General features: G+C 72.0%; 44 protein-coding genes. 26 read left to right on the top strand and 18 right to left on the bottom strand.

What is annotated here, in order from left to right; translation table 11 throughout:
• The first annotated feature begins 85 nt into the window (after positions 1-85).
• Complete coding sequence (locus BZY54_RS23145) at positions 86-1,219, top strand: DUF2786 domain-containing protein (protein ID WP_086727249.1); 1,134 nt, start codon at positions 86-88, stop codon at positions 1,217-1,219.
• Positions 1,220-1,768: 549 nt separating this feature from the next.
• Here the strand turns inward: BZY54_RS23145 and BZY54_RS23140 are convergent.
• The gene (locus BZY54_RS23140) at positions 1,769-2,326 is read right to left on the bottom strand and encodes a DUF4232 domain-containing protein (protein ID WP_086727248.1); all 558 of its coding nucleotides are present in this window, start codon (positions 2,324-2,326) and stop codon (positions 1,769-1,771) included.
• Between the two features lie 90 nt (positions 2,327-2,416).
• Positions 2,417-2,932 (bottom strand): hypothetical protein, encoded by a 516-nt coding sequence (locus BZY54_RS23135; protein WP_086727254.1) that lies wholly within the window; start codon positions 2,930-2,932, stop codon positions 2,417-2,419.
• A 444-nt stretch (positions 2,933-3,376) separates the two neighbouring features.
• Between BZY54_RS23135 and BZY54_RS23130 the strand changes: the two genes are divergently transcribed.
• On the top strand, positions 3,377-3,646 hold the full coding sequence (locus tag BZY54_RS23130; RefSeq protein WP_167414048.1) for a DUF397 domain-containing protein: 270 nt from the start codon (positions 3,377-3,379) through the stop codon (positions 3,644-3,646).
• Between the two features lie 93 nt (positions 3,647-3,739).
• On the opposite strand, the gene BZY54_RS23125 is transcribed toward BZY54_RS23130, so the two are convergent.
• Complete coding sequence (locus tag BZY54_RS23125) at positions 3,740-4,327, bottom strand: ATP-binding protein (RefSeq protein WP_086727247.1); 588 nt, start codon at positions 4,325-4,327, stop codon at positions 3,740-3,742.
• 370 nt (positions 4,328-4,697) lie between these two features.
• On the opposite strand from BZY54_RS23125, the gene BZY54_RS23115 reads away from it, so the two are divergent.
• From BZY54_RS23115 to BZY54_RS23090, 6 genes are all read left to right on the top strand, one after another.
• Positions 4,698-5,522, top strand: a complete 825-nt coding sequence (locus BZY54_RS23115; RefSeq protein ID WP_086727252.1) for a helix-turn-helix domain-containing protein — start codon at positions 4,698-4,700, stop codon at positions 5,520-5,522.
• 74 nt (positions 5,523-5,596) lie between these two features.
• Positions 5,597-7,057 (top strand): aldehyde dehydrogenase family protein, encoded by a 1,461-nt coding sequence (locus tag BZY54_RS23110; protein ID WP_086727246.1) that lies wholly within the window; start codon positions 5,597-5,599, stop codon positions 7,055-7,057.
• A 180-nt stretch (positions 7,058-7,237) separates the two neighbouring features.
• The gene (locus BZY54_RS23105; RefSeq protein ID WP_086727245.1) at positions 7,238-7,777 is read left to right on the top strand and encodes a DinB family protein; all 540 of its coding nucleotides are present in this window, start codon (positions 7,238-7,240) and stop codon (positions 7,775-7,777) included.
• A 24-nt stretch (positions 7,778-7,801) separates the two neighbouring features.
• On the top strand, positions 7,802-8,443 hold the full coding sequence (locus tag BZY54_RS23100) for a PadR family transcriptional regulator (RefSeq protein ID WP_086727244.1): 642 nt from the start codon (positions 7,802-7,804) through the stop codon (positions 8,441-8,443).
• A 77-nt stretch (positions 8,444-8,520) separates the two neighbouring features.
• Complete coding sequence (locus tag BZY54_RS23095; RefSeq protein WP_086727243.1) at positions 8,521-9,480, top strand: ATP-binding cassette domain-containing protein; 960 nt, start codon at positions 8,521-8,523, stop codon at positions 9,478-9,480.
• Positions 9,477-10,256 carry an ABC transporter permease gene (locus BZY54_RS23090; protein WP_086727242.1) on the top strand — a complete coding sequence of 260 codons (780 nt, stop codon included), beginning with the start codon at positions 9,477-9,479 and terminating at the stop codon, positions 10,254-10,256. Before BZY54_RS23095 ends, BZY54_RS23090 begins: the two co-directional genes overlap by 4 nt.
• 31 nt (positions 10,257-10,287) lie before the next feature.
• Here BZY54_RS23090 and BZY54_RS23085 read toward each other — a convergent pair whose 3' ends face one another.
• Positions 10,288-11,580: an ion channel protein gene (locus tag BZY54_RS23085; protein WP_086727241.1), complete on the bottom strand. Its 1,293-nt coding sequence runs from the start codon at positions 11,578-11,580 to the stop codon at positions 10,288-10,290.
• A 131-nt stretch (positions 11,581-11,711) separates the two neighbouring features.
• Here BZY54_RS23085 and BZY54_RS23080 point away from each other — a divergent pair, with 131 nt between their 5' ends.
• A complete protein-coding gene (locus tag BZY54_RS23080) occupies positions 11,712-12,473 on the top strand; it encodes a MerR family transcriptional regulator (protein WP_086727240.1) in 762 nt (253 codons plus the stop codon).
• Between the two features lie 27 nt (positions 12,474-12,500).
• On the opposite strand, the gene BZY54_RS23075 is transcribed toward BZY54_RS23080, so the two are convergent.
• Positions 12,501-12,866, bottom strand: coding sequence for a YbjQ family protein (locus BZY54_RS23075; protein WP_086727239.1), 366 nt, complete (start codon positions 12,864-12,866; stop codon positions 12,501-12,503).
• 152 nt (positions 12,867-13,018) lie between these two features.
• On the opposite strand from BZY54_RS23075, the gene BZY54_RS23070 reads away from it, so the two are divergent.
• A complete protein-coding gene (locus tag BZY54_RS23070; RefSeq protein ID WP_425276303.1) occupies positions 13,019-14,047 on the top strand; it encodes a DedA family protein in 1,029 nt (342 codons plus the stop codon).
• Positions 14,048-14,068: 21 nt separating this feature from the next.
• Here BZY54_RS23070 and BZY54_RS23065 read toward each other — a convergent pair whose 3' ends face one another.
• Positions 14,069-15,835, bottom strand: a complete 1,767-nt coding sequence (locus BZY54_RS23065) for a threonine/serine exporter family protein (protein WP_167414047.1) — start codon at positions 15,833-15,835, stop codon at positions 14,069-14,071.
• A gap of 207 nt (positions 15,836-16,042) precedes the next feature.
• Positions 16,043-16,534 (bottom strand): inorganic diphosphatase, encoded by a 492-nt coding sequence (locus BZY54_RS23060; protein WP_028420992.1) that lies wholly within the window; start codon positions 16,532-16,534, stop codon positions 16,043-16,045.
• A 79-nt stretch (positions 16,535-16,613) separates the two neighbouring features.
• Here BZY54_RS23060 and dacB point away from each other — a divergent pair, with 79 nt between their 5' ends.
• From dacB to folE, 6 genes are all read left to right on the top strand, one after another.
• Positions 16,614-18,233 carry a D-alanyl-D-alanine carboxypeptidase/D-alanyl-D-alanine endopeptidase gene (gene dacB, locus BZY54_RS23055; RefSeq protein ID WP_086727237.1) on the top strand — a complete coding sequence of 540 codons (1,620 nt, stop codon included), beginning with the start codon at positions 16,614-16,616 and terminating at the stop codon, positions 18,231-18,233.
• 418 nt (positions 18,234-18,651) lie between these two features.
• On the top strand, positions 18,652-19,752 hold the full coding sequence (locus tag BZY54_RS23050) for a zinc-dependent metalloprotease (protein ID WP_086727236.1): 1,101 nt from the start codon (positions 18,652-18,654) through the stop codon (positions 19,750-19,752).
• Positions 19,753-19,945: 193 nt separating this feature from the next.
• The gene (gene tilS / locus BZY54_RS23045; protein WP_086727235.1) at positions 19,946-21,160 is read left to right on the top strand and encodes a tRNA lysidine(34) synthetase TilS; all 1,215 of its coding nucleotides are present in this window, start codon (positions 19,946-19,948) and stop codon (positions 21,158-21,160) included.
• A gap of 78 nt (positions 21,161-21,238) precedes the next feature.
• Complete coding sequence (gene hpt / locus BZY54_RS23040; RefSeq protein WP_030177349.1) at positions 21,239-21,799, top strand: hypoxanthine phosphoribosyltransferase; 561 nt, start codon at positions 21,239-21,241, stop codon at positions 21,797-21,799.
• Positions 21,800-21,984: 185 nt separating this feature from the next.
• A complete protein-coding gene (gene ftsH / locus BZY54_RS23035) occupies positions 21,985-24,024 on the top strand; it encodes an ATP-dependent zinc metalloprotease FtsH (protein ID WP_086727234.1) in 2,040 nt (679 codons plus the stop codon).
• Between the two features lie 129 nt (positions 24,025-24,153).
• Complete coding sequence (gene folE / locus BZY54_RS23030) at positions 24,154-24,759, top strand: GTP cyclohydrolase I FolE (RefSeq protein ID WP_086727233.1); 606 nt, start codon at positions 24,154-24,156, stop codon at positions 24,757-24,759.
• A gap of 25 nt (positions 24,760-24,784) precedes the next feature.
• Here folE and BZY54_RS23025 read toward each other — a convergent pair whose 3' ends face one another.
• The 6 genes from BZY54_RS23025 to BZY54_RS23000 all read right to left on the bottom strand — a co-directional run bounded on the left by BZY54_RS23025 (position 24,785) and on the right by BZY54_RS23000 (position 30,102).
• Positions 24,785-25,273, bottom strand: coding sequence for a DUF3180 domain-containing protein (locus tag BZY54_RS23025; RefSeq protein ID WP_086727232.1), 489 nt, complete (start codon positions 25,271-25,273; stop codon positions 24,785-24,787).
• Between the two features lie 109 nt (positions 25,274-25,382).
• Complete coding sequence (gene folK, locus BZY54_RS23020; protein ID WP_086727231.1) at positions 25,383-25,994, bottom strand: 2-amino-4-hydroxy-6-hydroxymethyldihydropteridine diphosphokinase; 612 nt, start codon at positions 25,992-25,994, stop codon at positions 25,383-25,385.
• Positions 25,991-26,350: a dihydroneopterin aldolase gene (gene folB, locus BZY54_RS23015; protein WP_086727230.1), complete on the bottom strand. Its 360-nt coding sequence runs from the start codon at positions 26,348-26,350 to the stop codon at positions 25,991-25,993. The genes folK and folB overlap by 4 nt, the downstream gene beginning before the upstream one ends.
• A gap of 260 nt (positions 26,351-26,610) precedes the next feature.
• A complete protein-coding gene (locus BZY54_RS23010) occupies positions 26,611-27,123 on the bottom strand; it encodes a nuclear transport factor 2 family protein (RefSeq protein ID WP_086727229.1) in 513 nt (170 codons plus the stop codon).
• Positions 27,120-28,049: a dihydropteroate synthase gene (gene folP / locus BZY54_RS23005; RefSeq protein WP_086727228.1), complete on the bottom strand. Its 930-nt coding sequence runs from the start codon at positions 28,047-28,049 to the stop codon at positions 27,120-27,122. Before folP ends, BZY54_RS23010 begins: the two co-directional genes overlap by 4 nt.
• Positions 28,050-28,290: 241 nt before the next feature.
• The gene (locus BZY54_RS23000) at positions 28,291-30,102 is read right to left on the bottom strand and encodes a phosphatidylglycerol lysyltransferase domain-containing protein (protein WP_086727227.1); all 1,812 of its coding nucleotides are present in this window, start codon (positions 30,100-30,102) and stop codon (positions 28,291-28,293) included.
• A 227-nt stretch (positions 30,103-30,329) separates the two neighbouring features.
• Here BZY54_RS23000 and BZY54_RS22995 point away from each other — a divergent pair, with 227 nt between their 5' ends.
• Positions 30,330-31,457, top strand: a complete 1,128-nt coding sequence (locus BZY54_RS22995) for an alpha/beta hydrolase (RefSeq protein ID WP_086727226.1) — start codon at positions 30,330-30,332, stop codon at positions 31,455-31,457.
• 215 nt (positions 31,458-31,672) lie between these two features.
• Entirely contained in the window at positions 31,673-33,031 is a 1,359-nt protein-coding gene (locus BZY54_RS22990; RefSeq protein WP_086727225.1) for a hypothetical protein, read from the top strand.
• Between the two features lie 115 nt (positions 33,032-33,146).
• Here BZY54_RS22990 and BZY54_RS22985 read toward each other — a convergent pair whose 3' ends face one another.
• Positions 33,147-34,505, bottom strand: a complete 1,359-nt coding sequence (locus BZY54_RS22985) for a PH domain-containing protein (protein WP_208640728.1) — start codon at positions 34,503-34,505, stop codon at positions 33,147-33,149.
• Positions 34,502-35,005 carry a PH domain-containing protein gene (locus BZY54_RS22980; protein ID WP_086727224.1) on the bottom strand — a complete coding sequence of 168 codons (504 nt, stop codon included), beginning with the start codon at positions 35,003-35,005 and terminating at the stop codon, positions 34,502-34,504. The genes BZY54_RS22985 and BZY54_RS22980 overlap by 4 nt, the downstream gene beginning before the upstream one ends.
• A gap of 31 nt (positions 35,006-35,036) precedes the next feature.
• Here BZY54_RS22980 and BZY54_RS22975 point away from each other — a divergent pair, with 31 nt between their 5' ends.
• Entirely contained in the window at positions 35,037-36,188 is a 1,152-nt protein-coding gene (locus BZY54_RS22975) for an NADH-quinone oxidoreductase subunit D (RefSeq protein WP_086727223.1), read from the top strand.
• Positions 36,189-36,203: 15 nt separating this feature from the next.
• On the opposite strand, the gene BZY54_RS22970 is transcribed toward BZY54_RS22975, so the two are convergent.
• Positions 36,204-37,238 (bottom strand): SAM-dependent methyltransferase, encoded by a 1,035-nt coding sequence (locus BZY54_RS22970; RefSeq protein ID WP_086727222.1) that lies wholly within the window; start codon positions 37,236-37,238, stop codon positions 36,204-36,206.
• A 118-nt stretch (positions 37,239-37,356) separates the two neighbouring features.
• Here BZY54_RS22970 and BZY54_RS22965 point away from each other — a divergent pair, with 118 nt between their 5' ends.
• The 3 genes from BZY54_RS22965 to BZY54_RS22955 all read left to right on the top strand — a co-directional run bounded on the left by BZY54_RS22965 (position 37,357) and on the right by BZY54_RS22955 (position 40,039).
• Complete coding sequence (locus BZY54_RS22965) at positions 37,357-38,562, top strand: sensor histidine kinase (protein ID WP_086727221.1); 1,206 nt, start codon at positions 37,357-37,359, stop codon at positions 38,560-38,562.
• A 123-nt stretch (positions 38,563-38,685) separates the two neighbouring features.
• On the top strand, positions 38,686-39,357 hold the full coding sequence (locus tag BZY54_RS22960) for a response regulator (RefSeq protein WP_086727220.1): 672 nt from the start codon (positions 38,686-38,688) through the stop codon (positions 39,355-39,357).
• Between the two features lie 49 nt (positions 39,358-39,406).
• Positions 39,407-40,039 (top strand): AAA family ATPase, encoded by a 633-nt coding sequence (locus BZY54_RS22955; protein WP_086727219.1) that lies wholly within the window; start codon positions 39,407-39,409, stop codon positions 40,037-40,039.
• A gap of 43 nt (positions 40,040-40,082) precedes the next feature.
• Here BZY54_RS22955 and BZY54_RS22950 read toward each other — a convergent pair whose 3' ends face one another.
• Positions 40,083-41,189, bottom strand: coding sequence for a DUF5937 family protein (locus tag BZY54_RS22950; protein ID WP_086727218.1), 1,107 nt, complete (start codon positions 41,187-41,189; stop codon positions 40,083-40,085).
• A gap of 150 nt (positions 41,190-41,339) precedes the next feature.
• Between BZY54_RS22950 and BZY54_RS22945 the strand changes: the two genes are divergently transcribed.
• Positions 41,340-41,561, top strand: coding sequence for a hypothetical protein (locus BZY54_RS22945; RefSeq protein WP_086727217.1), 222 nt, complete (start codon positions 41,340-41,342; stop codon positions 41,559-41,561).
• On the opposite strand, the gene BZY54_RS22940 is transcribed toward BZY54_RS22945, so the two are convergent.
• Positions 41,558-42,817, bottom strand: a complete 1,260-nt coding sequence (locus BZY54_RS22940) for a threonine aldolase family protein (protein WP_244217292.1) — start codon at positions 42,815-42,817, stop codon at positions 41,558-41,560. The two genes, BZY54_RS22945 and BZY54_RS22940, sit on opposite strands and share 4 nt — an antisense overlap.
• Before the next feature lie 173 nt (positions 42,818-42,990).
• Between BZY54_RS22940 and BZY54_RS22935 the strand changes: the two genes are divergently transcribed.
• From BZY54_RS22935 to BZY54_RS22925, 3 genes are all read left to right on the top strand, one after another.
• Positions 42,991-43,983 (top strand): Rossmann-like and DUF2520 domain-containing protein, encoded by a 993-nt coding sequence (locus BZY54_RS22935; protein ID WP_086727215.1) that lies wholly within the window; start codon positions 42,991-42,993, stop codon positions 43,981-43,983.
• Between the two features lie 128 nt (positions 43,984-44,111).
• The gene (gene panC, locus BZY54_RS22930) at positions 44,112-45,131 is read left to right on the top strand and encodes a pantoate--beta-alanine ligase (RefSeq protein WP_086727214.1); all 1,020 of its coding nucleotides are present in this window, start codon (positions 44,112-44,114) and stop codon (positions 45,129-45,131) included.
• A partial coding sequence (locus BZY54_RS22925; protein ID WP_244217291.1) for an L-aspartate oxidase occupies positions 45,128-46,218 on the top strand: 1,091 nt, incomplete at its 3' end. The genes panC and BZY54_RS22925, both read left to right, overlap by 4 nt.

Below are 46,218 nucleotides of genomic sequence, written 5' to 3'. Positions count from 1 at the left end.
CGGGCCGCGTCGCCATGTGCCACTGGGCGTACCGCTGTCCACAGGGTGTGGACAGACTCGCGCGCGCCCATGACACGATCGGCCCGTGAGCACGTCCAGCACCGTCGACCGCGCCTTCCGGGCCGCCCTCTACTCCGCCACCGCCACCGGAGTCCATGACGAGGCCCTCGACACCGGCGCCTCCCTGCTCGCGGCCGACCCTGCCGTGGACGCCGAACTCGCCCGGCGCGGCGGGGAGTTCGTCGCAACCGCCTGGCGGCGCGGCTGGCAGCCCGCCGATGTCGTACGGATCGTGCGGCGGGAGCTCGACGAGGTCCACGTACGGCTCGTGGCGGCGCTGATCCGCGCGCAGGCCGCCGAAGACCGTCCGCGCGGCCGGCGCTGGGCCGCCCAGCTCGACGAGCTGACCCACGCGGAACCGCCCCGTACCGACCGCTTCTCGTACGCCACCGCCGTGCTGGAGCTGTACCGCCTGCTGCTGCGGCTGCCCGCGCTCGAGACCCTGGACGCCTCCACCGGGCCCGTACCCGCCGCACGGCGGAGCGACGGCGAGTCCCGCATGCTGGGCCGGATCCGCGCGCTGCTCGCCAAGGCGGAGGCGACCGGCTACCCGGAGGAGGCCGAGGCCCTGAGCGCGAAGGCGCAGGAACTGATGGCCCGGCACAGCGTCGACGAGGCGCTGCTCGCTGCCCGTGCCCCGTCACCCGACGCCCCCGGCGCCTGCCGGATCGGCGTGGAGCCGCCGTACGAGCAGGCCAAGGCCGTCCTGCTGGACGCCGTCGCCACCGCCAACCACTGCCGCGCCGTGTGGAACGAACCCCTCGGCTTCTCCACCGTCGTCGGCTTCGAGGCCGACCTGGAAGCGGTCGAGCTGCTGTACACCTCGCTGCTCGTCCAGGCCACGGCCGCGATGACCAGGGCGGAGGCGGCGCAGAGAGCGGGCGGGCGCAAGCGGACCAAGACCTTCCGGCAGTCCTTCCTCGCCGCCTACGCCCACCGCATCGGCACCCGGCTCGCGGCTGCCGCCGAGACCCAGGTGACCGACGACCTCCTCCCCGTCCTGGCGAGCCGGGACGTCGCGGTCACCGACCGGCTGGAGCGCATGTTCCCGGAGACGACCACCACCCGCCTGCGCGGGGTGAACGACGTGGCGGGCTGGGCGGAGGGCGCACAGGCGGCGGACCGGGCGCAGGTGAAGTCACGCCGCCCGCTGAGCTGAGCCCTCGTGAGCCCGCGAGACCCGGTCGGCCGGCCCGGCCGACCGGAAATCGGCTCGGTCCGCGGCCACCAGGTCCCTGGCCTGTTCACTCCGCGGCCGGCTCGTCCCCGGGCGTCCTCACTCCGCGGCCGGCTTCACGCCGCGGCCGACGCGGTCCGCGGCCCGCTCAGCCAGGGGCCGGCTCACCCGGTGCCCCCTCAGCCAGAGGCCCGCTCGCCCGGCGGCCCGTTCAGCCAGGGGCCGGCTGAGTCCGCGGCGGACTCAGCCCCCGGCCGGCTCAGTCCCGGCCGGGCGAAACCCGCTCAATCAGCCCCCGGCCGGCGCAACCGGCCACGCCCCGGCGGGGCGCGAACCGCCTCAGTCCCGGCCGGGCGGAACCCGCTCAGTCAGCCCCCGGCCGGCGCAACCGGCCACGCCCCGGCGGGGCGCGAACCGCCTCAGTCTCGGCCGGATGCGAGCCTGTTCAGCCGGTCCCGGCGGGGCGCGAACCGCCTCAGTCTCGGCCGGATGCGAGCCCGTTCGGCCGGTCCCGGCCGGGCGCGAACGCCCTCAGTCCCCGGCCTGCTGGAAGGCCGTCACCGACGCGTCCGGGTCGCCCGCGGCCTTCTTGCCCTGCACCGGGCCGTACGACCACGTGAAGCTCCGGGGCTCGGACGCGGCGCCGGGCAGGCCGATCTTCAGCGAGGTCGCCGCCAGGCTCTTGCCGTCGCCCTCCTTGCCCCGCACGTAGGTCAGGGTGAAGGTCGCCGTGTCCCCCTTGGACAGGGTTAGTTTCTGCGGGGCGCCGGTCTTGTCCTCCGCCACGTTCGCTGAGGTGCTCCCGGCGGACAGGGTGACGCCCGGGAAGCCGTCCAGGGTGCACCGGGCACCCCGGTTGGTGAGTGTGACCGGCACGTTGCCGGTGTCCCCGGCGGCGGGTGCGGCATTGGCGGGGCCGACCTGCAGCCCGACCTCGCCGATCCGGCAGGCGGTGGCGTCTGTGTTCTTGCTCCCGGTGTTGTTGCTCCCGGTGTCCTTGCCGCTGCTGTCGCTGCCGCCGCCGCTGTCGCAGGCGGTGAGCAGGAGGGCCGCGGCGAGGGCGGTGACGGTGATCGGAATGGCGCGCATGAGCTTCCTTGGGTCGTGACGATGCTCAAGGATCATCACGTACGAGCAGGCGGAACGGTTGCCCGTCCCACCACGGGCCTTACGCGAACGTCAGGAGCCGAGGCTCGCCGTGGGGAGCCCCGAGGGTAGCGCCGCGCCCTCGGACCGGGTGTAGGTCTCCCTGCCGAGACCACCCTCCCAGGTCACCCGAAGAGTGGTCTTGTTGACGGAGTCCACCGTGCCTGTCGTACGCGCCTTGCACGCGCGGAGGTGGATCACGTCCTTCCCCGACTCCTCCCTCCTGGTTCCGGTGCACGTGGTCCGGTCGGTGGAGAACAGCGCCGCCTGATCCCCGGTGATCATCAGGACCACCGCCTTGCCGCCGCTGGTGGCGAGCCAACTGCCGGTCAGCTCGCCGCCCTTGGCCGTCGTACCACCGGTCCCGCTCCCGCCGCCGGTGCCGCTCGTTCCGGCGCTGTCGCCGGCGGTCGCGGAGGTGGACGCGCCGGGGGTGGCTGAGGTGCTGTGCCCGGACCCCGAACCGGAGCCGCTGTCGCACGCGGTCAGCGCGAGCGCGCCGAGCAGTCCGGCGGCCGCGACCCGCGCCGCCCTGGCCGTCGTGTTCACCGTGGTCACTGCAAGCCCCCAACATGGAACCGGCCGGCCGCACCGCGGCCTTATGACCGCAGAAAGCTACCAGGAAGTACAGCGATCACCGATGAGATCTTCATCGCGCTGATCCCGTCCACCGGGCTCTTGCGTGAATGTTGGAACAAGAAGGCCGCGCCGTGCGTCTCTTTCTTGTGCGCGAGGGATTTCGATCCGGGCAAAGCCGCGCGGACGGCGGCGCGAAAGATCACGAACGAGGGCCGACGAGCGCATGTCCTGCCAGTTCCTGGGCAGGTGCTCGAACAGCCTCGGTAAAACACGCGTCAAAGCTGTAACCGCCGAAGCACTCCGCGTGCACGTGCATCTGCTCATGCAAGTGCACATGAACAAGGTTATGATCCGGGTTCAGTTGACCGATGCATCAATGGCCACACCAGCCAGTGCACCACCGGGGAGCGACCTGTGGACCACGACGTTGAGGGCGTGTACGAGGAGTACGACGTGTACAACGGCATGGCGGCCGCGCTGCTGCACGATGTGGCCTGGCAGAAGAGCCGGTACAGCAATTCGCAGGGCTCCTGCGTGGAGTTCGCGCGGCTGCCGGGCGGAGAGGTGGCCGTGCGCAACTCGCGTTTTCCCGACGGTCCGGCGCTCGTCTACACGCGCGCGGAGATCGAGGCGATGCTACTGGGCATCAAGGACGGCGAGTTCGACCATCTGATCGCGAGCTGATCCACCGCCGCTCTCGTGGTTCGCGCGGGGTGAAGGGCGGATGACGGCGTGTAACGCGCGTAGAACCGCGGCGTCGGAAAGCGCCGCGGTTCTTCACCCGGAGGGCCGGAACCGGAACAGCGCCCAGACGACCTTGCCGCCCAGGCCGCCGGCCAGCGGGTGCCAGCCCCAGCTGTCGCTGAAGGAGTCGACGAGGAACAGGCCGCGGCCCGACTCGGCGGAGAAGTCGTCCGTGGCGCGGGCGACCGGGCTGTCCTGGCTGGGGTCGCGCACGGCGCACACCAGCCGCTCGGTCCAGTGCATCAGGTGCAACCGCACCGGCGGGGCCTGATCGAGCGGATGCCGCCCCGACGGGCCCTGCCCCGGCGATCCGGGTGAGACCGGACCCTGCCTCGACGAACCCGGCTCCGAAGGACCCTGGCCCGACGGGCCCTGCTGCTCGCACACGCGCGTGGCGGACGCGGCCGGCACCGCATGTCGCAGGGCGTTGGTGACGAGTTCGGAGACCACCAGGCAGACGTCGTCGAAGCGGTCGCTCAGCTCCCACTCGTCGAGCGTCCTGCGGGTGAAACGTCTGGCCTCGCGAACGGCGTCGTAGCGGGCGGGAAGGGCGCAGGAGGCGGCGTCGGACGCTGCCGCGGGATCCAGCGGCGGAAGGCCCTGCCGTAACGGCTCGAGCATGGTCGATCCATTCGTCCCCATGCGAGGCACTCCCGGGAAATCGCGATGTTGCGATGCGGTGGTCGTGGCGATGCAGCGGTGGCGCGGGACCATGGTTTCGGATGCGAACAGCAGATGCAAGGGCAGATGCACGTGCATCGGACCGAATTGGACCCTCCCGTACCGCTTACTGGCCATTTTTTCCGCCATCTTCTCGTCCGCCGTATGCCTCCTTCTTGCCTCCGGCTGCGCGCTTTCTTTGATCTCTCTCCGTTTCCGTAATCATGCGAGTACTGCTCGGAGTGATTTAGTGGCAGACTGCGGCCCCTGAAGACGGTTGGGGAGGCTGGCGAACGTGAGCGCGGGAGAGCCCGGATCGGTGGTGCGGCGCATGCTGCTCGGCTCGCAACTCAGGCGGCTGCGGGAAGCACGGGGGATCACGCGCGAGGCGGCGGGGTACTCGATCCGCGCCTCGGAGTCGAAGATCAGCCGGATGGAGTTGGGCCGGGTGAGCTTCAAAACGCGCGATGTGGAAGACCTCTTGACCCTGTACGGCATCACGGACGAGACGGAGCGAACCTCGCTCCTCTCGCTCGCCAGAGAAGCCAACGTCGCGGGCTGGTGGCACAGTTACACCGATGTCCTACCCAACTGGTTCCCCACCTATGTCGGTCTTGAGGGCGCGGCGTCGCTGATCCGCGTCTACGAGGTGCAGTTCGTGCACGGGCTGCTGCAGACCGAGGCCTACGCCCGCGCGGTGGTCCGGCGTGGCATGCAGGGCGCCGACGAGGCCGACGTGGAGCGGCGGGTGGCGCTGCGTCTGGAGCGGCAGAAGTACCTCGTCTCCGAGAACGCACCGGAGCTGCACATCGTCCTGGACGAGGCCGCCCTGCGCCGCCCGTACGGCGACCGCGAGGTGATGCGCGGCCAGCTCCAGCACCTGATCGACATCTCCGAGCGGCCCAACGTGCGGCTGCAGGTCATGCCGTTCGGCTTCGGCGGGCACGCCGGCGAGTCCGGCGCCTTCACCATCCTCAGCTTCCCCGAGTCCGACCTGTCGGACGTCGTCTACCTGGAGCAGCTGACCAGCGCCCTCTACCTGGACAAACGCGAGGACGTCACGCAGTACGAGAAGGCGCTCAAGGAACTGCAGCAGGACAGCCCCGGACCGGACGAGAGCCGGGACCTGCTGCGCGGGCTGCTGCAGCTCTCCTAGTTCCCCGCAACCTGCTGCGTCCGCACGTACGATGACGTCTCATCAGACAGCGCGCCTGGGATGCGAGGGATCACATGTCGTCCTACTTCACCGGCCTGGCCCAGCAGTACATCGACGGCGAGTGGCGTCCAGGCACCGGCTCCTGGGACATCATCGACGTCAACCCGTACGACGACGAGAAGCTGGCCTCGATCACCATAGCCACGGCCGACGAGGTGGATCAGGCCTACCGGGCGGCCGCCCGCGCCCAGAAGAAGTGGGCCGCGACCAACCCCTACGCCCGCCGCGCGGTCATGGAGAAGGCGCTGCGCCTGGTCGAGGAGCGCGAGCAGGAGATCACCGAGGTGATCATCGCTGAGCTGGGCGGCACCCACCTCAAGGCGGCCTTCGAGCTCCACCTGGTCAAGGAGTTCCTGCGCGAGTCGGTCCACCTGACGCTGCGCCCGGAGGGGAAGATCCTCCCCTCGCCGGGCGAGGGCAAGGAGAACCGGGTCTACCGCGTTCCGGTCGGTGTCGTGGGTGTGATCAGCCCGTTCAACTTCCCCTTCCTGCTGTCTATCAAGTCGGTCGCGCCCGCCCTCGCGCTCGGCAACGCCGTGGTGCTCAAGCCGCACCAGGACACACCGATCGCCGGCGGCACCCTGGTCGCGAAGATCTTCGAGGACGCGGGGCTGCCGGGCGGTCTGCTCAACATCGTTGTCACGGACATAGCGGAGATCAGCGACGCCTTCCTGGAGCACCCGGTCCCCAGGGTCATCTCCTTCACCGGCTCCGACCAGATCGGCCGGCACGTCGCCACCGTCTGCGCCGCGAACTTCAAGCGCTCGGTCCTCGAACTGGGCGGCAACAGCGCGATCGTGGTCCTGGACGACGCCGACCTCGACTACGCGGTCGACGCGGCCGTCTTCAGCCGGTACGTCCACCAGGGTCAGGTCTGCATGGCCGCGAACCGCGTCCTCATGGACCGCTCGGTCGCCGAGGAGTTCACGGAGAAGTTCGTCGCCAAGGTGAAGTCGCTGAAGGTCGGCGACCCGCGCGACCCGCAGACGGTCATCGGCCCGGTCATCAACTCCGCCCAGGCGAGCGTCGTGTCGGGGGCGGTGGAGCAGGCCATGGCCGAGGGAGCCACCGCCCTGGTGCGCGGCACCACCGCGGGCAACCTGGTCTCCCCCTCCGTCCTGACGGACGTGCCCGCCGACTCCGCCCTGCTGAGGCAGGAGGTGTTCGGCCCGGTCGCCTTCCTCATCCCCTTCGACGGCGAGGAGGAGGCGGTCCGCATCGTCAACGACACCCCGTACGGGCTCAGCGGTGCCGTGCACACGGCGGACATCGAGCGCGGTGTCGCCTTCGCCAAGCAGATCGACACCGGCATGTTCCACGTGAACGACGGCACCGTCCACGACGAGCCGCTGGTTCCCTTCGGCGGCGAGAAGCACTCCGGGATCGGCCGCCTGAACGGCGAGACGACGGTGGACGCCTTCACCACGGTGAAGTGGATCTCGGTGCAGCACGGCAGGAGCGGGTTCCCCTTCTGACCCGCCGCGCACCCGGATGGACCTTGCCCGTGCTGCGCCTCCTTGGTGTCCTGTTCCTCCAGTCCGCCCCGCTGATTTCCTGTGCCCCGCGAGGAGTTGCGGACAGAATCTGACCTCTATGACCCATAGCGTGGGTGGTGTCGAGCAGGAGCCGACGAAGACGACGAAAGGCGGCCGGTCATGGTCACTCACGTGCGAGCCGAGGCGCAGGGCGACGAGCGCGGGGCGCTGCTCGCGTTCCTGGAGGAGCAGCGGGGCGGGATCCGGCGGGCGCTGCTCGGCCTGACCGAGGAGCAGGCCCGTACCCGTCCGAGCGCGAGCGAGCTGTCCCTGGGCGGGCTGCTCAAGCACGTCGCCGAGGTCGAGCAGGGCTGGGTGGCCCGGGCCAGGCAGGAGCCGCCGGCGGTCAAGCGCGACGAGTCGAACTGGCACGAGTGCTTCCAGCTGATCGGCGACGAGACCGTCGCCTCGCAGCTGGCGTACTGGGAGAAGGTCGCCGGGGAGACTGAGGCCTACGTGCGGTCCGTCCCGAGTCTCGACGACACCTTCCCGCTGCCGAACGACCCCTGGTTCCCGCCGGACGAGCGGGTCTCCGTGCGCTGGGTGTGCCTGCACCTGATCCGGGAGACCGCCCGGCACGCCGGACACGCCGACATCATCCGCGAGTCGCTGGACGGCGGGACGGCCTTCGAGCTGGTGGCCCTGGAACAGGGCGGCTGAGCCCCGGGCAATAACCTGGACGGCATGTCAGCGATCCGCCTCCTCGTGCTCGGCGCGGTGCGCCAGCACGGGCGGGCCCACGGCTACCAGGTGCGCAACGACCTGGAGTACTGGGGCGCCCACGAGTGGTCCAACGCCAAGCCGGGTTCGATCTACCACGCCCTGAAGCAGATGGCGAAGCAGGGGCTGCTGCTCGCGCACGAGATCGCGCCGTCCACGGCGGGCGGCCCGCCGCGCGTCGAGTACGAGATCACGGAGAAGGGCACGGAGGAGTACTTCACACTGCTGCGCGAGTACCTCACCGCCTACGACCAGAGACCGGACGTGCTCACCGCCGCGCTCGGCTTCATGGTCGACCTGGAGCGCGCGGAGGCCCTCGAACTCCTTCAGGAGCGGGTGCGCGGCATCGAGGGGTGGCGCAAGGCGGTCACCGAGTACTACACGCCCGAGGACGGGCCCGGCCGGCTCGGGCACATCGGCGAGATCATGAACTTCTGGGTGGACTCCGCCGACTCAGGCGCCCGATGGACCCGCGGGCTCATCGAGCGCATCCGCGGCGGCGCCTACACCTTCGCCGGCGAGGGCGAGCCGTTCGTGGGCGTCCTCGAGGAGGGGCAGGAGAACCCGTACGCGACGGGGCGACCGCACTGGGGAGACGCCCACTAATCAAGTTTGACCACTGTGGTGTGCCGCGCTAACTTCGGTCAGTAGTCAAATTTGGCTAGCTAGGGAGTGAGCGGTCTGTGGCCGAAGCGGCGATCACCGTCGAAGGTGCACGCAAGAAGTACGGCGGAAAGGGCGGCGCACACGCGCTGGACGGGCTCGACCTGCGGGTCGGGCGTGGGACGGTGCACGGGGTGCTCGGCCCGAACGGCGCGGGCAAGACGACTCTGGTACGGATCCTGTCCACCCTGCTGCGGCCGGACGCGGGCCGGATCGAGGTGGCCGGGCACGACGTGGTGACCCAGGCGTACGCGGTGCGTCTGCGCATCGGCCTACTCGGCCAGCACGCGGCGCTCGACGAGGAACTCGGCGGCCGGGAGAACCTGGAGCTGTTCGGCCGCCTCCACCACCTGGGTGCCCGGACGGCACGCGCGCGGGCCGGCGAACTCCTGGAACGCTTCGACCTCGCCGGCACCGGCCGCCGGCCGGTGCGCGCCTACAGCGGCGGCATGCGGCGCCGCCTGGACCTGGCCGCCTCGCTGATCACCGAGCCGGAGGTGCTCTTCCTGGACGAGCCGACCACCGGCCTCGACCCGCGCGGCCGGTCCGAGGTGTGGGCGGCGGTCCGCTCCCTGGTCGGCGGCGGAACGACGGTCCTGCTGGCCACCCAGCACCTGGAAGAGGCCGACCAGCTCGCCGACCGCATCTCGGTCGTCGACGCCGGCCGCGTGATCGCCGACGGCACGGCGGACGAGCTGAAGGCGGCCACCGGCGCCGACCGCATCGACGTGGTGCTGCGCGACGCAGGTCAACTGGGCGCGGCCGTCGCCCTGCTGCCGATGACCGCGGTCTCCGTCGACCCCGACCGCCGGCTGCTCAGCGCCCCGGTCGCCGATCGCATGGCCGCCCTCTCCGGCGTCGTACAGGCCCTGCAGGAGGCGGGCATCGAGGCGGAGGACGTCGCCCTGCGCCGCCCGACGCTGGACGAGGTGTTCCTGCACCTCACGGGAGAGGATCACCGAGTGAAGGAGTCCGCATGAGCATCGGCGCGAGCACGGGCGCGTACGCGCTGACCGACTCCTGGACGATGACCCGCCGCGAACTCGCCCGCTGGGCACGGCAGCCCGCCCAGGTGGCCGTGGGCCTGGTCTTCCCCGTGATGCTGTTGCTGATGTTCGGCTACCTGGTCGGCGGCGGCCGGGGCGTGAGCGGCGACTACATCGACTACCTGGTCCCCGGCATGCTCGCGCTGACCATGGCCTTCGGCCTGGAAGGCACGATGCTCGCCGTCACCCGGGACCTCGACAAGGGCGTCATCGACCGCTTCCGCTCGATGCCGATGGCCGACGGCGCGGTGCTGGTGGGGCGCTCGGCCGCCGACATGCTCCAGTCGACGCTGGTTCTGGCCGTCCTCGCCGGCGCCGGGTACGCGCTCGGCTGGCGCGCGCACGGCGGTCCCGGCGGCTTCCTGGGCGCGGTCGGGCTCCTGCTGCTGTTCCGCTTCGCCATGCTGTGGATCGGCATCCACCTCGCACTGCTGGCCGGGAGGCCCGAACTGATCCAGGCCGTGCAGATCCTGGTCTGGCCGGTCGGCTTCCTGTCCAATGCCTTCGCCGCGCCCCGTTCCATGCCCGACTGGCTGGGCACGGCCGTCGAGTGGAACCCGATGTCCCAGACGGCGACGGCCGTGCGGGACCTGCTCGGCGGCCCGGGCGGGGAGTCGGGGCACGTGGGCGCGGCCGTCCTGTGGCCGCTCGTCCTGCTGGCGGTGTTCCTCCCCTCGGCGCTTCGGAGGTTCGCACGGCTGAGCCGCTGACGCCGTATCCGTAGCGGAGGCGGGACGGCGGTCACCGCACCGCCGTCCCGTCGGCCCGCAACTGCATCTGCGGCCGGCCGGTCACCAGCAGCCAGGCCGGCAGTGAGGCGAAGCACAGCAGCGACAGGACCGTCGGCGAGGAGACCAGGACGGCGGCCGTGAACAAGCTCACCCAGCCCTGCCGGGTGACGGCCATGAGCATGCCGAGCACGCCCGCGGCCACGGCCGGCGCGGGCGACACGGCGGGCACCAGGGCGTGGGCGGTGAGACCGAGCGCGGCCCCGATGAAGACGGACGGGAAGATCCGGCCGCCGCGGAAGCCGCAGGACGCGGCGACCAGCAGCGCGGCCAGCTTCACCACCGCCATCGCCGCGAACTGCCCCGCCGTCCAGCCTTCCGGATGCCGCCCCAGCTCCGCGACCTCCGACAGTCCTTTGAACAGCGTCAGATGCCCGCCCGCCGCCCCCAGCAGGCCCAGGACGAGGCCGCCGACCGGGAGCGCGAGCATCGGGTGCCGGAGCCGGGCGAAGGCCCGGTGGACGTACGGGAAGGCCTGGACGGCGGCGAGGCCGAGCAGCGCGCCGGCGGAGGCGATCACCAGTGCGGCCAGGAAGTCGCCCCAGTGGGGGCGGCCGAAAGGAGGCAGGCCGAGGTCGAACGTGGGGTGGGCGACCAGGCCGGTGGTCATGGCGCCCGCGGCGCCCGCGGCCAGCGGCGCGAAGAGGTTGTCCCACAGCGCCCCCTTCATCGGCCGCCCGGCCAACGCCTCGGAGATCACCAGCGCGGCGGCGACGGCCGTACCGAACAGCGCGCCGATCGTCGCCGCCTCGGCCAGCGCCGGCCACAGCGATTCCGGCAGCCGGGGCAGCAGCCTGCGGCCCAGCCAGAACGCCAGGGCCACGTTCGCCATGATGATCGGGTTCTCCGGGCCGAGGCTCGGACCGCCCGCCAGCATCAGCATGGTCGCCAGCAGCAGGCCCGGCAGCACGGCCGGGGACAGCGGGGCGGCCGACAGTCCGAGCGAGGCCGGGTCGGGACCCGCGTGCCCGGGCACCTTCCACACCACGAGGCCCACCAGGACCCCGGTGGCGGTCAGCATGACCAGCATCCACACCACGGAGTACCGGCCGATGCCCAGCGCGTCCGGCAGAGCGCCCCACAGCGCGCCCTGCAGCCGCTCGGCCACCCCGCTCACCAGCAGATACAGCAGGCTGGAGCCGATGCCGGCGACGAGTGCGGGCAGGATCAGCGGCAGCAGCGCGCGGGCCGGGGCCGACGGTGCCGCCGGGCCGGCGGGTGCCTGCTGCGGGGTTTCCTGGGCCACGGGCTCACGATATGGGGGCAAGCGTGATGAACCCGGCGCAACATCCGAAGGAGAACCCGGGGGAGAAATGGCCTTGCACCTCACGTCGCGTGAGGGCGGACCGTGGAGCGCGTACCGAGAAAGGAGCGGAAGTGAGCTACACCGTGGGACAGGTCGCCGGTTTCGCCGGAGTGACGGTGCGCACACTGCACCACTACGACGACATCGGCCTGCTCGTCCCGGGCGAGCGCAGCCACGCGGGCCACCGGCGCTACAACGACGCCGACCTCGAGAGGCTGCAGCAGATCCTGTTCTACCGGGAGCTCGGCTTTCCGCTCGAGGAGGTCGCGGCCCTGCTCGACGACCCGGACACGGACCCGCGCGCGCACCTGCGCCGCCAGCACGAACTGCTGACCACCCGGATCGAGAAGCTGCAGAAGATGGTCACGGCCGTGGAGCACGCCATGGAGGCACGCACGATGGGCATCAACCTCACCCCGGAAGAGCGGTTCGAGGTGTTCGGGGACAAGGATCCCGAGCAGTATCGCGAGGAGGCGGAGACGCGCTGGGGCAACACGGAGGCGTACGCAGAGTCGCAGCGCCGCGCCGCCACCTACACCAAGGAGGACTGGAAGCGCATCCAGGCCGAGGTCGACGAGTGGCAGGAGCGGTACACCGCCCTGATGGCCGCCGGCGAGCAGCCGTCCGGCGAGGCGGCCATGGACCTGGCCGAGGAACACCGGCAGCACGTCAGCAGGTACTACTTCGACATCCCGTACGAGATGCACCGGTGCTTCGCGGAGATGTACGTCTCCGACGAGCGCTTCAAGGCGTACTACGACGCCATGCGCCCCGGTCTCGCAGAGCACCTGCGCGAGGCGATCCTCGCCAACGCCGACCGGCACACCTCCTGACCCGTCCTGGCCCGGCGGTGCACGGGCTCACTCCCGGGCCAGGACCACCGCCGTTCCGTACGCGCACACCTCCGTGCCCACGTCCGCCGCCTCGGTCACGTCGAAGCGGAACGCCAGCACCGCGTTGGCCCCACGCGCGCGGGCCTGCTCCACGAGCCGGTCCATGGCCTGGTTGCGGGTCTGCACCAGCGTCTTGGTGAGCCCCTTCAGCTCCCCGCCGATCATCGACTTCAGTCCCGCGCCGATCTGGCTGCCCAGGTGCCGGGAGCGCACCGTCAGACCGAAGACCTCGCCGATGACCCGCTCCACGCGGCGGCCGGGCACGTCGTTCGTCGTGACGACCAGCACATCCGACTGGGGGCCCTGTCCGCCGCCGTAATCCTCGATGCTCATGGCTCACAGCCTGACGCCACCCGGCTCGGGGCGCATCCCCTCGGCACCGGTGGAACGCGAGGCGTTCACCATCCGTTGATAGCTTGTGCGGCAGAACCACGGAGGCCGATCCGCCGCCGCCCGTCCTCACCCCTCAGGAGCCCGGAACCGTGATGACGCTTGCCCTCGGCCCGAGCTGGCTGGATCCGAACCATCTTCTCGACACCTTCGGCATCTGGGGCCTGCTCCTCGTCGTCTTCGCCGAGTCCGGCCTGCTCATCGGCTTCTTCCTGCCGGGCGACTCCCTGCTGTTCACGGCCGGTCTGCTGATCACGTCGAACCAGCTGAACTTCCCCCTGTGGGCGGCCATAGCCTTGATCTGCCTCGCCGCGATCCTCGGCGACCAGGCGGGCTACATGTTCGGCAAGAAGGTCGGCCCGTCCCTGTTCAACCGCCCCGACTCACGCCTGTTCAAGCAGGAGAACGTCACCAAGGCGCACGAGTTCTTCGAGAAGTACGGCCCCAAGTCGCTGGTCCTCGCCCGCTTCGTGCCCGTGGTGCGTACGTTCACGCCGATCATCGCCGGCGTCAGCGGCATGCGGTACCGCTCGTTCCTGGTCTTCAACGTCATCGGCGGCACCCTGTGGGGCGCGGGCGTCACGCTGCTCGGCTCCTGGCTGGGCAACATCGACTTCGTCAAGAACAACATCGAGGCGATCCTCATCCTGATCGTCCTCATCTCGGTGGTCCCGATCGCCATCGAGTTCCTGCGGGCCCGTTCCAAGTCCAAGAAGGCGCCGGCCCCCGCCCAGCACCAGGAGCAGCAGGCGCCGCAGCCGCCCTACCAGCAGCAGTCGTACGACCCGCAGGCGTACCAGCAGCCGGTCATGGACGACGCCACGACCCGCCTGCGCCGCATCGAGTCGCCCCAGCAGTACGGCGGCCACGACCAGCCGCAGGACCGGCAGCAGTACGGCGGCCACGACCAGCAGTACTACGGTCGGCAGCACCCGCAGCAGCCCTACGGTGATCAGCACCACGCCTACGGCGACCAGCAACAGGCTTATGGCGACCAGCGGCAGCCCTACGGCGACCAGCGGCAGACCTACGGTAATCAGCAGCAGCCCTACGGCGATCAGCAGGGCGAGTACGGCCGAAGCCCGCAGTACCCGGACAACGGCGGCTACTACCGCGCTCCCTGACACCGCCGGCGTACGGGCGCCTCAGAAGCCCCTCGTGCGCTTGGCGGCCCGGCGCCCCGCCGCGCTGCCGGCGCCCGGCAGCCTGAGGAACAGCCGGGAGATCTCCGACCCCAGGTTCACGCCGATCGCGATGGCCATGGCGAGCGACACCGCCTTGGCCAGCGACACGAGTCCCTTGTCGACGTTGTTCTGCGCGATCGACAGCAGGCCGAAGTACGTCGCCGAACCCGGCAGCAGCGGACCGATCGCGGCGGTCGTGTAGGGCAGCGCGGAGGCGAACCGGTAGCGGGACAGCAACTGCCCGAACAGGCCCACCAGGCCCGCGGCGACCGCCGTGGACGCCACGGGGGAGATGTCGGCGACGTAGTGCATCGCGCCGTAGACCACCCAGGCGACACCGCCGTTGAGTGTGACCCACAACACAGTGGACCGTTCCTGCTGGAGCAGCACGGCGAAGGTCAGCGACAGCAGCATCGACGCGACGATCTGCACCACCGGCTGCTCGTTGACGCCCAGCGCCGCGTCGGGATTGAGCTGGGCGCCCAGCTTCACGCCGAAGTACAGGACCACCAGCACGCCGGTGACGATGCCGACGAAGAAGTACATGACCTCCAGCAGGCGCGCGGAGGCCGTGATGTAGAAGCCGGTCAGCCCGTCCTGTACGCCCGCCACCAGCGCCCGCCCCGGCAGCAGCGCGAACAGCCCACCGGTGATGACCGCGGACGCGTTCACGTCGACGTGCGCCACCGTGAGCGCGACGCCCAGCGCGGCCGGCGGCATCGCGGCGATCGTGAACTGGTAGAACTCCGGCAGCCCGCGCCCCGCGCACAGCCACGCCAGCCGGTCGCCGAGCATCGCGCCGAACGCGGCGGCGACGAACACGATCAGATCACCGCCGACGAGGACGGAGGCCGCTCCGGCGAGCAGCCCGGCAGCGCCGGTCAGCGCCCAGCCGGGGTAGGGGTGCCGGTTGCGGCGGATCTCCGCAAGTCGCCGGTAGGCCTCCTCCAGGGAGACATGGCTCTCCGTGTCGGTCAGGTCGTCGACGAGCTGGAAGACGGCCGCCAGACGCGTGTAGTCCGTGCCGCGGCGGCGCACCACGCGGGAGGCCGTCACAGGGTCGTCCACCAGGGACGGCTGGTAGGAGATCGACAGCAAGGTGAAGGTGACGTTCGGCTCGCAGCGGTCCAGGCCGTAGGAGCGGCAGACCGCGAACATCGCCGTCTCCACGTCCTCGGCGCCCTCGCCGCCCGCGAGCAGCAGCTCGCCGATACGCAGGGTCAGGTCGAGGACGCGCGGGACGGCCGGGCCGCCCTCCTCGGTCTTGTGCACCACTTCCAGGGCGGGGCGCTCGGCCACCGGCATGCGCAGCATCGTGCGCATCCGGTCCTGCCAGGGGATGTCCTTGGTCAGGCTGACCGCCGGGATGCCGCCCGGCGGGGTGAAGGCGGCCGGCGCCTGCCGGGCGCTGTAGGTGCTCGGCGGGCTGAACGCGGAGCCCTCGGGTTCCGCGGCCGTGTGCTCCGGCACCGCCAGGCCGTCGGGGACCGCGAACTCCGATGTGGTCTCCGACTCACCGCCGGGCTTGGGCACCGCCAGGCCGTCGGGGACCGCGAACTCCGACGTGGTGGACGACTCGTTGTCGGTCCCCGGCATCCCCGGCGTCACCGGCGCCACTATCGGCACCTGGATCACCTGCGTCGCCTGAGTCACCGAGGAATCCGCAGGAGGCCTGAACGCGCTCCGCGCCTCGTCCGACTGCGGCTTGCGGTCGTCCGCATCCGTCACTGGGCAACGCTCCCTGAACTACACCTTCCGTAAGCATCAGTATGCGCGGACACCCCCACCCACGCGTCAAACGGCGCCCGCGGGCCGGACGGCACCCCAGGTCACCGGGCACCCGCAGGTCACCGAGCGCCCGCGGGCCGAGGGGTGTCCGTACGCCGAAGGGCCGCGCCACCCCGAGGGATGGACGCGGCCCGGGGCGCCGTACGGTCAGTGACCGCCGTGCTCCTGGAAACGCTTGATGGACCGCTCGATCTCCGCCTCGGCGTCGGCGCGGCCGACCCAGTTGGCGCCCTCGACCGACTTGCCGGGCTCCAGGTCCTTGTAGACCTCGAAGAAGTGCTGGATCTCCAGGCGGTCGAACTCCGACACGTGGTGGATGTCCCGCAGGTGCTCCACACGCGGGTCGGACGCCGGCACGCACAGCACCTTGTCGTCGCCGCCGGCCTCGTCCGTCATCCGGAACATGCCGATCGCGCGGCACTTGATCAGACAGCCGGGGAAGGTCGGCTCGTCCAGGATGACCAGCGCGTCCAGCGGGTCGCCGTCCTCGCCGAGGGTGTTCTCGACGAAGCCGTAGTCGGCCGGGTAGCTGGTCGAAGTGAAGAGTCGACGGTCCAGGCGGATACGACCGGTCTCGTGGTCCACCTCGTACTTGTTCCGCGAACCCTTCGGGATCTCGATCGTGACGTCGAACTCCACCGGTGGCTCCTCCATGATCAGCACATAGTTCTGGTGATTAAGTGTCCCTCACGCACGTGTGTGATCGCGAAAGGGGCTGGTGGTCGTGCCGGAGCTGAGGGGCTGGCGGGCCGCGAGACCGCTTCTGGCAGGCCTGGCGCGGGCCGCGAGACCGCGTCTGGCACACCTGGCGCGGGCCGCACGACCGGGTCTGGTACGGGCCGCGCGGTCCGTGGAACCGCGGGTCGCACGGCTCACGGGGGCGACCCGGTCACGCGCCGCCGGGCCGAGGACCTGGCAGTACACAGCGGGCGCCGCCACCGTCGGACTGGCGCTGGCCGCCGGTGTGGTGACCGCCGCCGGTCCCTGGGACTCCACCGGTCAGCGTACGGCCGAGCGGGACCGGGCAGCCGCCCTGGAGCGCGCGGGTGGCGCAGATCACGGCCGTACTTCCGATACGTCCGGTACGTCCGACGGGCCGAGGCCAGCGCCCAGTGCCGCACCCGTGCTGGTGGGCCTCGGCAGCGGCGGCAGCCTGGTGAAGTCGGCGACCGGCGGACCGGCCCTCACCACCGTCCTCGACCCGCTGCTGCACGACTCCGCCCTCGGCGCCCGCCGCTCCGCCGTGGTCGTCGACGTCGCCACCGGACGGCGGCTCTACGGCCAGGCCGCCGGCGACGCGCTCACGCCGGCCTCCACCACCAAGATCGCCACCGCGGTCGCCGCCCTGTCCGCCCTCGGCCCCGACCACCGCTTCACCACCCGCGCCGCCCTGGAGCCCGGCAGCGGGGAGCTCGTCCTGGTCGGCGGCGGCGACCCCACCCTCACCGCCCGCAAGGACGCCCACGGCTGGGCGAGCCTGCGCACCCTGGCCGACGCGACCGCGGCCGCCCTGAAGAGGCGCGGGCTGAGCAAGGTCACGCTGTCGTACGACACCTCCCTGTACGCCGGCCCCGACCTGCACCCCATCGGTGTGAACGAGAACCTGGCCCCGGTCACCGCCCTGATGGCCGACGAGGCCCGCACCGACGCCTCCACCAGCGGCCCGGCCCCGCGCGTGGCCGACCCGGCGGCCGAGGCCGCCCGCGCCTTCGGCGGCTTCCTGCAGGACCACGGCATCCGCGCCTCCGCCCCCGGCCCCGTCAAGGCGACCGGCCGCGCGGAGACCCTCGCGTCCGTCTCCTCGCCGCCGCTGTCCGACGTGGTCGAGCGCATGCTCACCAACAGCGACAACGACATCGCCGAGGCCCTGGCCCGGCAGACGGCCGCCGCGACGGGCGGACGGCCGGACTTCGACGGCGGCGCGCGGGCCATCGCCGCCCGGCTGAAGGCACTCGGCCTGCCCCTTGACGGCGCGGCGTTCCACGACGGCAGCGGGCTGGACCGCTCCGACAGGCTCACCGCGGACCTGCTGACCGCCCTGCTGCGCGAGGCCGCCGACCCCGCCCGCCCCGAACTCCGCCCGGTGCTCACCGGGCTCCCCGTGGCCGGCTTCACGGGCACCCTGGCCGACCGCTACACCTCGGACGGCGCGGCCGGGATCGTACGGGCCAAGACGGGCACGCTGACGGGCGTGAACACCCTGGCGGGAACGGCCGTCGACCGGGACGGCCACCTCCTGGCCTTCGCCTTCATGACCGAGGGCACGGCAGATCCGCAGGCGGCCCAGTCGGCCCTGGACAGGACGGCAGCGGCGCTCTCGGCCTGCGGCTGCCGCTAGGGGGTGTCTGACACAAGCCCGCGGCGTCTCGGTGTCCGGCACGCACGCTCGCGGCGCTGCCGAAACGCCCATGCGGTTCCGCCACGAGGGTGCGCCGGCGCCTTGCGTTCGCATGCGCCGGACACCGCTCCTTGACCTGCGCTCATGTGTCAGCCACCCCTTAGCTGAACCTCTCGTTCCGATCACGCCGGGCTCGCGCTGATACGACGAAAGACCCTGGCGGCTCCGGCACCGCCGTTGGCGTGTTCCGCAGGGCCACGGGGTCCTTGCTCGTCCCGAGCTCGGGGGAGGGGAGCCCGCGTCCCGGGACAACCACCCAAGCAACGCAAACCGCTCCCGCGCCCACAGCCTGCCCCGAGCGGCAGCGCTCACGTACCGTTGACGCATGACGAGCATCGGTGGTGCCGCAAGTCCCGGGATGGTCGACTGGAATCTCGCGGTGGCGACCGCGACCCGGCTGGTCCGGCCGGGCCCCGAGGTGAGCCGCGACGAGGCCCGCGCCGTGGTCGCGGAACTGCGCAGGCATGCCAAGTCCTCGGAGGAGCATGTCCGTGGCTTCACTCGTCTGGGTACGGACGAGACCCACGACACGCCCGTTCTCGTGGTCGACCGCCCGGGCTGGGTCAGGGCGAACGTCGCCGGGTTCCGCGAGCTGCTCAAACCGCTGCTGGACAAGATGCAGGCGCGGCGCGGCAGCAGCCCCGGCGGCATGGTCCTCGGCGCCGTGGGCGGCAAGGTCACCGGCGTCGAACTCGGCATGCTGCTGTCCTTCCTCGCCTCCCGCGTGCTCGGCCAGTACGAGACGTTCGCCCCGGCCACCCGCGAGCTGCCCGCGGGCGAGAACGGCGGCGGACGGCTGCTGCTCGTCGCCCCGAACATCGTCCACGTCGAGCGCGAACTGGACGTGGAGCCCCACGACTTCCGCCTCTGGGTGTGCCTGCACGAGGAGACCCACCGCACGCAGTTCACCGCGGTGCCCTGGCTGCGCGACCACCTCGAGGGCGAGATCCAGTCGTTCTTGTCGGAGACCGACGTCGACCCGATGGCGTTCCTGGAGCGCATCCGGGAGGCCGCCCAGTCGCTCGTCGGCGGGCGCCCCGAGGGCGAGGAGGACGACAGCGGCCGCTCCCTCGTGGAGCTGGTGCAGACCCCCGCCCAGCGCGAGATCCTCGGGCGGCTCACCGCCGTGATGTCCCTCCTGGAGGGCCACGCCGACTACGTCATGGACGGGGTCGGACCGGAGGTCGTGCCGACCGTCGCGGAGATCCGCGAGAAGTTCCAGCAGCGCCGTGCCAAGGGCGCCTCGCGGCTGGACACCGCCCTGCGCAAGCTGCTGGGCCTCGATGCCAAGCTGCGGCAGTACCGCGAGGGCGAGCGCTTCGTCCGCGCCGTCGTCGAGCAGGTCGGCATGGACGGCTTCAACCGCGTGTGGACCTCGCCGAACACCCTCCCCACCAAGGCGGAGATCGCCAAACCGGCGGACTGGGTCGCACGGGTGCACCGCAAGGGCGAGCCGTGAACCCGCGTGAGGACGGGGTGAACCGAATCCGGCCGACGGCAGGCGAACGCCCCTCCAATCACCCGTCCGAGGGACCGTAGGCGATGGGTAGGCGTGCAATGCTCGGGGAACGGCCCGTTTCTGTCACCATCGACACACTCTGAGTGACCGACTCGGGCTCACCCCCCGAAAACTTCCGTGAAGGGAACCGGACATGGGTCCCCATCCTGCGGTCGCGGCGATACGCCTGGCGGTACGCCGCGTCCTCCACGACATCCTCACCGAGCAGACCGCGTCCCACGTCGAGCTGCCCCGCCCCGAGCTGCAGACCGCGCACGCGCAGACACCGCACGCCGCGCAGGTGCCGCACAGCGCCCACACACAGCAGGTTCCGCCGGGCCGGCGCACCGCGCAGCTCTCCGGGCAGGCCTCCCTGGGCGTGCCGACACCGAGCCGCGGCCGGCGCACCGCCGCGCAGGTCCCGCACGCCTTGCAGGCGCACCACGAGCGCCCGCCGACGCCGCTCGTCCTCGTGGCCTGCTCCGGTGGCGCCGACTCCATGGCGCTCGCCTCCGCCCTCGCCTTCGAGGCCCCCAAGCTCGGCGTCCGCGCCGGCGGCGTCACCGTCGACCACGGCCTCCAGCCCGGCTCCGACCTGCGCGCCGACGAGGTCGCCCAGCGGCTGCGCGAACTCGGCCTCGACCCGGTCGAGGCCGTCGCCGTCGCCGTGGGCCGCGACGGCGGCCCGGAGGCCGCCGCCCGCGACGCCCGCTACGCCGCCCTCGACGCCGCCGCCGAACGCCACGGCGCCACGGCGATCCTGCTCGGCCACACCCGCGACGACCAGGCCGAGACGGTGCTGCTCGGCCTCGCCCGCGGCTCCGGCATCCGCTCCCTGTCGGGAATGGCCGCGGTCTCGGGGGCCGGCGGCCGTTACCGGCGCCCGTTCCTGCACATCGACCGGCAGACCGCCCGCAAGGCCTGCATGGCCCAGTCCCTGCCCGTCTGGGACGACCCGCACAACACCGACCCCGCCTACACCCGGTCCCGGCTGCGCCACGAGGGTCTGCCCGCTCTGGAGAAGGCGCTCGGCAAGGGCGTCGTCGAGGCCCTCGCCCGCACCGCCCAGCTCTCCCGCGACGACGCCGACGCCCTCGACGCCTGGGCCAGCCAGGCCGAGGCCGCCGTCCGCGACGACGCCGGCTGCCTGGAGTGCGCCAAGTTGTACGCGCTGCCCCCCGCCGTGCGCCGCCGCATCCTGCGCCGCGCCGCCATCGACGCCGGTGCTCCGGCCGGTTCCCTGTTCGCCCGCCACATCGAGGAAGTGGACCGGCTCATCACCGGCTGGCGCGGTCAAGGAGCCATCAACCTCCCGGGCAAAGTCGTCGCCCGGCGGCAGGGTGGCAGACTGGTGATTCGGCAAGGCTGAATCCTTCCCCCTCGGGAAGGCGCCGGCCTCCCTCTCGGGGGAGACCGGAGCAGCCGGTGGGACGACCGACCGAAAGTGATGCGGGTGGACGCGAAAGACATGGGTGCCGACCTCCAGCAGGTACTCATCACCAAGGAAGAGATCGACGCCAAGCTGGCCGAGCTGGCCGCGAAGATCGACGCGGAGTACGCGGACAAGGACCTGCTGATCGTCGGCGTCCTCAAGGGCGCGGTCATGGTCATGGCCGACCTGGCCCGGGCCCTGTCGACCCCCGTCACCATGGACTGGATGGCCGTGTCCTCCTACGGCGCGGGCACCCAGTCCTCCGGCGTGGTGCGGATCCTCAAGGACCTCGACACCGACATCAAGGGCAAGCACGTCCTGATCGTCGAGGACATCATCGACTCCGGCCTGACCCTGTCCTGGCTGATCAACAACCTCGGCTCCCGCGAGCCCGCGTCCCTCAAGGTGTGCACGCTGCTGCGCAAGCCGGACGCCGCCAAGGTCGCCATCGACGTGGAGTGGGTCGGCTTCGACATCCCCAACGAGTTCGTCGTCGGCTACGGGCTGGACTACGCCGAGAAGTACCGCAACCTGCCGTTCGTCGGTACGCTCGCCCCCCACGTCTACGGCGGCTGACCCCCGCGGTCCGCGGCGCCGTACGGTGATCGGGAACCCCCGGGGCACCGGAGGCGTTGGAGCATGCAGACGGGTACGCCAGCTCTCCTGTGCGGCTTCGAGCCACCATGCTGGGGTACCGTCAGAAGAACTGTCTTATCAAACTCACTATGGCAGGAGGGACGGGGCGGCACCGCTCCGTATGGATGGACGTGAAGCGATACTTCCGTGGGCCGGTCATGTGGATCGTGCTGGCCGTCCTTGCCGTGGTCGTGTTGATGCAGGTCGTCGGCTCGTCCGGCGGCTACAAGACGGTGGACACAGGCCAGGTCGTAGCCGCGATCAATGACAACCGGGTCCAGCAGGCCAAGCTGACCACCGGCGACGAGCAGACCATCAAGGTCGAGCTCAAGGACGGCCAGAAGGTCTCCGGCAGCTCGAAGATCCAGGCGAGCTACATCGGCGACCAGGGCGTCAACATCGCCAACACGCTGCAGGACAAGTACCAGCACAAGCAGATCCCGGACGGCTACACGGTCTCGCCGTCCAAGCAGAACCCGTTCGTCGGCGTCCTGCTCTCGCTGCTCCCCTTCGTCCTCATCGTGGTCGTCTTCCTGTTCCTGATGAACCAGATGCAGGGCGGCGGCTCCCGGGTCATGAACTTCGGCAAGTCCAAGGCCAAGCTCATCACCAAGGACACCCCCAAGACGACCTTCGCGGACGTCGCGGGTGCCGACGAGGCCGTCGAGGAGCTCCACGAGATCAAGGAGTTCCTCCAGGAGCCGGCCAAGTTCCAGGCCGTCGGGGCCAAGATCCCCAAGGGCGTCCTGCTCTACGGCCCGCCCGGCACCGGCAAGACCCTGCTGGCGCGCGCGGTGGCCGGCGAGGCTGGGGTCCCCTTCTACTCGATCTCCGGTTCCGACTTCGTCGAGATGTTCGTCGGTGTCGGTGCCTCCCGGGTCCGTGACCTGTTCGAGCAGGCCAAGGCGAACGCCCCGGCGATCGTCTTCGTCGACGAGATCGACGCCGTCGGCCGCCACCGCGGTGCCGGCCTCGGCGGCGGTCACGACGAGCGCGAGCAGACACTGAACCAGCTGCTCGTCGAGATGGACGGCTTCGACGTCAAGGGCGGTGTGATCCTCATCGCCGCCACGAACCGTCCCGACATCCTCGACCCGGCCCTCCTGCGTCCCGGCCGCTTCGACCGCCAGATCGCCGTCGACCGCCCGGACATGCAGGGCCGCCTGGAGATCCTCAAGGTCCACCAGAAGGGCAAGCCGGTCGCGCACGACGTGGACCTGTCCGCCGTCGCCCGCCGCACCCCCGGCTTCACCGGCGCCGATCTGTCCAACGTCCTGAACGAGGCCGCGCTGCTCACGGCCCGCAGCGACCAGAAGCTGATCGACAACAAGATGCTGGACGAGGCGATCGACCGCGTGGTCGCCGGCCCGCAGAAGCGGACCCGGATCATGTCGGACAAGGAGAAGAAGATCACCGCGTACCACGAGGGCGGTCACGCCCTGGTCGCGGCGGCCTCGCCGAACTCCGACCCGGTCCACAAGATCACGATCCTGTCCCGCGGCCGGGCCCTCGGCTACACGATGGTGCTCCCGGACGAGGACAAGTACTCGACCACGCGCAACGAGATGCTGGACCAGCTGGCCTACATGCTGGGCGGCCGCGCGGCCGAGGAGCTGGTCTTCCACGACCCGACCACGGGCGCGGCCAACGACATCGAGAAGGCCACGACCACGGCCCGGGCCATGGTCACGCAGTACGGCATGACCGAGCGTCTCGGCGCCATCAAGTTCGGCGGCGACAACACCGAGCCGTTCCTCGGACGTGAGATGGCTCACCAGCGTGACTACTCGGAAGAGGTCGCCGCGCTGGTGGACGAGGAAGTCAAGAAGCTCATCGAGAACGCGCACAACGAGGCCTGGGAGATCCTGGTCGAGAACCGCGACGTCCTCGACAACCTCGTCCTGGCCCTCCTGGAGAAGGAGACCCTGGGCAAGGAGGAGATCGCCGAGATCTTCGCGCCGATCGTCAAGCGCCCGCCGCGGCCCGCCTGGACCGGCTCCTCCCGCCGTACCCCGTCCACCCGTCCGCCGGTGCTCTCCCCGAAGGAGCTCGCCCTGACCAACGGGGCGAACGGCGCGGCGGCGGCGATCAGCACGGTGAAGTCCACCGCCACGGAGCCCGCCCCGGCGACGGAGCAGACCCCGGAGGAGCGTCCGGACAACTGACGGAGAGCCCTGCGGGACCTCACCGGTCCCGCGCGGCCCCGGAATGTATGCCGCGTCCCCCAGGTTCTAGCCTGGGGGCGCGGCATTTCGCATGTCCGCAGGTTGAGACACACAGGAACGAGGCTTCACATGACCGACCCCGTGGCGCTGGACGGCGAGAGCACCATCGGCGAGTTCGACGAGAAGCGTGCCGAGAACGCCGTACGCGAACTCCTCATCGCGGTCGGCGAGGACCCGGACCGCGAGGGCCTGCGCGACACACCGGCGCGGGTGGCGCGGGCGTACAAGGAGATATTCGCGGGGCTGTGGCAGCAGCCCGAGGACGTCCTGACGACGACGTTCGACCTCGGCCACGACGAGATGGTGCTCGTGAAGGACATCGAGGTGTACTCGACCTGTGAGCATCATCTCGTCCCGTTCCGGGGGGTCGCTCACGTCGGCTACATCCCGTCCACCAGCGGGAAGATCACCGGTCTGTCCAAGCTGGCCCGGCTCGTGGACGTCTACGCCCGCCGCCCGCAGGTGCAGGAACGGCTGACCACGCAGATCGCCGACTCGCTGATGGAGATCCTGGAGCCGCGGGGCGTGATCGTCGTGGTGGAGTGCGAGCACATGTGCATGTCGATGCGGGGCATCCGCAAGCCCGGAGCCAAGACCATCACCTCGGCGGTGCGCGGTCAGCTGCGGGACGCGGCGACGCGGAACGAGGCGATGAGCCTCATCATGGCGCACTGACGCGGCCAGGACGCGGCCGGTGGGCTCAGGCCACCGGCTCTGCCCCCGAGTGGTTCTGGTCGTCGTCCTCGGGGAGTCTGCAGACGCGTTCCAGAAACAGGGCCGCCACTATCACCGCGATGCCCGCCACGACCGAGAAGCCGGCGTAGATGGCCTGGTCGCGGCGGGCGGGGATGTCGAGGAGCTCCAGAAGGAAGACGCCCGTGCCGCCGTACATGCCGGCGACGAGGGCGGCGACCAGGGCGCTCGCCTGGCCGAAGACCACCGCGCGGGCGGCCATCAGCGGGTCGACGCCCTTGGCACCGGGGCGGCGTTCGCGCTGGGCCTTGAGCCGGGCGCGCAGCGAGAGCGCCGTGGACAGCAGGACCACGGCGATCAGGGCGAGGACGATGGGGGCGGCCAGCGGGACGCTGGGCAGTGTCCCCACCCCGTTCCACAGGCGGGCGGCCGCCCAGGACAGCACCCCGGCGACGACGAACACGCCGATCAGCACCCTGATGTGCAGCTCTTTCACGGTGTCCCTTCAGCTCCCCCGGACCGTGGTCGGGCATGAGCGGCTCGTCCCGGCCCGCTCGCGGGTCCGGTCGTGCCTACGTCGTCTGGATCTTTCTCGACCTTAACGACTACTCGGGCAGCCGGAGTTCCAGGTCCGCTCGCGGTTCCACACCCGCGCGGGTGACACCGGTCAGCAGGCCGGCCACGGGGCCGACGCCCGGCAGCTGGGCCTCGGGTTCCACGTCGTGCCACGGGGCGAGGACGAAGGCGCGTTGGTGGGCGCGCGGGTGAGGGAGCGTGAGACGCGGGTCGTCGGAGACGACATCGGCGTAGGCGACGATGTCGACGTCGATGGTGCGCGGTCCCCAGCGCTCGTCCCGGACCCGGCTGAAGGCCTCCTCGATGGCGTGGGCGCGCTCCAGGAGGGAGGACGGCGGCAGCGTCGTCTTCAGGACCACCACCGCGTTGAAGTACGACGGCTGGGTGCCGGGCTCGACGCCCCACGGCTCCGTCTCGTAGACGGGGGAGACCGCCTTGATGCGCACGCCGGGGGTGTCCTCCAGGGCGTCGATGGCGCCCTGGAGGGTCTCCAGGCGGTTGCCGAGGTTGGAGCCGAGGGAGATCACGGCCCGTTTCGGGTTCTGGAGGGTGGTGTCGGCGGCGTCGACCTTCTCGACGACGGAGGCGGGCACCGGCTGGACGGTCGGGTCGACGGGACCCTGGGCGAATGGTGCGGTCATACTCGGCTCCGGGTGATGGTGACGGTCACGTCGTCGAAGGGGACCGTGATCGGCGCGTCCGGCTTGTGGACGCAGACCTCGACCTCCTGGACTCCCTCGTGCTTCAGGCACACCTGGGCGATGCGCTCGGCGAGCGTCTCGATGAGGTTCACCGGCTCGCCCTCCACCACGGCGACGACCTCCTCGGCCACGATGCCGTAGTGCACGGTCTTCGCCAGGTCGTCGTCGGCCGCGGCCTGCCGGACGTCCACGCCCAGGACGAGGTCCACCAGGAAGGTCTGGCCCTCCTCGCGCTCCTTGGGGAAGACACCGTGGTGCCCGCGAGCCTTCAGGCCGCGCAGCGCGACACGATCCACGCGAATCACTCCTGCAATCGTCGGTGACGGCCGGTTCCTGCCGCGTGCGGGCGGCACACCGGTGTCAACGAATCTACCTGCGAACACTGACAGCGCCGGGCCTCGTGCGCGGAGCCGCGGGCCGGGACGGGGATGTTTCACCTTGCGTTTCCCCTGGAGAACCCGGCTGCTCACGGTTCGGGGGCCGCCCGTGGCGCCGCGCCCGTGATTCCCGCCACTTCCGGCGCCCGCGGGCGTTCCTTCCCGGGTCCCCTACCCACTCAGGCGGGTGTGTCGTCGTCCGAGGTCCCGTCCTCCTCGTCGTTTTCGGCCAGAACAGGCGAGGCGTGGTGGGACCAGAGCTTCCAGCCGAGCGGTGTGCGCCGGAACACATTGGTGGCGACGACGAGCTGGCCGACCAGCGGGCCGAGCTCGCCGTCGTCGTCGGGGGCGGGGCCACCGCTGAGGATGTTCTCGGTGCAGGTCACCAGGGCGGTGTCACCGGTGACCGAGACGTGCACGTCGGTGAGGAAAAACTGGATGTAGTCGGTGTTCGCCATGATCAGCGCGTAGGAGCGCAGGACCTCGCCCCGGCCGGTGAGAACCGGCCAGCCGGGGTGCACGCAGGAGACCACCCCGGAGTCGGCCGGGTCGTGGTACTCCTCGTCGACGCCCAGGTCGGACGGGGTGAGCCAGAGCGAGGACAGCTCCTCGAAGTCGCCCTGCTCCAGTGCCTCGTAGAAGGCGGTGTTGGCGGCCTCGACCTGCTCGACGTCGGTGTGGGGGGCGCTCACCGGGCTCCTTCGGACGAGCGGCAGGGAGTCCGGGCTCCCCTGTCACCGGCCGGGGCGTTTCCGTGGCCGCGCGCCTGTTCCACGGCGTGCGCGACCCGCACCGCGTCCGCGGTCGCGCGCACCTCGTGGACACGCACCGCCCACGCGCCGGCGTGCGCCGCGAGCGCGGAGACTGCGGCGGTGGCGGCGTCGCGCTCCCGCGCGGGCGGGGGCGCGCCCTCGGGGCCGGCCAGCACCCGGCCGAGGAACCGCTTGCGGGAGGCGGCGACCAGCACGGGGTGGCCGAGGCCCAGCAGACGGTCGAGGTGGGCCAGGAGCTCCAGGTCGTGTCCGGCCTCTTTGGAGAAGCCGAGTCCGGGGTCGAGCACGATGCGGTCGGGGGCGATGCCGCCGTCCAGAACGGCCTCCACGCGCGCGTGCAGCTCGTCGACGACCTCGGTGACGACGTCCGCGTACACGCCCTGCACATTGCCGCCCTGAAGGAAGCCGCGCCAGTGCATGACGACGAACGGAGCGCCCGCGTCGGCCACCACGGGGATCATGGCGGGGTCGGCCAGGCCGCCGCTGACGTCGTTCACGAGGGCGGCGCCGGCCGCGAGCGCCTGCTCGGCGACACGGGCGCGCATGGTGTCGACGGAGATCGTGACGCCCTCGGCGGCCAGTGCGCGCACGACCGGGATGACCCGCCGGAGCTCCTCGTCCTCGTCGACACGGGTGGCGCCGGGGCGGGTGGACTCGCCACCGACGTCGACCAGGTCGGCGCCCTGTGCGACAAGGTCGAGCCCGTGCTTGACGGCGATGGTCGTGTCGAACCAGCGGCCGCCGTCGGAGAAGGAGTCGGGGGTCACGTTCACGACCCCCATGACCGCACAGCGGTCCCATGCCGGAAGGCCCGCCACTCGGCCGCGCCCGAACTGGTTGCTCATACGTTCAGCGTAGGCCCAGGACGCTTCCGCAACGTCCGCAGCCCGACCGGCGCCCCCTGGCCCCGCGGCGAGGTCGCCGGCCGCAGGGGTGGGGGCAGAGGGGCGCCCGCGACGCCCGGCGCGCACGAGGGTCCGCTCGTCCGCTCCCGGGGGAGGGACGGCTGCGCGCCGAGCGCCGGGCCGGGGGCCCGAGAGAACCGCCTGGGCTGGAGGGGCAGGGGTCTCCCGGGCCTGTTCGGGGTCAGGCCGCGCGCATGTCGCGCTCCGCGACCGCGTGGGCGCAGGGGCGCTGGGCGGTCCGGCGCCGGCGCAGGAAGCGCGGCACCGGCAGGGCGAGGTTGACGAAGCCCTCCGCCTGCATGGCGGCGAAACCGATGCGGGGCAGGTCGGCGGAGGCGCGGTAGACGACGAACCTCGGCTCCCAGCGGGGCTGGAACTTGGCGTTGAACTTGTACAGCGACTCGATCTGGAACCAGCGCGAGAGGAACACGAGCAGCCCGCGCCAGGCACGCAGCACCGGACCCGCGCCGATCTTCTCGCCGCGCGCCAGCGCGGAGCGGAACATCGCGAAGTTCAGCGAGATACGGGTGATGCCGAGCTTCGGGGCGGCCTGGAGCGCCGCCACGATGAGCAGCTCGTTCATGCCGGGGTCGGCCGAGCGGTCCCGGCGCATCAGGTCCAGCGAGACGCCGTCCTCGCCCCAGGGGACGAAGTGCAGGATCGCCTTCAGGTCGCCGTACTCACCCGGCTCGTCGTCCTGCTTGTGTGCGGTCGCTATGAGACAGTCGCCGTCGGAGGGGTCGCCGATGCGGCCGAGGGCCATGGAGAAGCCCCGCTCGGTGTCGGTGCCGCGCCAGTCCTCGGCGGCGCGCCGGATGCGCTCCAGTTCGGCGTCACCGAGGTCACGGATGCGCCGCACCCGCGTTTCGTAGCCGGCCCGTTCGATGCGCTTGACCATCTGGCGGACGTTGCGCATCGCGCGTCCGGCGAGCGAGAAATCCGCGACGTCGACCACCGCCTCGTCGCCCAGTTCCAGGGCGTCCAGGCCGGTCTCCCGGGTCCACACCTCGCCGCCGGTCTCGGAGCAGCCCATCACGGCGGGCGTCCAGGAGTGGGCCTTGGCCTCGTCCATGAATCGCTCGATGGCGCCCGGCCAGGCCTCGACGTCGCCGATCGGGTCACCGCTGGCGAGCATCACGCCGGAGACGACCCGGTACGTCACCGCCGCCTTGCCGCTGGGGGAGAACACGACCGCCTTGTCGCGGCGCAGCGCGAAGTGGCCGAGGGAGTCCCGGCCGCCGTGCTTGGCCAGCAGGGCGCGCAGCCTGCTCTCGTCCTCCTCGGTCAGACGCGCGGCCGGGTGCTCGGGGCGGAACGCCAGGTAGATCGTGGTGGCCGCGGTGATCCAGCCGAGGGCGCCGAGGGAGAAGGCGACGGTCCAGGAGGTGTTGCCCCGGTAGTCGAGCGGGCCCTCGAAACCGAACAGGCCGTAGACGACATGGGTCAACCGGTCGGCAACGCTCGGGTTCCCGACCATGCGGTGCCCGTGGACGCTCACGATGAGCATGCCCAGCGCCAGCGAACCGGCGCTCATGAGGACGAAGTTGGCGAGCGCCCGCCACCGGCTGCGCGGGTCCGGCAGGGCCGCGAACTCCTTGCGGTGGACCAGCAGCGGCGCCAGCAGCGCGAGCGAGATGATCACGCCCACCAGCGAGTGCCGGTAGACGAACTGGGCCGCCGCGCCCGCCGGCAGCAGCGCCACGGCGGCGCGCCACGCCCGCCGTTTGCGCCGCCTCAGCCCGTGCGCGAGCAGCAGCAACAGCACACCCGCGCTGAGGGACAGGGCCGCGGCGAACGGGCCGAAGGAGCCGGGCAGCACCTCGGCGATGGCGTGCATCCGGCTGTGCCGGAAGCGCGGGAACACGCCCGCGGCAATGTTCAGGAGGCCCACGACGGCGCAGGCCCTGCCGATGAGGGCGGGGACGGCCTCGGGGCGCGGGCCGCGGAGTATGCGGTGCATCCGGCTCGAACGACTCGGAACCTCGCCCGACATTTCCCCATCTATCCTGACAGACATCGCATCCCGTAGTTCTGCGAGAGACCTTGAATCCGGTGCCGATCCGAGCATCCGGCGACATTGCGCCCTCTAGGACGGTGTCTGGGGGAGGGAGGTTCACTCCCCACCGGAAAACCGGGTCAAAGGCCAGGGAAAGCCCGGGGCAAGCCTTCGCCAAGGATGCGTCGGCGGCCCCGGCGGGAAGTGCAGGCAGGAAAGAGCCCATGGGTCTCACGAGCAAAAAAGTGCTGGTACTGGCGGTCGCGCTGGCCGTGCTGCTGTTCGTCGCCACGGTGTGGCTGTGGCCGCGTCTGGCACGCCGCGACTGGCGGGCCGTCAGCGGACGCGTCGGCATCCTGCTGGCCACGCAGACGGCGATCTTCGCCTGCGTCGGCCTCGCCGCCAACCAGGCCTTCGGCTTCTACGCCAGCTGGGCGGACCTGTTCGGACAGGAGACCGACCAGGGTGTCGTCGTCGACCACTCGGCGAACGGCGGCACCGGCGGCCCGATCCAGGTGGTCGGCATGCAGCAGATGAACGTGACCGGTGGATCCCGGCCGCAGGCGGCCGGCCAGATCCAGAAGGTCGACATCGTGGGCCGCACGACCCACATCGCCTCGTCCGCGTTCATATACCTGCCGCCGGAGTACTTCCAGCCTCAGTACCGCACCCGCACCTTCCCCGCGACCGTCGTCCTCACCGGCTATCCCGGCATCGCCCAGTCGCTCGTCAGCAAGCTCAACTACCCGCGCACGGCGCTGGAGCTGGCCAAGAACGGGCGGATGCAGCCGATGATCCTGGTGATGCTGCGGCCGACCGTGGCGCCGCCGCGCGACACGGAGTGCGTGGACATCCCGGGCGGCCCGCAGACCGAGTCGTTCTTCGCCAAGGATCTTCCCGACGCGATCCTCGCTCACTACCGGGTCGGAAAGAAGCCGGGCAGCTGGGGCATCGCCGGTGATTCCACGGGCGGTTACTGCGCCGTGAAACTCGCCATGCACCATCCCGACGTGTACGCGGCGGGCGCGGGCCTGTCGCCGTACTACAAGGCGGCGACCGACCCGACCACCGGGGATCTCTTCCACGGGAACAAGAATCTGAAGAATCGCGCCGATCTGATGTGGAGCATCAAGCACCTTCGTGCTCCGGACACTTCACTGCTCGTCACGAGCAGCAGGCACGGCGAGAGTGACTACCGGTCCACGCTCAAGTTCATAGACGCCGTCAAGGCGACGAACAAGACCCGTATCGCCTCGATCATCCTGGACAGCGGCGGCCACAACTTCAACACCTGGAAGCGCGAGATCCCGGCCATGCTGCAGTGGCTCAGCGGGCGGCTGAGCGACCGCTGAAATGATCTTGAAAGCAGATGTGCGGGCTCTGGGAGAAGGCCGGATGACGGCCTGCGGAGAAGGGTGGGAAATGGGCCGCGATCCCGGCGAATCCAGGGGCGGAACTCGGCCGCGTAGTCGGCCGGAAGTCCCGATGCGGCGTGAAGGTTTCGGTATGGCCGTCTTTTTGCGGGGCGGCCCACCACGATTCGCCTACGCGCGGTAAGTTTCTGGCCATGCCACGTGGACGTCACCGCCATTCCCCACCCCTGCACAGGCTGCTGCCTCCTTCGGCGATCGCCGGCGTCTCCCTCGTCTGCGCCCTGGGTCCCTGGGTTTTCACGGCACCGGCGGTGCTGCGGCCCCTCGCCGCGGCCGCCGCGCTGACCGCGGTCACCGGTGCGATCGTCATGCGCCGCTGGGACGCACAGGCCGGCCGCAAGGTCGCCGACCTCACGCGCGCGCGGGCGAGCGACGAGTGGCGCTTCGAGGAACGCGTCGCCGAACTCGAGTCCGACCTGGAGGAGTCGCGCGAACTCCGCGTCCGCCTCGAGCGCAAGCTGCGGGCCAAGCGCACTGAGCTGGCGGGGCTGCGCAACGAGCACGCGGCCCTGCTGCGCCGGTACGCCACGGCGGAGACCGAGCGCGCCAGCGCGCTGGAGGGCCGCCGCCTGCTGGAGCTGGAGGCCGGCCCCGGTGCCCGTGCGCTGCCGGCCGCCGCCGCCGACCGGGAGGCCGCGTCCACCGCCCCCGAGCCCGAAGGCACCGAGGCGAAGGACACCGAGGCCGTCGGCGCCGAGGCCACGGAGGCCGTGAAAACAGCGGAGGAGAAGCCGGCGGCCGTGACTCCCGCCGTGTTCTCCCCGGAGGGTTCCGCACTCTTTCTGCGGGCCATGACCGCGCTGGCGCGGTTGGACGCGGCCGCCGAGCCTGCGAAGGAAGCCCCCGCCGACACGGCCGCCGACGCCGGGGCGGGCCCCGCGCGGGAGGACGAACCGCAGGGGCAGCCGGAGGCGGCCGACGCGCACGAGCACGCGGCCGCCACCCCGACGACCGAGACGGGCGAGCGCAGGCCGGGCGTGACCGCCGAGTCGGGCGAGGCGGACGAGTCGGCCCGGCCGGCCACGACGCCCGCATCGCCGCAGTCCGCGGAGACGGCGACGACGGCCAGGACAACGACGACGGACGAGACGACGACGGCGACGCCCGAGGCGGTCCAGGCGCCCGCGGCGCCCGCATCGGCCGTGGTGCCCGCGTCGGGCAGGCCCGCGCAGCAGCCCGCCGGCCACTTCACCGTGCCGATCGCGGTGGCCGTCGTACCGGCCACGCCCGCGCGACGCCCGGTGGTCGAAGGCGGGTTCGACTTCTTCGGCGCGAAGAAGGGGGCGCCGACCACCGCCCTGGAGGCCGTCCAGAACGAGGATCTGGCCGACGTCGTGGGCCAGGAGGCCCTCGCCCTGCACAAGGCCGAGTCCGAGTCGCAGTACAAGCAGGCCGGTCCCGACGCCCATGGCGTGGGTCAGGTCATCGACCTGACGGCCCACGACGAGACGGAGCAGATCGACGTACAGGGTCTGCGCACCGCGGCGTCCTGAGGCAGGACGGTACGCGGAGAACCGAACAACGCGGCGATGCAAGGGGCGTGGCACCTGGGCCACGCCCCTTACCGCTGCCCGCCGAGACGCTCGCCGTTGCCCGGAGAGCCGGGTCTCAGACCATCCACCGGTCCGGCCGGGCCCCGCGCCGCCCGGTCCGTGACCGTTCCGCCTGCGCCCGGAGCAGCCGCGCCGCCTCCCCGGCGTCCCGCAGCCGTGCCGTCACGGTCTTGTTCGCGCCCGTGTCCACGTGCACGTCGGCGACCCTCCACGCCCGCTTCCAGGGCCCCTGCGTGAGCCGTACGCTCTGCACCTTGGCGTGCGGGACGAGCGCGAGCCGGCGTCGCAGCAGCCCGTGCCGGGCGGCGAACACCGTGTCGGTGACGGCGATCCCGTGCCCGCGCCACCACACCGGCGTGCACCACCGGGCGCGCCGCGGAGGCCGTGCCAGGGAGGACACCTCCGGCACCGCCACCCCCGGCAGTACCCGCGAGATCACCGACTCGGCGATCTCGCGCGGGGCGACCGGCAGCAGCACGGAGTTCGACGACCCGGCCACGTCCAGCTCCACCCGCACCCAGCCGAGCCGCCGCCACAGCAGCGGCTCCACGATCCGCACGGTCTGCACCCGCCCCGGCGGCACCGTCTCGTGCGTGCGGTCGAGCAGGCCCCGGTCGATGCGCAGCCCGTCGGGCGACTCGCTCACCGTCCAGTCGTAGGCGCCGACGAAGCGTCCCGCGCTGCTCGTCACGGCCCCGCCGAACAGCGGCAACGCCGCCGCCAGCACCGTCCACAGGCTGTGGGTGCCCAGCCACACCAGCGGTGGTACGACGAGGGCGGTGACCAGCGAGCCCCAGGTCGCGCCGATCAGCAGCAGAGAGGCCGCGATCACGCGCGCGGGTACGCGGACGAGCTGCCGCGCGGGTGCCTCGCCGACCTCGTGCGCGGTCTCGGGGGCGAAACCGGCGGCGCGCGCGAGCAGTTCGGCGCGCAGGGCGCGGGCCTCGTCCTCGCCGAGGAAGGCGAGTTCGTCCTTCTTGTCCGTGCCTATGACGTCCAGCCTCAGCTTGGCCACGCCCGCGACCCGCGCGAGCAGCGGCCGGGTGACGTCGACGGCCTGGATGCGCTCCAGCCGGATGTGCGCGGTGCGGCGGAACAACAGGCCGGTGCGTATGCGCAGTTCGGTGTCGGTCACCGCGAAGTGCGTGAACCACCAGGACAGGAAGCCGTACAGGGCGGCCGCCGGCAGGAGCACCGCGAGCCCGATCAGCAGCATGGTCGTCGTCAGTCTCGTCAGCTGCTGCTGGGTCTGGCTGGGGTCGTGCGCCGCCCACCCGGCGAGCACGGCGACCGGCGCCCACGCGCGCCTGAGCGGCGTCACGGGGTGCAGCCGCCGCTCGGTCACGGCAGGATCGTCCTTGCCCAGGGCCTCGGCGTCACCGCCGGCGGCCCCGTCGCCCCCGGCCGCCGTCACAGCCCCGCCGATCGCGCCTCGCCGAGCCGGGTGAGCCGGTCGCGCAGCCGTTCCGCCTCGGCCGGGTCGAGGCCCGGGATGGTCGCGTCGGTGGCGGCGGCCGCCGTGTGCAGCTGTACGGTGGCCAGCCCGAAGTGCCGCTCGACGGGCCCCGAGGTGACCTCGACCAGCTGCATCCGCCCGTACGGCACGACGGTCTCCTCGCGCCACAGCACGCCCCGGCTGATCAACAGGTCGTCGGCGCGCTCGGCGTAGCGCCAGGAGCGCCAGTTGCGGCCCAGCAGCACCCAGCACCAGGCCATCAGCCCCAGCGGCAGCAGCGCGAACGCCGACCAGGCGGGACCGGCCAGGGCGCCGAGCAGCACCCCCACGGCCACGGCGGCCAGGCCCGCCCACACCACCAGCAGCAGTCGGCGCATGCGCAGCAGCCCCGGTGGCAGTGCGGTCCACGCGGGCTCGTCCTCCGCAGCCCGCTCGTCGCCCAGGCTCCCCGTCTCCATGCGGCAAGCGTACGTACGAGAGACTGTGTCCATGACTCCTACGACGGAGACCATGGTCGGGATCGGCGGCGCCGCGGAGAGCACCGACATGGTGCTCAACATCGGGCCGCAGCACCCGTCCACGCACGGCGTGCTGCGGCTGAAGCTGCTGCTGGACGGCGAGCGCATCACGCGCGCGGAGCCGGTGATCGGCTACATGCACCGCGGTGCGGAGAAGCTGTTCGAGGCGCGGGACTACCGCCAGATCATCATGCTCGCCAACCGGCACGACTGGCTGTCGGCGTTCTCCAACGAGCTGGGCGTGGTCCTGGCCGTGGAGCGGATGCTCGGCATGGAGGTCCCCGCGCGCGCGGTGTGGACACGCACGCTCCTCGCGGAGCTGAACCGGGTGCTCAACCACCTGATGTTCCTCGGCTCCTATCCGCTGGAGCTGGGCGGCATCACACCGGTCTTCTACGCCTTCCGCGAGCGGGAGGTCCTCCAGAACGTCATGGAGGAGGTCTCCGGCGGCCGGATGCACTACATGTTCAACCGGGTCGGCGGGCTGAAGGAGGACCTGCCGGCCGGGTGGTCCACGCGCGCGCGTGCCGCCGTCGCCGCCGTGCGTTCGCGCATGGACGTCTTCGACGACCTGGTGCTCGGCAACGAGATCTTCCGGGGGCGCACGCGGGGCGTGGGTGGGCTCTCGCCGCAGACCGTGCACGCCTACGGTGTGAGCGGTCCGATCGCGCGCGCCTCGGGCGTCGACTTCGACCTGCGCCGCGACGAGCCGTATCTCGCGTACGGGGAGCTGCAGGACACGCTCAAGGTGGTGACCCGGCAGGAGGGCGACTGCCTGGCCCGGTTCGAGTGCCTGCTGGAGCAGACCCACAACGCGCTCGACCTCGCCGACGCCTGCCTGGACCGGCTGGCCGAGCTGCCGCCCGGCCCGATCAACCAGCGGCTGCCGAAGGTCCTCAAGGCGCCCGAGGGGCACACGTACGCGTGGACCGAGAACCCCCTCGGCATCAACGGCTACTACCTGGTCAGCAAGGGTGACAAGACCCCGTACCGGCTGAAGCTGCGCTCCGCTTCGTACAACAACATCCAGGCCCTGACCGAGCTGCTGCCGGGGACGCTGGTGGCGGACATGGTGGCGATCCTGGGGTCGATGTTCTTCGTGGTCGGGGACATCGACAAGTAGGGCGGACCGGGACGCTCATCCGGAAAGCGGGTCGGTGATCCCGACCGGCTGGAGCAGCCAGCCGAAGTCTCCGAGGCCGCCCGCCGCGGTGAGCTCGGCGGCCTCGCCGGCGCTCGCGAGGGCGCGTACGTAGTCCGAGGGGTGCGTGGAGGCGAGGGCGAGTGGAGGTCGTGCGCCGGTGACCCCCAGGGCGCGCAGCGCCTCGCGCTGGGTGCACAGGCGTGCGCCGGGGAGCGCGACAGCGCACGCGTCCAGGGCGACGTGCGCCGTGATGTCGCAGGACCCGTCCGGCACAGGCGTCGTCTCCCGTCCCTCCCGGAACCCGGTGAGCGTCCCGAAGGGCGGTCGGGCCCCGACCGGGTGCGCGTAGTCGACGGCGACGGCGAGGCCACGCTCCACCCGGGACACCGCGGCGGCCCAGGCGGCGTCCCTGGGCAGCCCGATCTCCGCGCGCAGGCCCGGCTCGGGTGCCAGCGGCCACCAGCGTGCCAGCCACGCGGCCTCCGCCCCCGTCACCGGCTCCCCGAGACGTTCGGTGCCGTCCCGCCGGACGAGGACGTGCCGGGCCACGCCCGCCGCGTCCACCTCGGCCACCTCCACCGGCACGTTGTCCAGCCACTCGTTGGCGAACAGCAGCCCGGTGATCCCCTCCGGGGGTTCGCTCAGCCACTCGATCCGGTCGTCGAGCCCGGCCGGGCGGCCGGCGATCTCGACGGCGTACACACGCGCGCGGGAGGCCGCCTCCGCGGGCAGTTCCGCGAGCACCCCCGCGGCCAGCTCGCCCCGCCCGGCCGCCATGTCGACGAAGCCGAGCTCCGCCGGGCGCCCCAGCACCTCGTCGACCCGGCACAGCAGCCGCGCCACGGCCGCCGCGAACAGCCGCGAGGCGTGTACGGACGTACGGAAGTGCCCGGCCGGTCCCTCGGGGCGCCGGTAGAAGCCGTCCGGCCCGTACAGGGCCTCCTCGGCCGCCACCCGCCAGCCGCGCCATTCGCCCGCCGTCTGGTCCGCCCCGCCCGCCGCGCGGTCGCCCGCTGTCCCGTCCGTCACCCCGCCAGACTAGGCGCACAAGTGATCACTGCCTCCACCTTGGGGAGTACGAGGGCCGGTTACGGATCGGCCCTCCGGTTGACCCCTGCACCCATCACGTTTCCCTACTCTGGGTTACGTGCAGCGCCTCTATGACTTCCTCCGCAGGCACCCGATGTGGGTCGACGGCTTCTGGGCCCTCGTCCTGCTCGGGATCTCCGGCGTGAGCGTATCGAGCGTCAACGGGGCGCCTGACCACCACGGATCGATGGGCGCGGCGCTGGCCGTGTCCGTCGTGCTGTGCGTGGTCGTCGCGCTGCGCCGCCGGATGCCCGAGAAGATGGTGCTGCTGGCGGCGGCGACCGGCGTGGCGCAGCTGGTGCTGGACATCGAGACGACGGCGGCCGACTTCGCCATGCTGGTGATCGTCTGCACGGTCGCCGCGATCGGGGCCCGCTGGGCCTCCCGGTTCGCGCTGGTCGGCGGGATGTGCGCGGCTACGCTGGCGCAGATCCGCTGGCCGCAGCCGGACTCGAGCGCCCTCGGGCAGGTCGCGGTGGCGATCTTCCAGACGGTGCCGTTCGCGCTGGCCTGGGTGCTCGGCGACTCCATGCGCACCCGCCGCGCCTACTTCGCGCAGCTGGAGGAGCGCGCCGCCCGCCTGGAGAAGGAGCGCGAGGCGCAGGCCAAGGTCGCGGTGGCCGCCGAGCGCGCCCGGATCGCGCGCGAGCTGCACGACGTGGTGGCGCACAACGTGTCGGTGATGGTGGTGCAGGCCGACGGTGCCGCCTACGTCCTCGACGCGGCGCCCGACCAGGCCAAGAAGGCCCTGGAGACCATCTCCTCCACCGGCCGCCAGGCCCTCGCCGAGATGCGGCGCCTGCTCGGCGTGCTGCGGACCGGCGAGCACCAGGAGGGCGGCGAGTACGTGCCGCAACCCGACGTCGAGCAGATCAAGGAGCTGGTCGAGCAGTGCCGGAGTTCGGGACTGCCCGTCGACTTCCGGATCGAGGGCACCCCGCGTCCGCTGCCCAGCGGCGTCGAGCTGACCGCGTACCGCATCGTGCAGGAGGCCCTGACCAACACCCGCAAGCACGGAGGGCCGAACGCGGGCGCGAGCGTGCGCCTGGTCTACTTCGACGACGGCCTGGGCCTGCTCATCGAGGACGACGGCCAGGGCGCCCCGCACGAGCTGTACGAGGACGGCGGCGCCGACGGGCAGGGCCACGGACTGATCGGCATGCGCGAACGCGTGGGCATGGTCGGCGGCACCCTGGACGCGGGCCCGCGCCCTGGTGGAGGCTTCCGCATCAGTGCCCTGCTGCCGCTCAAACCAGCGCACTGACGTCCTGCGCACGCCCCGGTTGACGCCTGTCGCGCCCCACTGCGACACCGGTCACGCCCCCTGACCCGCCGACCGGAACACCCCGACTCGCCGACCAGAAACCAAAGACGGAAGAGGACCCCGATGACGATCCGCGTGATGCTCGTCGACGACCAGGTGCTGCTGCGCACCGGATTCCGGATGGTGCTCGCCGCCCAGCCGGACATGGAGGTCGTCGCCGAGGCGGGCGACGGTGTCGAGGCCCTTCAGGTGCTGCGGGCGACCGCGGTCGACGTGGTGCTGATGGACGTGCGCATGCCGAAGCTGGACGGCGTGGAGACCACCCGCCGCGTCTGCTCGGAGCCGGACCCGCCGAAGGTGCTGATCCTGACCACCTTCGACCTCGACGAGTACGCCTTCTCGGGGCTGAAGGCGGGCGCCTCGGGGTTCATGCTCAAGGACGTGCCGCCCGGCGATCTGCTCGCCGCGATCCGTGCCGTGCACAGCGGCGACGCCGTCGTCGCCCCCTCCACCACGCGCCGTCTGCTCGACCGGTTCGCGCCGATGCTGCCCACCGGCGGCAAGGAGCCCCAGCACAAGGAGCTCCAGCGGCTCACCGAGCGCGAACGCGAGGTCATGGTGCTGGTCGCGCAGGGCCTGTCGAACGGCGAGATCGCCGCCCGGCTGGTGCTCTCCGAGGCGACCGTGAAGACCCACGTGGGCCGCATCCTGACCAAGCTGGGCCTGCGGGACCGGGTGCAGGTGGTGGTCCTCGCCTACGAGACGGGCCTCGTCCGGGCCGGCGGGCACGGCTGAGGGAAGGGACCCGGCTGCCGCGGACGCCGGCCGTCGGTAAGGTCTGCGCATGCTCCTGTGGATCAACGGCCCCTTCGGGGGCGGCAAGACACAGACCGCACACGAGATCCAGCGCCGCCTTCCGGGCAGCGTCATCTGCGACCCCGAGCACGCCGGCTTCGGTCTGCGCCGCATGTTGCCGCCCGGGCTGCGCGGCGACTTCCAGGACCTGGCGTCCTGGCGGCAGGGCGTGGTCGAGGTGCTCGACCTGGCCCTGACCAAGCACGACGGCGTGGTGATCGTCCCCATGACCGTCACCGACTCCGGCTACTTCGCCGAGACCGTCGGGCGGCTGCGCGAACTGGGGCATGACGTACGGCACTTCACCCTCCTCGCGGAGCGCGAGACCGTCCTGAGACGGCTGCGCGAACGCGGTCCGGGGCACCTCCTTCAGTTCGTGGCCGGGAAGAACGCCGGGCCGCGCAGGGAGAGCTGGGCCGTCCGGCAGCTCGACCACTGCCTCGAGCGGCTGCGCCAGCCGGAGTTCGCCGAGCACCTGTGGACGGACCACGCGACCGTGTCGAGGACCGCGGACCGGATCGCGGTGCTGGCCGGGCTGACACTGCGGCCCAACCGGGAGGGCCGGGTGCGTACCCGGCTGCGGCAGGCGGGTGTGAGCATCCGCCACATCCGGTTCGACTGACGGGGGACCATTCGACCGGCGGCGAGGCCGGCCGACGGCGGGGCTAGCGGAGTATCCCTTCCAGGAAGTCGCTGCCCAGCCGGGCCACCATGGCCACGTCCAGCTGGTGGTAGACATACCGGCCCCGGCGCCGGGTGGTGACCAGGCCCGCCTTCTTCAGGACGCCCAGGTGCCGCGATATCTCGGGCGCGGTCATGCCGTGCACCTGGGTCAGCTCGCTGGTGGTGAACGCGCTGCGGGCCAGGCTGCGGCACAGCCGCATCCGCACCGGGTGGGAGAGCGCGGCCATCCGCAGGGTCAGCTGTTCCACCGAGGGCGGGGCGGCGAGCTCCGGAGAACCGACCGGGTAGTGCAGCACCGGCTGCCAGCCGTGACGGTGCAGGACCATCAGATGGGGCCAGCCCAGGCTGGTCGGGATGAGCAGCAGGCCACCGTCCGCCGTGGCCGTACGGCCCTCGCCGAGCTTGTCGACCGTGATCCGGCCTGCCGCCTCGTCCAGTGCCACCGCCGGCGAGACCGCGGAGAGCGCCTCGGCCAGGCCCTTGTGGCGCAGCAGCTCCGTCTTGTGGCGGGCGTCCGCCGCGAGCTGGTGGCGCAGCCGGGACCAGGTCTCCGCGAAGAAGGCCTCGTCGCAGTCCTGGAGGAACTGGCGCAGCCAGGCCCGGATCCGGGGCGGGTCACTCAGCAGCCGCTCGCTGAACCGCACCTGCGCCGGCCCGCGCGCGGCGGCCAGCTCCAGGGCGCGGCGGCGCAGCGCGGCGTCGGCGAGCGGGCCGGGGCCAGGAGCGCTGTAGGGCAGGGCGCAGGTGAACTCCAGGGCCGCGTCCACGAACTGCTCGTCGGACAGCTTGTCGAGCAGGTCCAGGTCCTCGGCGAGGGTCTGGCCCGGCAGCGCGTTCCCGCCGGGGACGCCCGCGACCGGCATGAACAGGTCGGAGAACGTCGTCCGCCACAGGAAGTCGGCCTCGCACATGCGGTCCGCCAAGTGCGAGTCGAGCCGGGCGGTCACCCCCGTGGCCCAGCCCTGCAGGCCCGGGTGGTGCCCCGGCTCGGACAGCGCGTGCAGCGCCATGCCGAGCTCGGCCAGGGGAGAGGGAACGACGGCGATCCCCTCCGGCCGCAGCCCCGCGATGTCGATGCGCACGCTCATGCCCCCATGGTGCACGCCGCCACCGACAACGCGGCCCCGATTGACGACGGCCGTCAATCGACGGGACTTCGCCCGGCCACCGGCGCAACCTGGGGCCTCCGGGGCAGCCGCGGAGCCCGATCCCACACGTCCCGAGAAGGCGGCACAGCCATGAGCATCACCCAGCAGTACCTCCTCGACACCTACCGAGCCCGGCAGCACGGCGAGCCCTTTCCGCCCGCGCCCGGCCTGAACGACTGGCAGGCCGTGCGCGAGCTGCGCGAGTACCGGCGCTTCCGCGCGGTGGTCGCCGGCCGCCCGGTGCGCGGGCGGCTGCGGCCGGCCCTGGCCCGGTGGCTGCACCGGCGCCGACCGCACGGGCCCCGACCCTAGGCAGGGCCTCTCTGGCCGACGGGCTCCAGCCGTCCGACGAAGTCCGCGACCGCGGTCTTCACGTCCTCCTTCGTCCACTCCAGGCCCGCGGCGCGCACGCTGACCTCGGTGACGGCCAGTCCCGGCCCGCCGCGCTCCCAGGGACGGGAGAACAGCATGTTCCGGGTCTGCTCCCCCTGGCGTACCGCCGCCTCGGCGAGCACGTCCGCGTCGTACGGCAGCCACAGCTGGAAGTCATGGGTGTGCGGCACCTGCGGGTGCACGCGCGCCCAGGGCAGCCCGGCCGCCGCGAACCCCTCGCGGAGCGCGGCGGCCACCACGCGCGCGTGCCGTACGTACTCGGGCAGGCGGGGCAGCTCCTGTTCGAGACCGGCCAGCACCGACAGGGCGGTCGGGAACTGCTGGAACACCATGCCGCCGTACCGGTGCCGCCAGGTCTTGGCCTCCTCAACCAGCTCCTTCGGACCGGCGAGCGCCGCGCCGCCGTAGCCGTCGAGGGACTTGTAGAAGGACACGTACACGCTGTCGGCGAGATCCGCGATCTCCGTGAGCGTGCGTCCGAAGTGCACGGTGGACTCCCACAGGCGCGCGCCGTCGAAGTGCACCACCGCGTCGCGTTCGCGCGCCGCTTCGACCACCGCGGTCAGCTCCTCCCAGGAGGGCAGGACGAATCCGGCGTCCCTGAGGGGCAGTTCGAGCATCAGCGTCCCGAAGGGCTCGTCGAGGCCCCGTATCTCCTCGGCGGTCGGCAGCCGGGGCTCTCTCGTCACCCCTACCGGGCGCAGGCCGCTGACCTGGCTGAGGGCGTGCCGTTCGTGCACCTCGGGGTGGGAGAGGGCGTGCAGCGCGACGGCCGGGTTGCCGGTGCGGCCCGCCCAGCAGCGCAGCGCGACCTGCTGGGCCATCGTGCCGGTCGGGAAGAAGGCCGCCGCCTCAGTGCCGAGCAGCCCCGCGATCTTCCTCTCCAGGGCCTCGACGATGCCGTTGCCGTACATGTCGGACGCCTCGTCGAGGTCGTACAGGTCCTCCGCGCGCTCCAGCAGCGACAGCCGCTCCCGGAGCGTGCCGAGGGATCCGGGGCGCGCGAGCACACGCTCCGCGCTCCGGTAGGCGCTCATGCGCCGCTCACGGAGCCGCTTGCGCCGCTCCTCGTCCGTGCCCCGGTCCTGCTGCCGCACGTCCTGTCCCTCCAGCTCCTCAAGCAGGTCCGGCTCCTTCCGCACGTCCTGCTCCGCCTGTTCCGCCGTATCGCTCATGCTCCGGATCATCCCGTGCGGCGGCCGGGACGGGCACCCCGATTTCCCGTACCGGCGGCCGTGGTGAAGCCCACAGCCTGTGGACGACCGAACGCCTCACGGACGGATAGCGTTAACATGACGAGAAATCGTCCGGTACCCGGAGCGGACTGGAACGGGAAGGCCGCCGTCGCGTGAGTACAAGCCAACAGCCAGACCCCAGGGACCGCCCCGCGCGGCTCGCCGTCGGCGTCGTCGGCGCCGGCCGGGTGGGCCCCGCGCTCGCCGCGTCCCTCCAGCTCGCCGGGCACCGCCCCGTGGCCGTCTCCGGGGTCTCCGACGCCTCCCGGCGCCGCGCCGAGCTGATGCTCCCCGGTGTGCCCCTGCTGCCGCCCGCCGAGGTGCTGCAGCGGGCCGAGCTGGTGCTCCTGACCGTCCCCGACGACACCCTGCCCGGACTCGTCGCGGGTCTCGCCGAGACCGGCGCCGTACGGCCCGGGCAGCTGCTCGCGCACACCTCAGGGCGGTACGGCGCGAAGGTGCTGGACCCAGCCCTGCGCGCGGGCGCGCTGCCGCTGGCGCTGCACCCGGCGATGACCTTCACCGGCACACCCGTGGACGTGCAGCGGCTGGCCGGCTGCTCCTTCGGCGTCACCGCTCCCGAGGAGCTGCGGCTGGCCGCCGAGGCCCTGGTCATCGAGATGGGCGGCGAACCGGAGTGGATCGCCGAGGAGATGCGGCCGCTGTACCACGCGGCACTCGCGCTCGGGGCCAACCACCTGGTGACACTGGTCGCCCAGTCCATGGAGCTGCTGCGCGAGGTCGGCGTCGAGGCGCCCGACCGGATGCTCGGCCCGCTGCTCGGCGCCGCCCTGGACAACGCCCTGCGCTCCGGCGACGCGGCCCTCACCGGCCCCGTCGCGCGCGGGGACGCGGGCACGGTCGCCGCCCATGTGGCCGAGCTGCGCCGCCACGCACCTCAGACCGTCGCCGGCTACCTGGCGATGGCACGCGCCACCGCCGACCGCGCACTCGCCCACGGCCTGCTGAAGCCGGAACTGGCCGAGGACCTGCTGGGCGTCCTCGCCGACGGAGCGGCCGGCACGGGGGCCACCGGCGGCACACACGGCTCCGACGATCCGGACGGCCCGGACCGGCCCGACGACGGCGAAGGGGACGTCCGATGACCCGCGCGGGGAACGCGACGAGCCGGGTGGAACCCGCAGGCACGGGGCACTCGACGAACCGGGTGGCACCGGTGAACGCGGAGGAGGGTCGCCCGGTGACTCCGGCGCCCGGGAACGGAGGACGCCCGATGACCACAGCCCTGCTGCGCACCGCCGACGAGCTGCACGCACGCGTGCGTCACGGCCGCCGTGCCGTCGTGATGACCATGGGAGCCCTGCACGAGGGCCACGCCACCCTGATCCGCGCCGCCCGGCAGATCGCCGGCGGCGACGGTGAGGTCGTCGTCACCGTCTTCGTCAACCCGCTGCAGTTCGGCGCGGGCGAGGACCTGGACCGCTATCCGCGCACCTTGGAGGCGGACGTCAAGATCGCCGAGCAGGCGGGCGCCGACGCCGTGTTCGCGCCGTCCGTGGAGGAGGTCTACCCGGGCGGCGAGCCCCAGGTCCGCATCACCGCCGGCCCCATGGGCGAACGCCTGGAGGGCGCCTCGCGGCCCGGCCACTTCGACGGCATGCTCACCGTCGTCGCCAAGCTGCTGCACCTCACCCGCCCCGACGTGGCCCTGTACGGCCAGAAGGACGCCCAGCAGCTCGCCCTGATCCGGCGCATGGTGCGCGACCTGAACTTCGGCGTGGACATCGTCGCGGTACCGACCGTGCGCGAGGACGACGGTCTGGCCCTGTCCAGCCGCAACCGCTACCTGTCCCCGCAGGAGCGGCGCACCGCTCTCGCCCTCTCCCGGGCCCTGTTCGCCGGCTGCGACCGGCACGCCGCCCAGGAGGCGCTGCGCGCGCGAGCCCGCGAAGTGCCCTCCACGCGCGCGCGTGCCGAGGCCCTGAGCGCGCTGGGGGAGTCCCGCGCGGCCGCCGACGCCGCCGCCGTCGCCAAGGCGTCCCCCGGTGCGGCCGCCGCCGTGCGCGCGGCCGCCCGGCTGGTCCTGGACGAAGCCGCCCGCCTCGACCCGCCGCTGAAACTCGACTACCTGGCCCTGGTCGACCCGTCGGACTTCACCGAGATCGGCGACGACTTCACCGGCGAGGCCGTCCTCGCCGTCGCCGCCCGGGTCGGGTCGACCCGGCTGATCGACAACCTGCCTCTCACCTTCGGGACCCACGAAACCCTCGGAACCCTCGGAGCCGCCTCGTGACCAGCACAGGCATACGACTGCACGCGCCCGCGCCCGGGTGGTCCATCGCCGCGGACGTCGTGGTCGTCGGCTCCGGCGTCGCCGGCCTCACCGCCGCCCTGCGCTGCGAGGCCGCCGGCCTGAACACGGTCGTCGTCACCAAGGCCCGCCTCGACGACGGCTCCACCCGCTGGGCCCAGGGAGGCATCGCCGCGGCCCTCGGCGAGGGCGACACCCCCGAACAGCACCTGGACGACACCCTGGTGGCCGGCGCCGGCCTGTGCGACGAGGAGGCCGTACGGATCCTCGTCACCGAGGGCCCCGACGCCGTACGGCGGCTCATCGACACCGGCGCCCACTTCGACGAGTCCTCCGAAGGAGGACTGGCGCTCACCCGGGAGGGCGGCCACCACCGCCGCCGCATCGCCCACGCGGGCGGCGACGCGACCGGCGCCGAGATCTCCCGGGCGCTCGTGGAGGCCGTACGCGCGCGCGGCCTGCGCACCATCGAGAACGCGCTCGTCCTGGACCTGCTCACGGACGCCGACGGCCGTACCGCGGGCGTGACCCTGCACGTCATGGGCGAGGGCCAGCACGACGGTGTGGGCGCCGTCCACGCACCCGCCGTGGTCCTCGCCACCGGAGGCATGGGCCAGGTCTTCTCCGCGACCACGAACCCGTCCGTGTCCACCGGTGACGGCGTCGCCCTCGCCCTGCGAGCGGGCGCGGAGGTCTCCGACCTGGAGTTCGTGCAGTTCCACCCGACCGTGCTCTTCCTCGGACCCGACGCCGAGGGCCAGCAGCCCCTCGTCTCGGAGGCCGTGCGCGGCGAGGGTGCCCACCTGGTCGACGCCGACGGCGTGCGCTTCATGGTCGGACAGCACGAACTCGCCGAACTCGCGCCCCGGGACATCGTCGCCAAGGGCATCATGCGCCGCATGCAGGAGCGGGACGCCGAGCACATGTTCCTCGACGCCCGGCACTTCGGCGCCGACATGTGGGAGCACCGCTTCCCGACCATCCTCGCCGCCTGCCGTGCCAACGGCATCGACCCGGTCACCGACCCCATCCCGATCGCTCCGGCCGCCCACTACGCCTCCGGAGGCGT

Origin of the sequence: Streptomyces carpinensis, from assembly GCF_002154505.1 — a bacterium.
In the GTDB taxonomy this organism is placed as follows: domain Bacteria; phylum Actinomycetota; class Actinomycetes; order Streptomycetales; family Streptomycetaceae; genus Streptomyces; species Streptomyces carpinensis.
The sequence above is the reverse complement of the archived record's forward strand: the minus strand, read 5'-3'. Positions and strand labels throughout refer to the sequence as shown.

Coding starts and splice junctions, on each gene's coding strand:
- BZY54_RS23140 (WP_086727248.1), bottom strand. CDS start 2,326: ATGCGCGCCATTCCGATCACCGTCACCGCCCTCGCCGCGGCCCTCCTG.
- BZY54_RS23125 (WP_086727247.1), bottom strand. CDS start 4,327: ATGCTCGAGCCGTTACGGCAGGGCCTTCCGCCGCTGGATCCCGCGGCA.
- BZY54_RS23115 (WP_086727252.1), top strand. CDS start 4,698: ATGCTGCTCGGCTCGCAACTCAGGCGGCTGCGGGAAGCACGGGGGATC.
- BZY54_RS23110 (WP_086727246.1), top strand. CDS start 5,597: ATGTCGTCCTACTTCACCGGCCTGGCCCAGCAGTACATCGACGGCGAG.
- BZY54_RS23105 (WP_086727245.1), top strand. CDS start 7,238: ATGGTCACTCACGTGCGAGCCGAGGCGCAGGGCGACGAGCGCGGGGCG.
- BZY54_RS23100 (WP_086727244.1), top strand. CDS start 7,802: ATGTCAGCGATCCGCCTCCTCGTGCTCGGCGCGGTGCGCCAGCACGGG.
- BZY54_RS23090 (WP_086727242.1), top strand. CDS start 9,477: ATGAGCATCGGCGCGAGCACGGGCGCGTACGCGCTGACCGACTCCTGG.
- BZY54_RS23075 (WP_086727239.1), bottom strand. CDS start 12,866: ATGAGCATCGAGGATTACGGCGGCGGACAGGGCCCCCAGTCGGATGTG.
- BZY54_RS23070 (WP_425276303.1), top strand. CDS start 13,019: ATGACGCTTGCCCTCGGCCCGAGCTGGCTGGATCCGAACCATCTTCTC.
- BZY54_RS23050 (WP_086727236.1), top strand. CDS start 18,652: ATGGTCGACTGGAATCTCGCGGTGGCGACCGCGACCCGGCTGGTCCGG.
- tilS (WP_086727235.1), top strand. CDS start 19,946: ATGGGTCCCCATCCTGCGGTCGCGGCGATACGCCTGGCGGTACGCCGC.
- hpt (WP_030177349.1), top strand. CDS start 21,239: ATGCGGGTGGACGCGAAAGACATGGGTGCCGACCTCCAGCAGGTACTC.
- ftsH (WP_086727234.1), top strand. CDS start 21,985: ATGGACGTGAAGCGATACTTCCGTGGGCCGGTCATGTGGATCGTGCTG.
- folE (WP_086727233.1), top strand. CDS start 24,154: ATGACCGACCCCGTGGCGCTGGACGGCGAGAGCACCATCGGCGAGTTC.
- folK (WP_086727231.1), bottom strand. CDS start 25,994: ATGACCGCACCATTCGCCCAGGGTCCCGTCGACCCGACCGTCCAGCCG.
- folP (WP_086727228.1), bottom strand. CDS start 28,049: ATGAGCAACCAGTTCGGGCGCGGCCGAGTGGCGGGCCTTCCGGCATGG.
- BZY54_RS23000 (WP_086727227.1), bottom strand. CDS start 30,102: ATGTCGGGCGAGGTTCCGAGTCGTTCGAGCCGGATGCACCGCATACTC.
- BZY54_RS22995 (WP_086727226.1), top strand. CDS start 30,330: ATGGGTCTCACGAGCAAAAAAGTGCTGGTACTGGCGGTCGCGCTGGCC.
- BZY54_RS22990 (WP_086727225.1), top strand. CDS start 31,673: ATGCCACGTGGACGTCACCGCCATTCCCCACCCCTGCACAGGCTGCTG.
- BZY54_RS22980 (WP_086727224.1), bottom strand. CDS start 35,005: ATGGAGACGGGGAGCCTGGGCGACGAGCGGGCTGCGGAGGACGAGCCC.
- BZY54_RS22975 (WP_086727223.1), top strand. CDS start 35,037: ATGACTCCTACGACGGAGACCATGGTCGGGATCGGCGGCGCCGCGGAG.
- BZY54_RS22960 (WP_086727220.1), top strand. CDS start 38,686: ATGACGATCCGCGTGATGCTCGTCGACGACCAGGTGCTGCTGCGCACC.
- BZY54_RS22955 (WP_086727219.1), top strand. CDS start 39,407: ATGCTCCTGTGGATCAACGGCCCCTTCGGGGGCGGCAAGACACAGACC.
- BZY54_RS22950 (WP_086727218.1), bottom strand. CDS start 41,189: ATGAGCGTGCGCATCGACATCGCGGGGCTGCGGCCGGAGGGGATCGCC.
- BZY54_RS22945 (WP_086727217.1), top strand. CDS start 41,340: ATGAGCATCACCCAGCAGTACCTCCTCGACACCTACCGAGCCCGGCAG.
- BZY54_RS22940 (WP_244217292.1), bottom strand. CDS start 42,817: ATGAGCGATACGGCGGAACAGGCGGAGCAGGACGTGCGGAAGGAGCCG.
- panC (WP_086727214.1), top strand. CDS start 44,112: ATGACCACAGCCCTGCTGCGCACCGCCGACGAGCTGCACGCACGCGTG.